The sequence below is a fragment of the Streptomyces graminofaciens genome, assembly GCF_030294945.1.
Classification (GTDB): domain Bacteria; phylum Actinomycetota; class Actinomycetes; order Streptomycetales; family Streptomycetaceae; genus Streptomyces; species Streptomyces graminofaciens.
Genome location: NZ_AP018448.1, coordinates 4,599,360 through 4,657,030, shown reverse-complemented (window position 1 = coordinate 4,657,030; position 57,671 = coordinate 4,599,360). Strand labels below are relative to the sequence as shown.

General features: G+C 71.2%; 46 protein-coding genes and 1 pseudogene (2 of these 47 cut by a window edge). 29 read left to right on the top strand and 18 right to left on the bottom strand.

From position 1 onward, the window contains the following. From SGFS_RS19695 to SGFS_RS19670, 6 genes are all read left to right on the top strand, one after another. Positions 1-2,280 carry the 3' portion of an MMPL family transporter gene (locus SGFS_RS19695; RefSeq protein WP_286252030.1) on the top strand. The gene continues 21 nt to the left of window position 1, outside the view, so only the last 2,280 of its 2,301 coding nucleotides appear in the window; its start codon lies off the left edge, out of view; it ends in the stop codon at positions 2,278-2,280. Further along, complete coding sequence (locus SGFS_RS19690; RefSeq protein WP_286252028.1) at positions 2,258-2,821, top strand: GNAT family N-acetyltransferase; 564 nt, start codon at positions 2,258-2,260, stop codon at positions 2,819-2,821. Before SGFS_RS19695 ends, SGFS_RS19690 begins: the two co-directional genes overlap by 23 nt. A gap of 73 nt (positions 2,822-2,894) precedes the next feature. Further along, positions 2,895-3,497, top strand: coding sequence for a hypothetical protein (locus tag SGFS_RS19685; protein ID WP_286252027.1), 603 nt, complete (start codon positions 2,895-2,897; stop codon positions 3,495-3,497). 186 nt (positions 3,498-3,683) lie between these two features. Further along, a complete protein-coding gene (locus SGFS_RS19680; protein ID WP_286252026.1) occupies positions 3,684-3,860 on the top strand; it encodes a hypothetical protein in 177 nt (58 codons plus the stop codon). Positions 3,861-4,027: 167 nt separating this feature from the next. After that, positions 4,028-7,093 (top strand): helix-turn-helix transcriptional regulator, encoded by a 3,066-nt coding sequence (locus SGFS_RS19675; RefSeq protein ID WP_286252025.1) that lies wholly within the window; start codon positions 4,028-4,030, stop codon positions 7,091-7,093. Positions 7,094-7,114: 21 nt separating this feature from the next. Next, positions 7,115-7,312: a DUF6191 domain-containing protein gene (locus SGFS_RS19670; protein WP_286252024.1), complete on the top strand. Its 198-nt coding sequence runs from the start codon at positions 7,115-7,117 to the stop codon at positions 7,310-7,312. A gap of 9 nt (positions 7,313-7,321) precedes the next feature. Here the strand turns inward: SGFS_RS19670 and SGFS_RS19665 are convergent, their stop codons facing one another. Together SGFS_RS19665 and SGFS_RS19660 are read right to left on the bottom strand one after the other, a co-directional pair. Further along, a complete protein-coding gene (locus SGFS_RS19665) occupies positions 7,322-8,518 on the bottom strand; it encodes a PQQ-dependent sugar dehydrogenase (protein ID WP_434027532.1) in 1,197 nt (398 codons plus the stop codon). Positions 8,519-8,680: 162 nt separating this feature from the next. Then, positions 8,681-9,796, bottom strand: a complete 1,116-nt coding sequence (locus SGFS_RS19660) for an aldo/keto reductase (protein WP_286252022.1) — start codon at positions 9,794-9,796, stop codon at positions 8,681-8,683. 76 nt (positions 9,797-9,872) lie between these two features. On the opposite strand from SGFS_RS19660, the gene SGFS_RS19655 reads away from it, so the two are divergent. From SGFS_RS19655 to serA, 6 genes and pseudogenes are all read left to right on the top strand, one after another. Next, positions 9,873-10,826: a 2-hydroxyacid dehydrogenase gene (locus SGFS_RS19655; RefSeq protein ID WP_286252020.1), complete on the top strand. Its 954-nt coding sequence runs from the start codon at positions 9,873-9,875 to the stop codon at positions 10,824-10,826. Between the two features lie 502 nt (positions 10,827-11,328). After that, a pseudogene (locus SGFS_RS19650) lies at positions 11,329-14,407 on the top strand (putative bifunctional diguanylate cyclase/phosphodiesterase). 247 nt (positions 14,408-14,654) lie between these two features. Then, positions 14,655-16,502 carry an acetolactate synthase large subunit gene (locus tag SGFS_RS19645; RefSeq protein WP_286252018.1) on the top strand — a complete coding sequence of 616 codons (1,848 nt, stop codon included), beginning with the start codon at positions 14,655-14,657 and terminating at the stop codon, positions 16,500-16,502. Between the two features lie 20 nt (positions 16,503-16,522). Next, on the top strand, positions 16,523-17,050 hold the full coding sequence (ilvN, locus tag SGFS_RS19640; protein WP_286252017.1) for an acetolactate synthase small subunit: 528 nt from the start codon (positions 16,523-16,525) through the stop codon (positions 17,048-17,050). 129 nt (positions 17,051-17,179) lie between these two features. Beyond that, the gene (ilvC, locus tag SGFS_RS19635; RefSeq protein ID WP_286252015.1) at positions 17,180-18,181 is read left to right on the top strand and encodes a ketol-acid reductoisomerase; all 1,002 of its coding nucleotides are present in this window, start codon (positions 17,180-17,182) and stop codon (positions 18,179-18,181) included. 256 nt (positions 18,182-18,437) lie between these two features. Beyond that, entirely contained in the window at positions 18,438-20,027 is a 1,590-nt protein-coding gene (gene serA, locus SGFS_RS19630) for a phosphoglycerate dehydrogenase (protein WP_286252014.1), read from the top strand. 152 nt (positions 20,028-20,179) lie between these two features. Here the strand turns inward: serA and SGFS_RS19625 are convergent, their stop codons facing one another. Next, positions 20,180-21,721 carry an MFS transporter gene (locus SGFS_RS19625; RefSeq protein WP_286252010.1) on the bottom strand — a complete coding sequence of 514 codons (1,542 nt, stop codon included), beginning with the start codon at positions 21,719-21,721 and terminating at the stop codon, positions 20,180-20,182. Positions 21,722-21,817: 96 nt separating this feature from the next. On the opposite strand from SGFS_RS19625, the gene SGFS_RS19620 reads away from it, so the two are divergent. Then, positions 21,818-22,402 (top strand): TetR/AcrR family transcriptional regulator, encoded by a 585-nt coding sequence (locus tag SGFS_RS19620; RefSeq protein WP_286252008.1) that lies wholly within the window; start codon positions 21,818-21,820, stop codon positions 22,400-22,402. On the opposite strand, the gene SGFS_RS19615 is transcribed toward SGFS_RS19620, so the two are convergent. From SGFS_RS19615 to SGFS_RS19600, 4 genes are read right to left on the bottom strand one after another with little or no spacing between them, the layout of a single operon-like run. Further along, positions 22,389-23,084, bottom strand: coding sequence for an ATP-binding cassette domain-containing protein (locus tag SGFS_RS19615; RefSeq protein ID WP_286252007.1), 696 nt, complete (start codon positions 23,082-23,084; stop codon positions 22,389-22,391). The two genes, SGFS_RS19620 and SGFS_RS19615, sit on opposite strands and share 14 nt — an antisense overlap. Beyond that, positions 23,081-24,106, bottom strand: coding sequence for an ABC transporter ATP-binding protein (locus SGFS_RS19610; RefSeq protein ID WP_286252006.1), 1,026 nt, complete (start codon positions 24,104-24,106; stop codon positions 23,081-23,083). Before SGFS_RS19610 ends, SGFS_RS19615 begins: the two co-directional genes overlap by 4 nt. Next, positions 24,096-25,880: an ABC transporter permease subunit gene (locus SGFS_RS19605; RefSeq protein ID WP_286252005.1), complete on the bottom strand. Its 1,785-nt coding sequence runs from the start codon at positions 25,878-25,880 to the stop codon at positions 24,096-24,098. The genes SGFS_RS19610 and SGFS_RS19605 overlap by 11 nt, the downstream gene beginning before the upstream one ends. Next, a complete protein-coding gene (locus tag SGFS_RS19600; protein ID WP_286252004.1) occupies positions 25,877-27,373 on the bottom strand; it encodes an ABC transporter substrate-binding protein in 1,497 nt (498 codons plus the stop codon). The genes SGFS_RS19605 and SGFS_RS19600 overlap by 4 nt, the downstream gene beginning before the upstream one ends. A gap of 207 nt (positions 27,374-27,580) precedes the next feature. On the opposite strand from SGFS_RS19600, the gene SGFS_RS19595 reads away from it, so the two are divergent. Continuing rightward, positions 27,581-28,912, top strand: coding sequence for a cytochrome P450 (locus SGFS_RS19595; protein WP_286252003.1), 1,332 nt, complete (start codon positions 27,581-27,583; stop codon positions 28,910-28,912). Positions 28,913-28,921: 9 nt separating this feature from the next. Here SGFS_RS19595 and SGFS_RS19590 read toward each other — a convergent pair whose 3' ends face one another. Further along, a complete protein-coding gene (locus SGFS_RS19590) occupies positions 28,922-30,091 on the bottom strand; it encodes a PucR family transcriptional regulator (RefSeq protein WP_286252001.1) in 1,170 nt (389 codons plus the stop codon). Between the two features lie 146 nt (positions 30,092-30,237). Between SGFS_RS19590 and SGFS_RS19585 the strand changes: the two genes are divergently transcribed. The 3 genes from SGFS_RS19585 to SGFS_RS19575 are packed head-to-tail and all read left to right on the top strand — an operon-like array spanning position 30,238 to position 33,723. Further along, the gene (locus SGFS_RS19585; protein ID WP_286252000.1) at positions 30,238-31,164 is read left to right on the top strand and encodes a proline dehydrogenase family protein; all 927 of its coding nucleotides are present in this window, start codon (positions 30,238-30,240) and stop codon (positions 31,162-31,164) included. A 32-nt stretch (positions 31,165-31,196) separates the two neighbouring features. Beyond that, complete coding sequence (gene pruA / locus SGFS_RS19580) at positions 31,197-32,828, top strand: L-glutamate gamma-semialdehyde dehydrogenase (protein WP_286251999.1); 1,632 nt, start codon at positions 31,197-31,199, stop codon at positions 32,826-32,828. 25 nt (positions 32,829-32,853) lie between these two features. Then, positions 32,854-33,723: an alpha/beta fold hydrolase gene (locus SGFS_RS19575; RefSeq protein WP_286251997.1), complete on the top strand. Its 870-nt coding sequence runs from the start codon at positions 32,854-32,856 to the stop codon at positions 33,721-33,723. 1 nt (position 33,724) lies between these two features. Here SGFS_RS19575 and SGFS_RS19570 read toward each other — a convergent pair whose 3' ends face one another. Continuing rightward, the gene (locus SGFS_RS19570; RefSeq protein ID WP_286251995.1) at positions 33,725-33,931 is read right to left on the bottom strand and encodes a DUF5988 family protein; all 207 of its coding nucleotides are present in this window, start codon (positions 33,929-33,931) and stop codon (positions 33,725-33,727) included. A gap of 319 nt (positions 33,932-34,250) precedes the next feature. Between SGFS_RS19570 and SGFS_RS19565 the strand changes: the two genes are divergently transcribed. After that, positions 34,251-34,391, top strand: a complete 141-nt coding sequence (locus tag SGFS_RS19565) for a hypothetical protein (RefSeq protein WP_286251994.1) — start codon at positions 34,251-34,253, stop codon at positions 34,389-34,391. Positions 34,392-34,455: 64 nt separating this feature from the next. Here the strand turns inward: SGFS_RS19565 and SGFS_RS19560 are convergent, their stop codons facing one another. Further along, positions 34,456-36,030 carry a purple acid phosphatase family protein gene (locus SGFS_RS19560; protein ID WP_286259979.1) on the bottom strand — a complete coding sequence of 525 codons (1,575 nt, stop codon included), beginning with the start codon at positions 36,028-36,030 and terminating at the stop codon, positions 34,456-34,458. A gap of 167 nt (positions 36,031-36,197) precedes the next feature. Here SGFS_RS19560 and SGFS_RS19555 point away from each other — a divergent pair, with 167 nt between their 5' ends. The 3 genes from SGFS_RS19555 to cimA all read left to right on the top strand — a co-directional run bounded on the left by SGFS_RS19555 (position 36,198) and on the right by cimA (position 40,660). Then, on the top strand, positions 36,198-37,241 hold the full coding sequence (locus SGFS_RS19555; protein WP_286251993.1) for a 3-isopropylmalate dehydrogenase: 1,044 nt from the start codon (positions 36,198-36,200) through the stop codon (positions 37,239-37,241). 275 nt (positions 37,242-37,516) lie between these two features. After that, complete coding sequence (locus tag SGFS_RS19550; RefSeq protein ID WP_286251991.1) at positions 37,517-38,605, top strand: branched-chain amino acid aminotransferase; 1,089 nt, start codon at positions 37,517-37,519, stop codon at positions 38,603-38,605. A gap of 450 nt (positions 38,606-39,055) precedes the next feature. Continuing rightward, positions 39,056-40,660 (top strand): citramalate synthase, encoded by a 1,605-nt coding sequence (gene cimA, locus SGFS_RS19545; RefSeq protein ID WP_286251990.1) that lies wholly within the window; start codon positions 39,056-39,058, stop codon positions 40,658-40,660. 195 nt (positions 40,661-40,855) lie between these two features. Here cimA and SGFS_RS19540 read toward each other — a convergent pair whose 3' ends face one another. Then, positions 40,856-41,341 carry a hypothetical protein gene (locus SGFS_RS19540; protein WP_286251989.1) on the bottom strand — a complete coding sequence of 162 codons (486 nt, stop codon included), beginning with the start codon at positions 41,339-41,341 and terminating at the stop codon, positions 40,856-40,858. A 170-nt stretch (positions 41,342-41,511) separates the two neighbouring features. Here SGFS_RS19540 and SGFS_RS19535 point away from each other — a divergent pair, with 170 nt between their 5' ends. Continuing rightward, positions 41,512-43,977, top strand: a complete 2,466-nt coding sequence (locus SGFS_RS19535) for a glycoside hydrolase family 3 N-terminal domain-containing protein (protein WP_286251988.1) — start codon at positions 41,512-41,514, stop codon at positions 43,975-43,977. Positions 43,978-44,045: 68 nt separating this feature from the next. After that, positions 44,046-45,431, top strand: coding sequence for a hypothetical protein (locus SGFS_RS19530; RefSeq protein WP_286251986.1), 1,386 nt, complete (start codon positions 44,046-44,048; stop codon positions 45,429-45,431). 95 nt (positions 45,432-45,526) lie between these two features. Here SGFS_RS19530 and SGFS_RS19525 read toward each other — a convergent pair whose 3' ends face one another. After that, positions 45,527-46,312, bottom strand: coding sequence for a S1 family peptidase (locus SGFS_RS19525; RefSeq protein ID WP_286251984.1), 786 nt, complete (start codon positions 46,310-46,312; stop codon positions 45,527-45,529). Between the two features lie 427 nt (positions 46,313-46,739). After that, entirely contained in the window at positions 46,740-46,862 is a 123-nt protein-coding gene (locus tag SGFS_RS19515; protein WP_286251981.1) for a hypothetical protein, read from the bottom strand. Between the two features lie 99 nt (positions 46,863-46,961). Between SGFS_RS19515 and SGFS_RS19510 the strand changes: the two genes are divergently transcribed. Genes SGFS_RS19510 through SGFS_RS19500 form a run of 3 tightly spaced genes read left to right on the top strand, consistent with a single transcriptional unit; the run spans position 46,962 to position 50,019 of the window. Next, positions 46,962-48,425, top strand: coding sequence for a condensation domain-containing protein (locus SGFS_RS19510; RefSeq protein ID WP_286251979.1), 1,464 nt, complete (start codon positions 46,962-46,964; stop codon positions 48,423-48,425). Positions 48,426-48,481: 56 nt separating this feature from the next. After that, positions 48,482-49,357, top strand: a complete 876-nt coding sequence (locus tag SGFS_RS19505; protein ID WP_286251977.1) for an aminoglycoside phosphotransferase family protein — start codon at positions 48,482-48,484, stop codon at positions 49,355-49,357. Positions 49,358-49,395: 38 nt separating this feature from the next. Next, on the top strand, positions 49,396-50,019 hold the full coding sequence (locus SGFS_RS19500) for a YdeI/OmpD-associated family protein (RefSeq protein ID WP_286251975.1): 624 nt from the start codon (positions 49,396-49,398) through the stop codon (positions 50,017-50,019). Between the two features lie 75 nt (positions 50,020-50,094). Here the strand turns inward: SGFS_RS19500 and SGFS_RS19495 are convergent, their stop codons facing one another. Next, positions 50,095-50,709 (bottom strand): YceI family protein, encoded by a 615-nt coding sequence (locus SGFS_RS19495; RefSeq protein WP_286251973.1) that lies wholly within the window; start codon positions 50,707-50,709, stop codon positions 50,095-50,097. Positions 50,710-50,856: 147 nt separating this feature from the next. Here SGFS_RS19495 and SGFS_RS19490 point away from each other — a divergent pair, with 147 nt between their 5' ends. The 3 genes from SGFS_RS19490 to SGFS_RS19480 all read left to right on the top strand — a co-directional run bounded on the left by SGFS_RS19490 (position 50,857) and on the right by SGFS_RS19480 (position 55,164). Next, the gene (locus SGFS_RS19490) at positions 50,857-53,190 is read left to right on the top strand and encodes a polysaccharide lyase 8 family protein (protein WP_286251972.1); all 2,334 of its coding nucleotides are present in this window, start codon (positions 50,857-50,859) and stop codon (positions 53,188-53,190) included. A gap of 141 nt (positions 53,191-53,331) precedes the next feature. After that, positions 53,332-54,915 (top strand): acyl-CoA carboxylase subunit beta, encoded by a 1,584-nt coding sequence (locus tag SGFS_RS19485; protein ID WP_286251970.1) that lies wholly within the window; start codon positions 53,332-53,334, stop codon positions 54,913-54,915. Positions 54,916-54,972: 57 nt separating this feature from the next. Beyond that, positions 54,973-55,164: an acyl-CoA carboxylase epsilon subunit gene (locus tag SGFS_RS19480; RefSeq protein ID WP_286251968.1), complete on the top strand. Its 192-nt coding sequence runs from the start codon at positions 54,973-54,975 to the stop codon at positions 55,162-55,164. Between the two features lie 157 nt (positions 55,165-55,321). Here the strand turns inward: SGFS_RS19480 and SGFS_RS19475 are convergent, their stop codons facing one another. The 4 genes from SGFS_RS19475 to SGFS_RS19460 form a co-directional block, all read right to left on the bottom strand. Beyond that, a complete protein-coding gene (locus SGFS_RS19475) occupies positions 55,322-55,903 on the bottom strand; it encodes a GTP-binding protein (RefSeq protein ID WP_009314218.1) in 582 nt (193 codons plus the stop codon). Further along, on the bottom strand, positions 55,884-56,453 hold the full coding sequence (locus SGFS_RS19470) for a DUF742 domain-containing protein (RefSeq protein WP_286251967.1): 570 nt from the start codon (positions 56,451-56,453) through the stop codon (positions 55,884-55,886). The genes SGFS_RS19475 and SGFS_RS19470 overlap by 20 nt, the downstream gene beginning before the upstream one ends. A 98-nt stretch (positions 56,454-56,551) precedes the next feature. After that, the gene (locus SGFS_RS19465) at positions 56,552-56,965 is read right to left on the bottom strand and encodes a roadblock/LC7 domain-containing protein (RefSeq protein ID WP_037781109.1); all 414 of its coding nucleotides are present in this window, start codon (positions 56,963-56,965) and stop codon (positions 56,552-56,554) included. A gap of 10 nt (positions 56,966-56,975) precedes the next feature. Next, positions 56,976-57,671: the end of a sensor histidine kinase gene (locus SGFS_RS19460; protein ID WP_286251966.1), read on the bottom strand. The gene runs 2,532 nt beyond the window's last position; 696 of the gene's 3,228 nt are visible here — the last part of the coding sequence; its start codon lies off the right edge, out of view; it ends in the stop codon at positions 56,976-56,978.

The following is a 57,671-nucleotide window of genomic DNA, read 5'->3' as shown; positions in this document are numbered from 1 at the left end:
TGCGTCCGGCACCGACTCGTCGCCGTACTCGTGTGGCTTCTCGCCTTCGGCGGGACCGTCGCCGGCGCGGCGGTCGCGGGATCCGCGTACTCGAACGACTATGCGACCCCGGGTACGGAGTCCAGCCGCGCTGCCCAGCTCCTGAGTGAGGGCTTCCCCCACCTCGGCGGTGACAACGCCACCGTCGTCTGGCACACCGGCGACGGCTCCGTGAAGGCCGCCGCCGTCGAGCAGACGATGACCCGGACTCTCGACAAGATCGCCGACCTGCCGGGCGTGGCCTCCGTCACCGACCCGTACGACGGCGCCGGCGGCCGCCAGATCAGCGAGGACGGCCGTACGGCCTACGCGACCGTCACCTTCGACGACGCGGCCGAGGACGTCAGCAAGAGCGAGGCGCAGGCCGTCGTGAACGCCGCCGAGGGAGCCCGGAGCGACGGGCTGGAGGTCGAGCTGGGCGGCACCTCGATCGCGCTCACCGAGTCCTCCGGCGGGCATCTCGCCGAGATCGTCGGTGTGGTCGTCGCCGCCGTGGTCCTCTTCCTCGCCTTCGGCTCGCTCGCCGCCAGCATGCTGCCCATCGCCACCGCCCTGGTCAGCGTGGGCACCGCCTACGCGGGCATCACCCTGCTCGGGCACGCCATGACGGTGGCCGACTTCGCGCCCATGCTGGGCACCCTCATCGGGCTCGGCGTCGGCATCGACTACGCGCTCTTCATCGTCACCCGGCACCGGCGCGGACTGAAGCGCGGGCTGTCCGTCGAGGAGGCCGCGCGGAACGCCGTAGCGACCACCGGGCGGGCCGTCGTCTTCGCGGGTGCCACCGTGTGCATAGCGCTGCTGGGCATGCTGATCCTGCGGCTCGGCTTCCTCAACGGCGTCGCGATCGCCGCCTCGCTGACCGTGGTCCTCACCGTCGCCGCCTCCGTGACACTGCTGCCCGCGCTGTTGTCGTTCATCGGCACGCGCGCGCTGAGCCGCCGCGAGCGCCGCCGTCTCGCCGAGCACGGCCCCGAGCCCGAGGTCCCCACGGGCTTCGCCGCCCGCTGGTCCGCGTTCGTCGAACGGCACCCGAAGAAGCTCGGCGCGATCGCCCTCGTCATCATGACCCTGCTGGCCCTGCCCACGCTGGGGCTGCGCCTCGGCACCTCCGACCAGGGCAACGACCCCAAGACGTCCACCACCCGCCAGGCGTACGACCTTCTCGCCGACGGCTTCGGCCCCGGGGTGAACGGCCCGCTCACCCTCGTCACCGAGGTCGACGGCGCCGCCGACAAGCTCGCCCTCGACAACATCGACGCCACGCTCCGGGCCACCGAGGGCGTCTCGGCGGTCACCCCGGTGACGTTCAACAGCGCCGGCGACACCGCGTACCTCACCGTCGTACCGGACTCCTCCCCGCAGTCCGCCAGGACCAGCGACCTGGTCGAACGGCTGCGCGGCGAGGTGCTGCCGCGCGCCGAGACCGGCACCTCGCTCGATCTGCGCGTCGGCGGTGTGACCGCCGGTTACGACGACTTCGCGGACGTCATCGTCGGCAAGCTGCCGCTGTTCGTCGGCGTCGTCATCGGCCTCGGCTGTCTGCTGCTCCTGCTCGCCTTCCGCTCCATCGGCATCCCGCTCAAGGCCGCCGCGATGAACGTCGCCGCCGTCGCCGCCGCGTTCGGCGTGGTCGTCGCGATCTTCCAGTGGGGCTGGGGCAGCGAACTGCTCGGCCTCGGCCGGGCCGGACCGATCGAACCCTTCCTCCCCGTGATCATGGTCTCGGTTCTCTTCGGGCTCTCCATGGACTACCAGGTGTTCCTGGTCAGCCGGATGTACGAGGAGTGGCTGGAGACCGGCGACAACCGGCGCGCGGTCAGGGTCGGCCTCGCCGAGACCAGCCGCGTGATCAACTCCGCCGCGGTCATCATGATCTCCGTCTTCCTCGCCTTCGTGCTCAGCGGCGACCGCGTGATCGCCATGTTCGGCATCGCCCTCGCCGCCGCCGTCGCCCTCGACGCCTTCGTCCTCCGTACGCTCCTCGTCCCCGCCCTCATGCACATGCTCGGCGGCGCCAACTGGTGGCTGCCCCGCTGGCTCGACCGCCGGCTGCCCCGCATCAGCATCGAACCGCCCGAGTCCCGCGCCGCCCATGAGAGGCTCGCGGAGGTCGTCGACGTAGAGATCGACGACGTAGAGATCGATGACGCAGAGGTCTGCGACGTAGAGGTCGACGCGGACGACCTGGTCGTGGCGGAGAAGGAGCGGCAGCGGGATGTACGCGATATCCCTGGGTGACGGAGTCGAACTGCGGCAACTGGAGCCGTGGTGCGCCGAGGAGTTCCTCACGCACCTGCAGCGGGGCAGGGAGTTCATCAACCGGTTCGTCCCCTTCGGCGAGACGGCCACCGACGTGGACTCCGCGCGGGCGGTGCTCCAGCGGTACGCCGACATGCGGGCCGCCGACACCGGCTTCCTGCACGGCCTCTGGCTCGACGGAAAGCTCATGGGCGGCGTGCTCTTCCTCAACTTCGACGCCAAGAACGGCAACGCCGAGGTCGGCTGCTGGCTGGAACCCGCCGCCACCGGGCGGGGACTGATCACCCGCTCGATGCGGATCCTCATCGACTGGGCCGTTGACGTCCGCGGCATCCACCGCGTCGAGTGGATCGCCCCCTCGGGGAACACCCCGAGCCTGAACGTGGCCAGGCGGCTCGGGATGGCACGGGACGGGGTGCGGCGGGAGAGCTACACCCACCAAGGTGTCCGGCACGACTTGGAGATATGGTCCGTCCTCGCGCCGGAATGGCGTGAGGTACGCGCGCGTGCGGAACGATGACGTCCCGTTCGCGCGTTTCCCGTCACAGGGATCATTAAGAGACCTCTCAGACAACGTCCGTACGGTGCGAGGCATGGGAACCAAGACAGTTGACGAGACCGGGGCCGAGCCCGGTACCGAGGCGAAGAGCGACCAGAAGAACATGCACGTCACGAAGGAGGACACGGCCGCGGACGCGGTCGAGGCCACTGAGGCCGTCGAGTCCGTGGAGGAGGCCGCCGAGGACGAGCTGGACGACCTCGAACCGCTCCAGCCGGCCGCCGCCCGGAAGACGTCCCACGGCGTCGGCCAGGGCGCCGCGGGCATCGTGTCCGTCGCCCTCGGCATCGTCTCGCTGACCGGCAGCTGGGTCGGTACGGTGGCCTCCGCGCGCGAGGGGATCACCGGCGCGCTGGAGATGCAGGCCGCGCCCAAGGCGTCCGTCGCCACCCGTCTCCAGGCCCTCTACGGCGACTCCTGGCAGGCCACCGCGCTGTGGGGCGGCATCTTCGCCCTGGTCGCGCTGCTCGTCGGTGTCGGCGTGCTGGTCCGGCCCGCGTTCGGCGACCCCGACCAGGTGCAGGCGCCGTGGATCAAGTCGGTCGCCTGGGCCGGTGTCTCCGTCGGCTTCATCGGGCTGCTGCTGGCCGTCCTGAAGTACTCCGACGTCCTGCTGGGCCTGCCGAGCACCGGCTGACGTCCGCTCGCGCGGGCACGGCTTCTGAGGGGCCTTAGGTCCGTCGTAGGGATCCCTACGACGGACCTAAGGCCCCTCACCCGTTGAAGATGCGGAACTCTCCCGATGTGGCGGACCCCCCTCGAAGACGAAGGTTGAGGCATCGCGACAAGCGAGCCGAAACCGACTCTTCACCAGGGGTACGAGATGTTCGAGTACGAGCTTCACCAGATCCGTTCCGCCGAGCTGATCCGCGCGGCCGAACACCACCGCCAGGTCCGCGAGGCCCAGCGCGCCGCCGCCCACGACTCCGAGGAGAACGAAGCGGAAGGGCAGGTGGACAGCCACCGCCCACGCCGCTTCCGCTTCGCCCGCGCCGCGTGAGCGCGGGGGCGGCCGGTGGACGGCAGGGGGCGGGGGCCGGGGACCTGGGGGTGGTGATCGGGGGCCCGGGGGCACCGGTCGGGGGCCTGGGGGAGGCGGTCAGGGCCCCCGGGAGCCCGGTCGAGGACCTGCGGATATCGGTTGCCGGACCGTCCGGCCGGCGTGGGATGCTCGGCGCTGTGGAGACCAGGTCCGTCAGTCCCGTGTTCGTCGGCCGCACCGAGGAGCTGGGGGTGTTGCGCGAAGCGCTCGCCCGCGCCGCCGGCCGAGGCGGCGCCCCCGGCCTCGGGGGAGAGCCGCAGGCACTGCTGCTCGGCGGCGAGGCCGGCGTCGGAAAGACGCGCCTCGTCGAGGAGTTCGCCACGGCCGCCGTGCGCGAGGGCGCGGTCGTCGCCCTCGGCGGCTGCGTCGAGATCGGCGCCGACGGACTGCCGTTCGCCCCCTTCTCCACCGCGCTGCGCGCCCTGCACCGAGAGCTGCCGGCCGAACTGGCCGCCGCTGCCGCCGGACAGGAAGAGGAACTGGCCCGACTGCTCCCCGAGTTGGGCGAGACCCGGCACGCCCGCTACGACGAGGAGGGCACCGCGCGCCTCTTCGAACTCACCGCCCGCCTCCTGGAACGCCTCGCCGCCGACCGCACGATCGTTCTCGTCCTGGAGGATCTGCACTGGGCCGACGCCTCCACCCGCCACCTCCTCGCCTATCTGCTGCGCACCCTGCGCACCGGCCGCCTCGTCGTCCTCGCCAGCTACCGCTCCGACGACATCCACCGCCGCCACCCGCTGCGCCCCCTCCTCGCCGAACTCGACCGGCTCCGCTCCGTCCGCCGGATCGAACTGCGCCGCTTCAACCGCACCGAGGTCCGCCACCAACTCGCCGGCATCCTCGCCACCGAGCCCGAACCCGAACGGGTCGACGAGATCTTCGAACGCTCCGACGGCAACGCCTTCTTCGTCGAGGAGCTCGCCGTCGCCGCCCACGACGGCCGCGGCTGCGCCCTCACCGACTCCCTCCGCGACCTGCTTCTCGTCCGCGTCGAGAAGCTCCCCGAGGACGCCCAGCGCATCGCCCGGATCGTCGCCGAGGGCTGCTCCACCGTGGAGTACGCCCTGCTCGCGGCCGTCGCCGGGCTGCCCGAGGACGACCTCATCGAGGCCCTCAGAGCCGCCGTCGGCGCCAACATCCTCATCGCCGCACCCGGCGGCGACGGCTACCGCTTCCGCCACAGCCTGGTCCGCGAGGCCGTCAGCGACGACCTGCTGCCCGGCGAGCGCTCCCGGCTCAACCGCCGGTACGCCGAGGCCCTGGAGGCCGACCCGACACTCGTCCCCGCCGGCGCCCGCGCCACCCGCCTCGCCAGCTACTGGTACCACGCGCACGACGCGGCCAAGGCCCTGCCCGCCGTCCTCGACGCCTCCGCGGAGGCCCGTTCCCGACACGCCCACTCCGAGCAACTACGCCTCCTGGAACGGGCGATGGAGCTGTGGGAAGCCGCCCCCGAAGCCGTACGCGCCGCCCTGCGCCCCGTCGACCACACCGAGGTCTACCCTCCCTGCGGCTGCGACCCGGCCACCACACCCCTGCGCTACCTCGACCTCATGGCCGAGGCCGCCGTCGCCGGGCGCCTGTGCGGGGAGCGGGAGCGGGCCCTGAGGATCACCAAGCGGGCGCTGGACCTGCTCGCCGACGGCGACGATCCGCTGCGCGCCGCCTGGTTCTGGGTGCAGCGCTCGATGCTGACCGAGGGCCTCGCCCGCGGCGACGGCCGACAGCAACTCGCCACCGCCGAGGAGCTCGTCCGCGGCCTGCCCCCGTCGGAGGTGCACGCCGAGGTGCTGTCCAGGGTGGCCAACTGGTCCATGCTCCGTGCCCCCGGCCCCGACGCCTTCTCCGCCGCCCAGCGCGCCGTCGAGTACGCGCACATGGTCGGCGCCGAGGCCATCGAACTCAACGCCCGCCTCACCCTCGGCGGTCTGATGGTCGAAGCGGGCGACGTCGACGCGGGCGTCGCGGAGATGGAAGCCGTCCGCGTACGGGCGCTGGAGAGCGGCCCCGCCGTCGTCGTGGGCCGCAGCCATGTGAACCTGCCCTCCGGTCTGGAAGGCGTCGGCCGCTCCCGCGAAGCCGTCCGCGTCCTGCGGGAAGGGCTCGAAGTCACCCGCAGAATGGGCCTGTTGACCTCCGAGGCATGGGTCTGGGCCAACCTGTCCGAATCACTGCTCTCCCTGGGCCACTGGGAGGAGGCGACCGAGGCCGCCACGAAGGCCCGCGACACCGGCCCCGGCGCGAAGCCTCGCGGCATGAGCTGTGTGTGCTTCGCCGAGATCGCGCTCGCCCGCGGAGACCTGGCCGAGGCCGCCCGCAGCCTCCTGGCCGCCCGCGGTCACTACGGCACCCACGACCCCATGCCCCAGTACGACCTGCCGCTGTCCCGCATCATGATCGGCCTCGCCGCCGCCGAGGGCCGTCTCCTCGACGCCCGCGCCGAACTGGCCCGCGCCCTGGACGCCGGTTTCCCCCCGGGTACCCAGCGCTACGGCTGGCCCCTGCTGCTCACGGCCGCCACCGCCGAGGCCGACGCCCGGGCGCTGCCGGTCGCCGAACAGGACCGCGCCGAGGTCCTCGACCGCATCCGCACGACGGCCAAGCGCCTCACCACCGGGGCACCCGTCTGGCTCGCCCACGACCTCTGGGTGCGCGCCGAACTCCGACGCGCCGAGGGCGTGGCGGACCCGCACACCTGGTCCGACGTCGTCACCGCCGTCGAGCCCCTCGAACGACCGTACGACCTCGCCCGCGTTCGGCACCGGCTCGCCGAGGCGCTGCTGGCCGACGGCGCCGACGAGGATGCCCGGGCCCGCGCCACGGAGCTGCTCCGGCTGGCCGCCGCCGTGGCCGACCACCTCGGCGCCCGTCCGCTCGCCGACGCCGTCACCCTCCTCGCCCGCCGCGCCCGCCTCACCCTGAGCCGCACACCCGACCCCGCCCCCGCCGACCCGGTCACGGCCCTGGGCCTCACCGGCCGCGAACACGACGTCCTCCGCCTGGTCGCCGCCGGCCGCACCAACCGCCAGATAGCCGAGGAACTGTTCATCTCCCCGAAGACGGCCAGCGTCCACGTCTCGAACATCCTCGGCAAGCTCGGCGTCTCCGGGCGAGGGGAGGCGGCGGCGGTGGCGCATCGGGTGGGGTTGGTTCCCCAGGGGGCTGGGGAGCGACTGGCCGCGCGATGATGGAGGAGGAGAGGGGCAGCCATGTTCAACGCGTTCGAGGAACTGTTCGCGCCCGGCCGCAAGCACACCCGTGACGAGCAGAACCGTCTGGAACTGACCCGGGAGGACGTCGGGGACAACGACCCCGGACGCGGGCCCATAGACCTGGCGTCCGGGAAGGTCGTCGTAAGGCCACCCGATGCGGACGAGGCAGCCCAGGAGGACGTCGCCGAGGAGTGACGAACAGCCCTACGTCACCTTCAGCTCAAGAATCTTGTCGTCCCCCTTCTCGGGCGACCCCCGCCCGTCCGTCTCGCTCGTCACCAGCCACAGCTTGTCGCCGCCGGCGGAGACGACCGTGCGCAGGCGGCCGTACTCGCCCTCGAGGAAGGCCTGCGGGTCGGCCGAGGCCTTGGTGCCCTGCAGGGGGATGCGCCACAGACGCTTGCCCCTCAGGCCCGCCATCCAGACCGAGCCCTCCGCTATGGCGATCCCGCTGGGGGAGGCGTCCGCCACGGGCCACACCTCCACCGGGTCCACGAACCCGGACTTGTCGCCCTCGCCCTTGCCCTCGGCCTCCGGCCAGCCGTAGTTCCCACCCGGCTCGATCTGGTTCAGCTCGTCCCAGGTGTCCTGGCCGAACTCCGAGGCCCACAGACGCTGCTTGGCGTCCCAGGCGAGGCCCTGGACATTGCGGTGGCCGTACGAGTACACGAGGGAGTCGTCGAAGGGGTTGCCCGGGGCCGGCTGGCCGTCCGGGGTCATCCGGAGGATCTTGCCGCCCAGGGAGTCCTTGTCCTGGGCCAGCGGGCCCTCGTACCGCTCGCCGGTGCCCGCGTACAGCATCTGGTCGGGGCCGAAGGCGATACGGCCGCCGTTGTGGTTCGTGCCCTTGGGGATGCCGCGCAGGATCGTGTCCGGGGCGCCGAGCTGCTCGCCCTCCGGCTTCTCGGGGTCGTACAGCATCCGGACGATCCTGTTGTCCGACGCCGAGGTGAAGTACGCGTAGATCATGTGGTCGGAGGCGTACTCCGGGGAGACGGCGAGGCCCAGGAGGCCGCCCTCGCCCGCGGCGGCGACGCCGGGCACCTCGCCCAGCTCCGTCTTCTCGCCTGTCTCCTCGTCGACTCTGGTGATCGTGCCCTTGTCGCGGGAGGAGACCAGGAGGCCGCCCTCGGGGAGGGGGGCGAGGCCCCAGGGGGTGTCCAGGTCCTCGGCGACCGTGCGTACGACCTCGACCGAGCCCTTGGCGGGGGGTGTCTCCTCGGCTGCCGGGCTGGAGGAGGAGCCCTCCGGCTTCTTCGTACCGCTCGTACCGCTCGTACTGCTCGGGGTCGAGCTTCCGGGTGTGTCCGGCTGCTCCCCGTCATCGGTGGTGCAGCCGGCCGTCACCATAAGCACGGCCGCGGCCAAGACGGCCGTCACAGCTCGACGTTGCACGATCACGATCCCTTCGACGTGGCGCTTCTACTGTTCTTACACCGCCCGGGCCCCGCAGGTTCCCCCTCCGCCCCATCAACCCGACTTCAGGGGCGCGGGGAACTGCGCGAGCGACCACACGTCACCCGCCCTCGCCGAACCAACGGCCGGCGTGACAGACGACACGCCCTAGTCCCACGACCCCCGCGCCGCCGGCAGCCCACCCACCTCCGCCAGATCCTGAGGCGTCAGAGCCAGCCCAGCCGCACCCGCGTTCTCCGCCACCCACCGCTCATGCTTCGTACCCGGCACCGGTACCACCCGCGGCCCCTGAGCGAGCAGCCACGCCAGCGCCACCTGCCCCGGCGTCACCTCGCCCCCGTGGCGCCGCGCCACTCGCCGCAGACCGGCGACGATGGGCTGGTTGGCGGCCATCATCTCGGCGGTGAAGCGAGGGTGCCGGGCCCGCACGTCGTCCGGTTCGAAGCCCTCGCCCGGAGTGAGCGTGCCGGACAGGAAACCGTTGCCCAGCGGCATGGCGGCCAGAAGGCCCACCCCACGCGCCGCACACCACGGAAGCAGCGTCGCCAGCGCCTCACGGGACCAGACGGACAGCTCGGCCTGCACCGCGCTCACCGGGAAGACCTGCTGGACCCGCTGGAGTTGACGGATCGTGGCGTCGTACAGACCGGCACCGTCACGAGCGGCCGCACCGGTGCCGGCGCCCGTCCACGCTCCCATGCTCACGCCCGTGCCCATGCCCGAGACCACGCCACCCCGCGCCCCCGAACCCGCACCACCCACCCCGCTCCCCGGCCGCCGCGCCGCCCGCGCCCCCACCGCGCACAGCCCCAACGCCCTTACCTTCCCGGCCTGGACGAGTTCCGCCATCGCGCCCCACGTCTCCTCGACCGGGACTTCGGGGTCCTCGCGGTGGAGTTGGTAGAGGTCGATGACGTCGGTCTGGAGGCGGCGCAGAGAGGCGTCGCACGCCCTCTTCACATAGCCGGGGCGGCCGTTCGCCACGATGTGCTGTTCGCCCACCAGCAGGCCCACCTTCGTGGAGACGAAGGCCTCCGCGCGGCGCTCCTTGAGGACACGGCCCAGCAGGAGTTCGTTCGTGAACGGGCCGTACATGTCGGCCGTGTCGAGGAGCGTGCAGCCGAGGTCGAGCGCCCGGTGCACCGCCCGCAGCGACTCGTCGCCCCGCCGCCGCGACCCGGTGTACGCCCAGCTCATCGGCATGCATCCGAGTCCGACCGCCCCCACCTCGAGCGTCGCCGCGCCGATCGTCCTGCGCTCCACCTGGTCGTGACCCTCCCTCTCCTGGCCCTCCAACCTAACCTCTGCGGTCCCAGCCACCTGACATAGCCTCCGGAGCATGACTGCTGATGTGTGGCTTCCTATCCGGCCGGACGAGATCGACGGGCTCCCAGAGGGGCCCAATTACCGCTTCTGGGACGGTGAGCAGGAGTTTCCCGCCGATCCGGCCGAGTGCGCCTTCTATGTCGTGCCCTACATGAAGGCACCCTCCGTCTCCCAGCGGCCGCTGTCCGACATGGCCTCCGTCCAGGTCGTCCAGACGCTCTCCGCCGGTATCGACCACGTCGAGCCGGCGCTGCGCCTGCTGCGTCCGGGCGTACGGCTGTGCAACGCGCGCGGTGTGCACGAGGCGAGTACGGCCGAACTCACGCTCACGCTCATCCTGGCCTCGCTCCGGGGCGTCCCCGACTTCGTACGGGCGCAGGACAAGGGGGAGTGGCGGGGCGGGTTCCGGCCGGCGCTGGCCGACAAGTCCGTGCTGATCGTGGGGTACGGCTCCATCGGCGCCGCCATCGAGGACCGGCTCGTACCCTTTGAGGTGGCGCGGGTGGCGCGCGTCGCGCGCTCCGAGCGCACCACGGCGCGCGGCCCGGTGCACCCGCTCACCGACCTGCCCTCCCTGCTGCCGGAAGCGGACGTCGTGGTGCTCTCCACGCCCCTCACGGAGCAGACCAAGGGCCTGGTCGACGCCGATTTCCTGGCGCTGATGAAGGACGGCGCCCTGCTCGTGAACGTCGCCCGCGGAGGTGTCGTCGACACCAAGGCGCTCCTCACCGAGCTGGAGACGGGGCGCGTTCTGGCGGCGCTCGATGTGACCGATCCCGAGCCCTTGCCTCCGGGGCACCCCTTGTGGCAGGCGCCCGGCGTGCTCATCAGCCCCCACGTCGGCGGCCCCACCTCGGCCTTCCTGCCGCGCGCCAAAAGGCTGCTTGTGGACCAGTTGCACCGGTTCGTGAACCAAGAGCCTTTGCGGAACGTGGTCCTTACGACAGGCGCGACGGCAGGCGCGTAATCCACTTCGGGCACCCTCCGCATTCCTTCGAAAGCGGAACGTGCTCGCATTGCCGCAGGTGGTCACGGAGCGTAGAGAAGCCCTGTCCCTGTGTGACGAAACTGGTGTATCGTCCCGACAGGGGTTGCGCCGCGCACCTTTCGGCGCCGGGGACGGACTTGGGACTGTGAGGGGGGCGACGGGCGATGCACGGCCTATGGACGAACGATCCGACGCGGCGGAGCCGCCGACGGCGACCCTGGTGTACCGCGACGCGGAAACGCCAACAGGACGGTCACGGAAGCCTCGCAGGTCACGCAGGTAACGCAGGCCGTTCCGGTCCCGGCGGCCAGGGTGATCACGGCGGTCATGGCGGCCGTGGCGCTCACGGCAGTCACGATGGCCACAGTCATCCCGGTGGCCACGGCCGGCACCACCGCAGGCACAACAGCCGCAGAGAACACACGCATCCGACGCACCGGGACCGGCGGGACACGGCAGGGGCGCTCACCGAGGAGCTCCGGTGAGCCCCCGCCCGTCACCCGCCGCCACGCTCGACCCGACGCCCGGGGACGCCAAGCCGCTCCCCGGGCCGCCGCCGCCCGGCGGACTGCTCCTTGACCGCGACGGTGCGGGCCTCAGGGCCCAGCTCGTGCTCGCCCTGGTCTGCGCGGCCTACGCCGTCGGTGCCGCGCTCGGCTGGGGCGATGAGCAAGTCGCCCTCGTCATGGGCGACTTCGGGCTCGCCGCCGCGGCCGCGGCCGCCGCCGTCTCCTGCTTCCGCTACGCGCGCAGCCGCCAAAGCCGCTTTCGACCCGCCTGGCTGCTGTTCGCCCTCTCCTCCATGATGGCGGCGCTGGGCAACGGCGTATGGGGCTGGTACGAGGTCGTCCTCGACCGGCCCGTGCCCAGCCCGAGCTACGCCGACCTGTTCTTCCTCTGCTTCGCGCCACCCGCGATCGTCGGCCTGCTGGTGCTCGCCAAGCGGCCCGTCACCAAGGCGGGCTGGGTCTGCCTCATGCTGGACTCCTGGCTGATCGGCGGCTCCCTGGTCACCCTCTCCTGGAGCCTCGCGCTCGCCCAGGTCACCAAATTCGGCGGGTCGAACGTCGCGCACACCGCGCTCAACCTCGCCTACCCCCTGCTCGACATCGCCCTGGTCAGCATGGTGCTCGCACTGCACTTCCGCCGCACCTCGGTCCACCGCCCGGCGGTGAACACCGCGATCGGCGCGCTCGCGCTCACCGTGATGTGCGACGCCCTGTTCACCTCGCCCCTGCTGCACTACAGCTACCGCTCCGGCCAACTCCTCGACGCCGGCTGGTTCGCGGGCTCCCTGCTCCTCGCCTACGCCCCCTGGACCGGCCGACGGCACGGAGCCCGGTCCGAGGAGAGCGGTCACGCGCGCGTGGTGCACGAGCACATCCCCGGCCAGCGGCACGACGGACCGCAGGCAGGACACGTGCATGTGCTCCTCCAAGGAGGAGGTCACAGTCGGTATCCGGCCAACCGCCCGATCGCCGGCTCGCTGGCCGCCCTCACTCCCTACCTGGCCGCCGCCGTCTGCACCCTCGGCATCCTCTACAACGTCCTGAGCGGCCGCAGCGTCGACCGGGTGGTGCTGATCACCGCCTGCACGGTCGTGCTCGCCCTCGTGGTCCGCCAGGGCATCATGCTCCTCGACAACATCACCCTCACCCAGGAGCTGGCCCAGAAGGAGAACCACTTCCGCTCCCTGGTGCAGGGCTCCAGCGACGTCATCATGATCGCCGCACCCAACGGCATCCTCCGCTACGTCAGCCCGGCCGCCGCCGGCGTCTACGGCCGTCCGGCGGAGGACCTCGTCGGCAAGGAGCTGGCCTCGATCATCCACCCCGAGGACCTCGGCTGCGTCGTCCACGAGGTGCGCCGCTTCCTCGCCGCCAGCCCCGGCGAGGAGCCCACCACCCGGATCGAGTGCCGCTTCAAGTCCGGCGACGCCGGCTGGCTGAACGTGGAGTCCACGGTCAACAGGCACCACGGCGGCCTCATCTTCAACAGCCGGGACGTGACCGAGAGAGTGCGCCTGCAGGCCCAGCTCCAGCACAACGCCGAGCACGACCCGCTCACCGACCTGCCCAACCGCGCCCTGTTCACCAAACGGGTCCAGCAGGCCCTCTCCGGCCGCCGCAGCACCGACCGGGGCACGGCCGTCCTCTTCATCGACCTCGACGGATTCAAGGCGGTCAACGACACGATCGGGCACCAGGCCGGGGACGAGCTGCTCGTCCAGGCCGCCCGCAGGCTCCAGGACGCGGTCCGGTACGGCGACACGGCCTCCCGCCTCGGCGGCGACGAGTTCGCGGCCCTCATCGTCGGCGACGGCTCCCGCGACCGCGCCGCCCGCGAACGGAGCATCTTCGAGCTCGCCGACCGCCTCCGTATCACCCTCTCGCAGCCGTACGTCATCGACGGCAACGACGTCCGGGTGGCCGCCTCCATCGGTGTCTCCTTCGCCGAGCCGGGCCTCGGCGCGGGTGAACTGCTGCGCAACGCCGACCTCGCCATGTACCGCGCCAAGGCCTCAGGCAAGGGCCGCGTCGAGCTGTACAAGCCGCAGATGCAGCAGGACGTCGTACGCAAGGCCGAGCTGGCCACCCGGCTGCGGGCCGCGCTGCACGACGGCGAGTTCGTGCTGCTGCACCAGCCCGTGGTCGCCCTGGAGACCGGCCGGATCACCTCGGTCTCGACCCAGGCCCGCTGGCGCTCCTCCCAGGGCGTGCTGTTCACGCCCGCCGAGTTCCTGCGGGTCGCCGAGGACGGCGACAAGACCATGGAGCTGGGCCGCTGGGTGCTCGAACAGGCCATAGAGCAGGCTGCCGGGCGCGCCGCGAACGGCCTGAACGTACCGGTGGCCGTCCGGGTGAGCGCCCGCCAACTGCTGGACCGCTCGCTGCCCGGCTCCGTGGAGACGCTCCTGACCCGGCACGGACTCCCTTCCGGGTGCCTGGTGCTCGAACTGTCCGACATCGACACCGGCACGTCCCTGGACGAGCTGGAGCGCCGGCTGACGCATCTGCGCAGGCTCGGCGTGCAGATCGCCCTGGACGGCTTCGACAGCGGCCTCGTGGCCCTCACGGCGCTGCGGCGGCTTCCCGTCGACGTACTGAAGCTGGACCGGGGGCTCGTCGAGGGGATCGTGGAGTCCACGCCGCTGCACAAGATCACCAGCGGGCTGGTGCGCATCGCCACCGACCTGGGGGTGCGGACCGTGGCCGACGGGGTGGACCTGCCCGAGCAGGTCATCGCCCTGCGCGCGATGGGCTGCACCCACGGCCAGGGTGCCGCCTTCTCCGGAGCGCTGGACGAGTACCGCCTGCGCCGGGCCCTGTCCACGGGCCACTGTCCGGTGCCGCACGGACCGGCGGAACCCGCGTTCGCGGCCGAGGGCGCACGGAGGTCCGAAGGGCTGAGCAAGGTCGTGGCCTCGGCGCCGACCATGGCGCCCCGGAGGTGAACGGGCGATGAGAGGCGCGGGGGTGTACACAAGTGGTGTGCCCGCTGTCCACGGAGGCGGAAGTGCCCTTCGCTCACATAATGAGACTCCCGTCCCACCCGCTTGACACGTGGTGCGTGCCGGGGGGAGGGTCAGTTCCATGCGCACCCGAATTCTCGTACTTGGAAAGCGCGTCGGCTGAAGCTGGGACCCACTGGACGATGATCCGGAATCCCCAGCGACCGTACCCGGCGCGCTCCCCTCGCTTGCCTCATGGCAAGGAGGGGTTTTTTGTTGCACGGGTACCAGTCAGACGCTAGCCGCACACCGCACGAACCTCGCAAAACACCCTCAGCATCGAGAAGAGAATGCCGATGACCGAGCAGGCCACCGGGGCCCACCATCCGCAGCCGCGGCCCCGATCCGGAGGACAGTCCACCCCCGTCGAGCACGTCACGGGTGCGCAGTCCCTCATCCGCTCTCTCGAGGAGGTCGGGGCCGAGACAGTGTTCGGCATCCCCGGGGGCACCATCCTGCCGGCGTACGACCCCATGATGGACTCCAAGCGGGTGCGCCACGTGCTGGTCCGCCACGAGCAGGGCGCCGGCCACGCGGCCACCGGTTACGCGCAGGCCACCGGCAAGGTCGGGGTGTGCATGGCGACGTCCGGGCCGGGCGCCACCAACCTGGTCACCCCGATCGCGGACGCGCACATGGACTCCGTGCCGCTGGTCGCGATCACCGGGCAGGTCGTGTCCAAGGCGATCGGTACGGACGCCTTCCAGGAGGCGGACATCGTCGGCATCACCATGCCGATCACCAAGCACAGCTTCCTGGTCACCAAGGCCGAGGACATCCCCCGGGCGATCGCGCAGGCGTTCCACATCGCCTCCACCGGCCGCCCGGGGCCGGTCCTGGTCGACATCCCCAAGGACATCCTCCAGGCGCAGACCACCTTCACCTGGCCGCCGGCCATGGACCTGCCCGGCTACCGGCCCGTCACCAAGCCGCACGCCAAGCAGATCCGCGAGGCCGCGAAGCTGATCACCGCCGCCAAGCGGCCCGTCCTGTACGTCGGCGGCGGCGTCATCAAGGCCAGGGCCACCGCCGAGCTGAAGGTCCTCGCCGAACTCACCGGAGCGCCCGTCACCACCACCCTGATGGCGCTCGGCGCATTCCCCGACAGCCACCCGCTGCACGTGGGAATGCCGGGCATGCACGGTGCGGTCACCGCCGTCACCGCGCTGCAGAAGGCCGACCTGATCGTCGCCCTCGGAGCCCGCTTCGACGACCGCGTCACCGGCAAGCTCTCCAGCTTCGCCCCGCACGCCAAGATCGTCCACGCCGACATCGACCCGGCGGAGATCGGCAAGAACCGCGCCGCCGACGTCCCGATCGTCGGGGACGCCCGCGAGGTCATCGCCGACCTGGTCCAGGCCGTGCAGAAGGAGCACAGCGAGGGCCAGACCGGCGACTACACCGCCTGGTGGAAGGACCTCAACCGCTGGCGCGAGACCTACCCGCTGGGCTACGAGCAGCCCGACAACGGCTCGCTCTCCCCGCAGCAGGTCATCGAGCGCATCGGCCAACTCGCCCCCGAGGGCACGATCTTCGCCGCGGGCGTCGGCCAGCACCAGATGTGGGCCGCGCACTACATCCAGTACGAGAAGCCCGCGACCTGGCTGAACTCCGGCGGCGCCGGAACGATGGGGTACGCGGTCCCGGCCGCTATGGGAGCCAAGGCCGGCGCCCCGGACCGTACGGTCTGGGCGATCGACGGCGACGGCTGCTTCCAGATGACCAACCAGGAACTCACCACCTGCGCGCTCAACAACATCCCGATCAAGGTCGCCATCATCAACAACGGCGCCCTCGGGATGGTCCGCCAGTGGCAGACCCTGTTCTACAACCAGCGCTACTCCAACACCGTGCTGCACTCCGGGCCCGACGACGTCAACCCGGAGGCCAGGGGCACCCGCGTCCCCGACTTCGTCAAGCTGTCCGAGGCGATGGGCTGCTACGCCATCCGCTGCGAGTCCCCGGACGACCTCGACAAGGTCATCGAGGAGGCGAACTCGATCAACGACCGCCCCGTCGTGATCGACTTCATCGTCCACGAGGACGCCATGGTTTGGCCGATGGTCGCCGCCGGCACCTCCAACGACGAGATCATGGCCGCCCGGGACGTCCGCCCCGACTTCGGCGACAACGAAGACGACTGAGCGAGAGAGACCCCAGACACATGTCCAAGCACACCCTCTCCGTCCTCGTCGAGAACAAGCCCGGTGTCCTCGCCCGGATCACCGCCCTGTTCTCCCGGCGCGGCTTCAACATCGACTCGCTCGCCGTCGGTGTCACCGAGCACCCCGAGATCTCCCGCATCACCATCGTGGTGAACGTGATCGAGGAACTCCCGCTGGAGCAGGTGACGAAGCAGCTCAACAAGCTCGTCAACGTCCTGAAGATCGTCGAACTGGAGCCGGGCGGCGCCGTCCAGCGCGAACTCGTTCTGGTGAAGGTGCGCGCCGACAACGAGACGCGCTCCCAGATCGTCGAGATCGTCCAGCTGTTCCGCGCCAAGACCGTCGACGTCTCCCCGGAGGCCGTCACCATCGAGGCCACCGGCTCCAGCGACAAGCTGTCCGCCATGCTCAAGATGCTGGAGCCGTACGGCATCAAGGAGCTGGTCCAGTCCGGCACGATCGCGATCGGCCGCGGCGCCCGCTCGATCACGGACCGCTCGCTGCGCGCACTGGACCGCTCGGCGTAAGGGCACGTTCGGGCGGCCGGGGGAATCCGGCCGCCCGTATCCGCCCGTATGCCGAGACCCGGAAACTTCACGCCCCCCTGCCGTCATACGGTGGGACGCAACACCCTGCACACAAGGAGAGAACCCAAAGTGGCCGAGCTGTTCTACGACGCTGACGCCGACCTGTCCATCATCCAGGGCCGCAAGGTCGCGGTCATCGGCTACGGCAGCCAGGGCCACGCCCACGCGCTGTCGCTGCGCGACTCGGGTGTCGACGTCCGCGTCGGTCTGCACGAGGGCTCGAAGTCCAAGGCGAAGGCCGAGGAGCAGGGCCTGCGCGTGGTGACCCCGGCGGAGGCCGCCGCCGAGGCCGACGTCATCATGATCCTCGTCCCGGACCCGATCCAGGCCCAGGTCTACGAGGACCACATCAAGGACAACCTGAGCGACGGCGACGCGCTGTTCTTCGGCCACGGCCTGAACATCCGCTTCGGCTTCATCAAGCCCCCGGCCGGCGTCGACGTCTGCATGGTCGCCCCCAAGGGCCCGGGCCACCTGGTCCGCCGCCAGTACGAGGAGGGCCGCGGCGTTCCCTGCATCGCCGCCGTCGAGCAGGACGCCACGGGCAACGCCTTCGCGCTCGCCCTGTCGTACGCCAAGGGCATCGGCGGCACCCGTGCCGGCGTCATCAAGACGACCTTCACCGAGGAGACCGAGACCGACCTGTTCGGTGAGCAGGCCGTCCTCTGTGGTGGTACGGCCGCGCTGGTCAAGGCCGGTTTCGAGACGCTGACCGAGGCGGGCTACCAGCCGGAGATCGCGTACTTCGAGTGCCTGCACGAGCTGAAGCTGATCGTCGACCTCATGTACGAGGGCGGCCTGGAGAAGATGCGCTGGTCGATCTCCGAGACCGCCGAGTGGGGCGACTACGTCACCGGCCCCCGCATCATCACGGACGCCACCAAGGCCGAGATGAAGAAGGTCCTCGCCGAGATCCAGGACGGCACGTTCGCCCAGCAGTGGATGGACGAGTACCACGGCGGTCTGAAGAAGTACAACGAGTACAAGACCCAGGACTCGGAGCACCTGCTGGAGACCACCGGCAAGGAGCTGCGCAAGCTGATGTCGTGGGTCAACGACGACGAGGCGTGACCTCTTGAGGTCGGCCGTGGCGGGGTTCACCCGGTGCCACGGCCGGCCTTGTTTCACGTCCGGGTGATCCTTCCGCAGTGGCGTGAGGCGACGCCCCCGGCGCCACTACACTGCTGCACTACATACGCGTCAGGCCCACAGCGTCGTGCGTCTTCCACGCGGCCAAGCGACACCGGGGAATTCCGGGTGTCACTCCCCTCCACCGCCTGCGGCCGTCGGGACGGCCGTCCGCAGCATTGGACTTGTGAGGACTCACGTGAGCGCGAAACCAGTCGTACTGATCGCTGAAGAGCTGTCGCCCGCCACCGTCGACGCGCTGGGCCCGGACTTCGAGATCCGGAACGTCAACGGAGCGGACCGAGCCGAACTGCTCCCGGCGATCGCCGACGTCGACGCGATCCTGATCCGCTCGGCGACCAAGGTCGACGCCGAGGCGATCGCCGCCGCCAAGAAGCTGAAGGTCGTCGCGCGAGCCGGCGTCGGCCTGGACAACGTGGACGTCTCCGCCGCCACCAAGGCCGGCGTGATGGTCGTCAACGCCCCCACCTCGAACATCGTGACCGCCGCCGAGCTGGCCTGCGGCCTGCTGCTCGCCACCGCCCGCCACATCCCGCAGGCGAACACGGCGCTGAAGAACGGCGAGTGGAAGCGCAGCAAGTACACGGGCGTGGAGCTGGCCGAGAAGACCCTCGGTGTCGTCGGCCTCGGCCGCATCGGTGCCCTGGTGGCCCAGCGCATGTCCGCGTTCGGCATGAAGGTCGTCGCCTACGACCCCTACGTGCAGCCCGCCCGGGCCGCGCAGATGGGCGTCAAGGTCCTGTCGCTGGACGAGCTGCTCGAGGTCTCCGACTTCATCACCGTCCACCTGCCGAAGACCCCCGAGACGGTCGGCCTCATCGGCGACGAGGCGCTGCGCAAGGTCAAGCCGTCGGTGCGCATCGTCAACGCCGCGCGTGGCGGGATCGTCGACGAGGCCGCGCTGTACTCGGCGCTCAAGGAGGGACGCGTCGCGGGCGCGGGCCTGGACGTGTACGCCAAGGAGCCCTGCACCGACTCGCCGCTGTTCGAGCTGGACGAGGTCGTCTGCACCCCGCACCTCGGCGCCTCGACCGACGAGGCCCAGGAGAAGGCGGGCATCGCGGTGGCGCGGTCCGTGCGTCTCGCCCTCGCCGGTGAGCTGGTGCCGGACGCGGTGAACGTCCAGGGCGGTGTCATCGCCGAGGACGTCAAGCCGGGTCTGCCGCTCGCCGAGCACCTCGGCCGTATCTTCACCGCGCTGGCCGGTGAGGTCGCGGTCCGTCTCGACGTCGAGGTGTACGGCGAGATCACGCAGCACGATGTGAAGGTGCTGGAGCTGTCGGCGCTGAAGGGTGTCTTCGAGGACGTCGTCGACGAGACGGTGTCGTACGTGAACGCTCCGCTGTTCGCGCAGGAGCGGGGTGTGGAGGTGCGGCTGACGACCAGCTCGGAGTCGCCGGACCACCGCAATGTCGTCACCGTGCGAGGCACCCTCGGCAGTGGTGAGGAGGTGTCGGTGTCCGGCACGCTCGCCGGGCCGAAGCACCACCAGAAGATCGTGGCGGTCGGGGAGTACGACGTGGACCTGGCGCTTGCCGACCACATGGTCGTCTTCCGCTACGTGGACCGTCCCGGTGTCGTCGGCACGGTCGGGCGGATCTTCGGTGAGGCGGGGATCAACATCGCCGGTATGCAGGTCGCTCGGTCCGCCGCGGGTGGGGAGGCCCTTGCGGTGCTCACCGTGGATGACACGGTGCCGCAGCCGGTGCTGACGGAGGTCGCCGAGGAGATCGGCGCGACGTCCGCGCGTTCGGTGAACCTCGCCTGAGGTTGGTTTGTGTGTGTTGGCTGAGGCTCGGTCGCTTGGGCGGCCGGGCCTCAGTCGTTTGAAGCGGTGACCGGGCCTCAGTCGTTTAGAGCAACGGCCCGTGCGGGCCTGAAAGGACAGGGGCGCAGCCCCGTCTTTTCGCGGCCTTGTCCTCAAACGCCGGACGGGCTGGGGGCGGCAGCCGCAGGCCGGGGCCGGGCCGCCCGCAGTGCTCCCACCGCCAGTCCCGCTGCCCCCAGCAGCACTGCGGCCCCCGCGATCGCAGCGCCCTGCATTCCGGTCGTGAACGCCTCCCGGGCGGTCGCCGCGAGGGAAGTGCCCGCCGGGCCCGGCAGGTGTTCCGCCACCGCCAGCGCTCCGCCCAGGGTTTCGCGGGCCGGGGCGGGGGCCGAGGAGGGGATCTCGTGGTGGTAGATCGCGGTGCCGATGGAGCCGAGGAGGGCCATGCTCAGGGCGCCGCCGAACTCCTGGCCGGTTTCGAGGAGGGACGACGCCGTGCCGGCCTTCTCGACCGGCGCCGCGCCCAGCGCCAGGTCCGTCATCTGGGACATCACCGTCACGATCCCGGAGGCGAGCACCCCCGCCCCGGCCAGCACCAGCCACAGCGAGTCCGTACCGGCGGCGGCCAGCAGCCCGTAACCCCCGGCGGCGGTCACGAAGCCGCCGCAGACCACGTACGCCCGGTTCACCCCCCGCTGGACCAGCTGGGTCGTGACCGGCGCAGCGATCCCGATGAGCACCGACGGCAGCAGGGCCCACAGCGAGGCCTCCAGCGCGCTCTTGTCGAGGACCGACTGGATGTACTGCGTGGTGAAGAACGCCGAGCCCATCATTCCGAAGGCCGCGAGGAGGTTCAGTACGACCGCGGGCGTGAAGCCGTGGCTCCGGAACAGCGCGGGCGGGATGAGAGGTGAGGCCGTGGTGCGCTGGCGGTGGACGAAGAGGGCCGCGAACAGCAGACCCACCGTCACCGACACCACGTACCGCACGTGCCAGCCCTCCGACGGGATCTCCTTCAGGCCGTAGACGACCGGCAGCACGGCGGCCAGCGACAGCGGCACGCTCAGCAGGTCGAAGCGGCCCGCGGCCTCGCTCTTGGACTCGGGGAGCAGTACCGGGCCGAGAAGCAGAAGCAGGGCCATCGCGGGCAGGTTCACCAGGAAGACCGAGCCCCACCAGAAGAACTCGACGAGTACGCCGCTGAGCACCGAGCCGAGCGCGATGCCTCCCGTCATCACCCCGGACCAGATGCCGATCGCCTTCGCCCGCTGGCCCGGGTCGGTGAACATCGTGCGGACCAGCGCCATCGTCGACGGCATGAGTGTCGCGCCGCCGATGCCGAGCACCGCGCGCGCCGCGATGAGCATCTCGGCGCTGCTCGCGTACGCCGCCGCCAGTGAGGCCGCGCCGAAGGCCGCCGCGCCGAACATCAGCAGCCGGCGGCGGCCGATGCGGTCGCCGAGCGAGCCCATCGTCATCAGCAGTCCGGCCAGCACGAATGCGTAGATGTCGAAGATCCACAGCTGCTGGGTGCCGCTCGGCTCCAGATCAGCGCTGATCGCCGGGATCGCGAAGTAGAGGACGGAGACGTCCATCGAGACCAGCAGCAGCGGAAGCATCAGGACGGCCAGGGCGGTCCATTCATGGCGGCCGGCCCGTCGTCCGGCCGGGGGAACGTGCGTCGGGTTCGTCATGCCGAGGACTGTACGAGCGTCTTAAACGGCTGTCTAGTACGAGCGTATAAAACGATTGTCTGGGACGTCTGTATGGATCGGCGGTACGCTTGCCGCATGGGACATCGTGAGGATCTGCTGGAAGGCGCCAAGCGCTGCCTGCTGGCCAAGGGCTTCGCGCGCACGACGGCGCGTGACCTCGTCAAGGAGTCGGGGACGAACCTGGCGTCGATCGGCTACCACTACGGCTCGAAGGACGCGTTGCTGGCGGAGGCGTACCTGGCGCTGGTCGGTGACCTCTCGGACGCCTTCGACGGCGACGAAGGCGCCAGGAGCGATGCCGAGCCCGGCTCGGTCGAGCGCTTCCAGGAGGTGTGGGCGAACATCATCGACACGATGCGGGGGCCCGGCTCGATGTGGCACCTCAGTATCGAGATCGTGGCGATGGGCGACCAGTTGCCCGCGGTGCGCGATCACCTGGCGGCGCAGCAGCAGGACGCCGCGCGCGCCCTGGTCGCGCTGTTCGCCGGTATCAAGGAGGAGGACGTCCCGGACGAGACCCTGGACACCCTGGGCAAGTTCTATGTGACCCTGATGACGGGGCTCATCGCGCAGTGGAACTTCGACCCGGCGAACGCGCCCGAGGCGGACGAACTCGCCGCGGGGCTGCGTCAGGTGATCAAGGGAGCTACGCGCGCGTGACCTCGGTGACGCGCCCGTCCCGCATCTCGATCGCGCGGTCCGCGAAGTGGCGTACGACCGCGCGGTCGTGGCAGATGAACAGGTAGGCGAGGCCCAGCTCGTCCTGGAGGTCGGCGAGCAGGTTGAGGACACCGGCCCGGACGGACGGGTCGAGGGCCGACACCGGCTCGTCGAGGACGAGGAGCCGGGGCTCGGAGATCAACGCCCGCGCGATTCCGGCGCGTTGGCACTGACCGCCGGACAGCTCGTGCGGGAGGCGGTCGCCGTACGCCGGGTCGAGGCCGACCCGGTCGAGGAGTTCGGCGACCCGGGCGGGACCGGCCGTCGCGTCCCAGCGGCCCTGGACGCGCAGGGGTTCCGCCACCGCGTCACGGATGCGGTGGCGGGGGCTGAGCGAGCCGTACGGGTCCTGGAAGACCGGCTGCATACGGGGGCGGAGGGGGCGGAGTTCGCGCTCGGTCAGTGTCGTCAACTCCCGCCCCTCGAAGAGGACTTGGCCGCCCTCCGGGCGGCGCAGTTGCAGTACGGCGGCGACCGTGGAGGACTTGCCGCAGCCGGACGGCCCGTTCAGGGCGAGGGTCTCGCCCGCGTCCAGGGCGAAGGAGACGTGGTCGACGGCGGTGACCGGGCCGTAGCGGACGACGAGGTCGCGCACGTCGAGCAGGGCGTGGGGCCGGTTCATACGGGCTGCTCCAGGAACAACTCGGTCGCGGGATACGGCACTTCGTCCCAGCGATGGCAGGAGACCTCGTGGCCCTCGGCGGGCGCCCACGGTGTGGGTTCCGCGGCGTGGCAGCGGTCGTCCGCCAGCGGACAGCGGGGTGCGAAGGCGCAGCCGGGCGGCAGGGCGTCGGGGGTCGGCGGGGCGCCGGGGATGGACGGCAGCCGACGGGAGCCACCGGGCTCCTCGGGCGGCAGCGACGCCAGCAACCCCGCCGTGTACGGCGCCCGCGGCCGGCCCAGCACCGCCTCCGCCGGGCCCTGCTCGACCTGGCGTCCGGCGTACATGACCAGCACCCGGTCGGCGTGCTCCCGGACCACCCCGAGGTCGTGCGTGACCAGCACCAGCGCCGCCCCGACCGCCTCGCGCTGCTCGCCGAGCACCCGCAGCACCTGCTCCTGCAACTCGGCGTCCAGCGCGGTCGTCGGTTCGTCGGCGACGACCAGATCGGGTTCGTTGACCGTCGCCATGGCGATCACCGCCCGCTGCCGCATCCCCCCGGAGAACTCGTGCGGATACGCCCGCGCCTTCCGTACGGCGTCGGCGATGCCCACCCGGTCCAGCGCGGCGACCGCCCGGGCGCGGGCCTCCCGGCGCGAGACGCCCGTGACCGACCGTACGGCGGCGGCGAGCTGGTCGCCCACGCGGTGCACGGGGGAGAGTGCGGAGAGGGCGTCCTGCGGGACGAGCGAGACCCGGTGGCCGCGCAGGGCGGCCAGGGCCGGGCGGGCGGCGCCCACGAGTTCGGCGTACGACCCCGTCTCTTCCCGTAGCCGTACGCTCCCGTTCGGCGTCGCGCCCCGGGGCAGCATGCCCAGCAGCGCCCGGGCCGTCAGGGACTTGCCCGCGCCCGACTCGCCGACGAGGGCGAGCACCTCGCGCGGACGGACGTCGAAGGACAGCCCGCGTACGACCTCCACCGAGTCGAAGGCGACCCGCAGATCACGGACGGAGAGCAGGGCGTCGGACACGTCAGGCGCCAACAGAGGTCTCCTTCTTCGTCGTTGCCGCCGTCCGCACCCGCCGTCGGGCGCGTCCCGTACCTCCCGTACGCCCTTGCGCGTACGCCGCCCCCGACACGGCCAGCCCCGCAAGCAGGGCCAGGGCGACCGCCGGGGCAAGGGCCGCCCAGGGGGCCCGTTCCACGTACGCGCGGGACTCGTCCAGCAGCAACCCCCACTCGGGGGTGGGTGGTTGGGCGCCCAGGCCGAGGAAGCCCAGGGAGGCGAGGGCGAGGGCGATGCCGGGGAGGCGGAGGATCGCGTGGCGGGTGACCGGGGCGGCGACCGAGGGCAGGACGTGCCGGGTCAGGATCCATGACGGGCTGGCGCCGATGGCCCGTTGGGCGGTGAGGAAGGTGGAGGCGCGGACCTCCTGGACCAGGGCCGCCGCATGCGCGGCCAGCGGGGGCCAGGAGATCAGTGCCACGGCGAGGGCCGCGCCGCCCGTGCCCGGGCCCGCCGCCGCGGCGACCAGGATGCCGACGATCACCGGCGGCAGGGCGTTGGCGATGTCCGCCGCACCCGCGGCCACACCCGGCAGGAAGCCCAGCGCCAAGGAGACCAGCAGGCTCAGGGCGCAGACCGCCGCCGCCGTGCCCACGGTCGAGGCGGCGCCGTGGCCGAGGCGGGCCAGTACGTCCCGGCCCAGCCCGTCGGTGCCGAGCGGGTGTGCCCAGGACGGCGGCAGCAGCCGGGCGGTCGTGTCCACCGTGTACGGGTCACGCAGCAGGCCCCAGCCGATGGTGACCAGGAGGAGCACGGCGAGGGTCAGCGGTACCGCCGGGTGCGTGCGGACCGGGCGGGCCGCCGGGAGCGTCAGGCCGGCGTCACGCAGGGCCGGGCCGAGGAGCCGGCGCCGGGCGAGTGCGGACAGGGCGCCCGCGACCAGGCCCAGCGCGAGGAGGGCCAGCACCGAGCCCTGGAGGAGGGGGAGGTCCTGGGACTTGGCCGCGCCCAGTGCCGTACGGCCGATGCCGGGCACCGCGAACACCGTCTCCACGGCGACCGCACCGCCGGTCAGGCCCACGGCGGCCATGCCGAACTGCGGGACGAGGGGCGGCAGTACGCGGCGCAGGGCGGCCGCCGAGACCCGGGCCCGGCCCACCCCGGCACCGCGCCACAGCTCCACCCACCGCTCGTCCAGTACGGCGGGCAGCGCGTCCGCGACCAGGCGGCCGAGGAGACCGCCGGCCGGGACGCCGAGGGCGATCGCGGGCAGCACCATGTACGCGGGGCCCGCCCAGCCGGAGGTCGGCAGCAGGCCCAGCCACACCCCGCACACCAGCAATGCCAGTGTGGCCAGCAGGAACTCCGGTACGGCGGCCAGCATCGCGGCGAACGCGCCGGTCGAACCCCGGCCCCGTACGAGCACGGGCGCGACCAGGGCGCAGGCCAGCAGCACGGCGACGGCGAAGGCCGCGCCCATCAGGCCGAGGGAGACCTGGAGGCCCGAGACCACGGAGGGGAGCACGTCGGTGCCCGAGACCCAGGAGGTGCCGAGGTCGCCGCGCAGCAGACCCGAGGCCCAGTTCCCCAGCAGGGAGAGCGGACCGGAGTCCAGGCCGAGGTCCTCGCGGATCGCGGCCAGCGCCTCGGGTGTCGCCTCCTGCTCGGCGGACCGGGCGCGCAGCACGGTCAGCGCGGGGTCGCGGCCGGAGAGCCAGGGGAGGAGGCCCACGGCGGCGAGGACGGCGACGAGACAGACGAAGCGGGTCAGCCCGGCCGGGCTGACCGACTTCCTCGCTGCTGACCTCACTTGACGTAGGTGTCCGCAGTGACCAGCTCCCGCTCGCGCGGGTCGTGGGCCGCGTCCACGACGCCGGCCGCGTCGCCCTGGATCACGCGCTCGTGGAGCATCGGCACCGCCGCGTCGGTGGCGAGGACGGCGGCCTCGGCCTCGATGACCGCCTTGCGGCGGGCGTCACCGGCGGCCGCGTCGGAGGCCTTGTCCAGGGCCGCGTCGACGGTGTTGTCGGCGAGCTGGGAGATGTTGAAGGAGCCGTCGGAGGCGAAGTCGCTGTACAGGTACGCGGCCGGGTCGCCGGAGTCGAGGACGGTCGCCCGGGACAGGATGAACGCGTCGAACTCGCCCGCCAGCGCGTCGGACTCGATGTTGGCGTACTCGCGCACGTCGAGCTTCACCTTGAACCCGGCCTTCTGGAGCTGCTGCTGGAGCGTGGCGGCGACCTCGGGCAGCTCGGCGCGGTCCGTGAACGTACCGATGGTGACGGTCTTGCCGGAGGGCTTGCCCGCCTTGGTGTGCTTCACAGGAGAGCGCAGCTCGGCGGCCCAGGGGAGGGCGGGGCCCAGCAGCCCCTGCGCCACATCGGCGCGCCCCTCGTAGACGCCCTTGACGATCGACTTCGCGTCGACGGCCTCGCGGGCGGCGGCGCGCTGCGAGGCGTCCTTGAAGACGCCCTTCTCGGTGTTCAGGTAGAGGGTGTTGGTGCGCGGCATCGGGACCTCGGTGATCAGGTCCTGGTCGAGCACGGCGGCCTGAGACACGGGGACCGCCTCGACGATGTCGGCCTCGCCGCTGCGCAGGGAGGCCGCGCGGGCGGTGCCGTCCGGCACGAACCGCACATCGATGCCGGGGGCCTTGGCCCTGCCGCCCCAGTAGTCGTCGTACCGGTCGAGGGAGGCGGAGGAGGTGCCGTCTACCTTGGTCAGCTCGAACGGGCCGGTGCCCGCGCCGACCGGGTTCACCGTCTTCCCCTGGTACGCCTTCGCCGCCAGGATCGACAGCTGCGGCGAGCTGAGGCGCTGCGGGACCAGCGGGTCCTCGGCGGCGGTGGTGACGGTGACGGTGTTGCCGTCGGCCTTCGCGGAGAGGTCGACGCCGTCGAGGATGCGGGGCTTGGGGGAGGCGCCGGCGGCCTCGGTGAGGGAGTTGACGACGGCCTCGCCGGTGAGCTTCGTACCGTCGTGGAAGGTGACGCCGTCCCGGATCGTGAACGTCCAGCTCTTCCCGGACCGCTCCCACTCGGTGGCGAGGGCGGGCCGCGCGTCGCCCTCGGCGTTCAGCTTCACCAGGGTCTCGGCGGTCGACCAGCGGGAGAGCTTGAACGCGTCGTCGGAGAGCGGCGACAGCCCCGAGCGCGGCGGCTGCATCATCGCGAGGCGTATGCGCTTGCCGTCGGCGCCCGCCCCGTCGGCGTCATCGGATCCCGTCGCCGAGAAACAGCCCGTGAGCAGGGCGGAGGCCGCGGTGACCGCGGTCAGGGAGACAAGACGGGCGGGGACGCGCACGGGACACTCCGGGTAAAGGCGTGGTCAAAGGTTGAACGTGCACCGACCGTAGCATGATGACAATCATTTTCAGAAGCAGCGTTTTTCGCCACTTGCCGGTGGGGCGCCGGCCGGAGGTTGGGCAGAGTGCGAGGACGAGGTGGCCTGTCACCAGATGTGTCCACCCCAGTACATTCCGTATTGGCACTGCTTCGTCGCGGAGGAAACATGGACATCGAAGCCGCTCTCGGCTCCCTTCCCCACGCTCCCGGAACGGGGCGGCCGGTCCCCGAGGTCGAGCCCGGGCTCGTCGAGCGGTGGCGCGCGCAGGGAGGCGAACTGGTCGAACTGCTGTCCCAGGTGCGCGAGCGATGCGGCGGCGTCGCCGCGTTCCGACTGGGGCCCGCCCCCACCGTTCTCGTCACCGACCCACAGGCGGTCCAGCACGTCCTCGCCCGGCACCCGGAGCGGTACGTCAAGCGCTCCCACCGCGCCCGCCTGCTGATCGGCGACGGCGTCATGGCCGCCACCGGTGAGGCGTGGAAGCGGCAACGCCGGGTTCTGCAGGCCCAGTTCACCGGCACCGGGATGCGCCGCTACGAGCAGCGGATCACGGCGGCCGCCCGGACCACCGCCGGGCGCTGGGACGACTGCGCCCGCACCGGGCGGACTCTCGACGTCGGACAGGAGATGCGCCGCTTCGCCCTGGACGCCATCTGGCGCGCGCTCACCGGCCACCCCCTCGACGACGCAACCGAGCGCGAACTGGCCGCCATGGAAGCCGTGGGGGCCGCCATTCCGACCCTGCCCGCCGACGCCGACAAGGCCCGCGACGCCGTCGCCGACGACCTCGCCCGGATCGACGCGGTCGCCCGGCACGCCATCGAGGCCGCCCGCGGCGCGACGGCCGGCCCCGACGGCCCGGGCCTGCTGCACGTCCTGATCGACGCAGCCGACGAACACCCCGAGTACACCGACCAGTTGATCCGCGACGAACTCGTCACCCTGCTCGCCGCCGGGCACGAGACCACCGCCACCACCCTGACCTGGCTCCATCTGCTCCTCGACCGGCACCCCGCCGCCCGCGAACAGGCGCTCGCCGCAGGCGGCGAAGGCTCGCCCGAGCGCCGCCAGGCCATCCAGGCCCTGGTCCACGAGACGCTCCGCCTCTACCCGTCCGCCTGGATCCTGCCCCGGCACGCCGCCGAGGACGACACCCTCGCCGGGTACACCGTCGAGGCGGGCACCGACCTCCTGGTCAGCCCGTACCTCACGCACCGCGACCCCGAACTGTTCCCGGATCCAGAGCGCTTCGACCCCCGGCGCTTCACCACCCCGAACGGCCGACCCGCCCAGCCGGGCGCCTACTACCCCTTCGGCATCGGCCCCCGTGCCTGCGTCGGCCTGCAGTTCGCGCTCCGCGAGTCGACCATCCTGCTCGAACACCTGCTGCCGGCCCACGTCCCGGTCTTCTCCGCCACCCCCACGAAGGCGGTGTGGGGCATCACCGTCCGCCCCGACGGTCCGACCGCCGCGACCCTGGCACCGTCGCTCGCCTGAAGCGCGGTCTCAGAGCCGCGCCCCCTTCAACACCATGTGGAGCAGCAGGCGGTCCTCGCCGTCGTCCAGGTCCAGTCCCGTGAGCTGTTCGACACGGGAGAGGCGGTAGTAGAGGGTCTGCCGGTGGATGCCCAACGCGGCCGCCGTACGCCCCGCCTGGCCCGCGCAGTCCAGGAACACCTCGGCCGTGCGGGCGAGTTCGCGGTGAGCCGGAGTCGACAGGGCCCGTACGGCGGGGTCCTGGCCGGTCTCGGGCGGCAGAGAGGTCAGCAGGCGGTACGGGCCGATGGAACGCCACTCGGCGACCGGGCCGAAGCGCGGCTCCGCCAGCGCGGCACGCGCCGCCGCCGAGGCCTCGTGCCACGCCGTACCCAGCTCGGCGAGCCCGGCGCGGCCGCCCGCGACCCCTGCCGCCGCGTCCGCGCCCGCCCGCTCCAGCAGCCGTGCCGCCGCCGTGAGCGCCGGAGCCGGTACGTCCGCCGAGCGCAGCCGCACCAGCAGCGCGAGACCGTGTCCCGCGGCACCCCACGGGACCGTGCACAGCGCGGTCGCGCCCGGCACCGTACGGACGGAAGGGGCGTCGTCCGGGTCGGCGGACGGCCAGGGGGCCACGCACACCATCGTGTGCACGCCGTCCCCGCGCGGGCCGAGCGCCGTGCGCAGCTCCGCCACCGCCATGTCCCGCTGCCAGCCGCGCTCGGCGGCCAGCACCGCCCGCAGCTCCCGGGTGAGGTCGGCCCCGTGCAGGGCCTCGTCCGCGAGCAGGGCGCCGATCCTCCCGGCCACCTCCATCGCGGCCCCCAGCTGGGCGTCCGAGGGGCCGGGATCGTCGTCGAGCAGCCAGACATAACCGAGGACGACCCCGCGATGCCGTACGGGGAGGCAGACACGGCCCCGGTACACCCCCGCCTCCGGGGTCGGCGGGATACGGACCGGGCCGGTCGCCCGGGTGATGCCGAACCCCTCGAACCACTCCCGCACCGCCGCCGTCGAGCGGCGCGTGAGGATCGAGCGGGCCCGCACAGGGTCCAGCGCCGACGCGTCCAGCTCGCCCTCGCTGTCGTACGCGCCGAAGGCGATCAGCTCGAAATCCCGGTTCTCCAGGGTCGCCGGGGCGCCGAGCAGCTCCGAGATCTCGTCGACCAGTTCCTGGTAATCACCTTTGTAATCGGCGGTCATCCGGGCATTCTCCCTCATTCCCGCAAGCCCTTCATACATCTGTCTGAGATCTGCGGCACGAATGCGTGACAGCTGTCGATGGCCGACGATCGGAGGGATCCTTAGGTTTCGCGGTGGTCCTGTCTGCTGGTTTGTGGAGGTGCCCCGTGCTGGGTCCCGTGATTCTCGCCGCGTCGCGCAGCGACCGGATGCGACGTCTGGTCTCGGGGGCGCCGGTGACCAAGCAGGTCGTCGACCGCTTCATCCCCGGTGAGACCGTCGACCAGATCGTGCCGGTCGTCCAGGACCTCACCGCCAAGGGCCTGGAGCTGACGATGGACGTCGTCGGCGAGGACATCACCCGCCCCGAGCAGGCCGCCGCCGCCCGTGACGCCTATCTGGAGCTGATCGACCGGCTGAAGGACCTGGAGCTGGGCGAGCGCGCAGAGATGTCCGTCAAGCTGTCGCTGTTCGGCCAGGCGCTGGACGGCGGCCACGACCTGGCCCTCGCCAACATCCGGCCGGTCGTGGAGGCCGCCGCCGCCATCGGCACCACGGTCACCCTCGACGCGGAGGACCACACCACCCTCGACTCGATGTTCGCCATCCACGAGGAACTGCGCCGCGACTTCCCGGAGACCGGCTGCGTCATCCAGTCCTACCTCTTCCGCACCGAGGCCGACGCCCGCCGCCTCGCCGCGAACGGCAGCCGCGTACGGCTGGTGAAGGGCGCGTACAAGGAGCCGGCGTCCGTCGCCTACCAGCACAAGTCCCAGATCGACAGGGCGTATGTGCGGATCCTGCGGATCCTCATGGCGGGGGAGGGGTACCCGATGGTCGGCTCCCACGACCCCCGGCTCATCTCCATCGCCCAGGAACTGGCCCGCCGGGCCGGCCGCAAGCCCGACGAGTACGAGTTCCAGATGCTCTACGGCATCAGAAGCGACGAACATCTGCGCCTCGCCGCCGAAGGCCACCGGATGCGCGTCTACACCGCGTTCGGCACGGACTGGTACGGCTACTTCATGCGGAGGCTGGCGGAGAAGCCGGCGAACCTGCGCTTCTTCGTCCGCAGCATGATCACCAAGGGCTGACCCACACCGCTCACTAAGGAGTTACGGACACCATGGACGCTGTGACCCAGGTCCCCACCCCCGTCAACGAGCCGGTGCACGGCTACGCCCCCGGCTCGCCCGAACGGGCGCGGCTGGAGACCAAGCTCAAGGAGCTGGCCGACAACCCGGTCGACCTGCCGATGACCATCGGCGGCGAGAAGCGGATGGGCGGCGGCGACGCGTTCGACGTGGTCCAGCCGCACAACCACCAGGCCGTGCTCGGCACCTACCGCAACGCCACCCGGCAGGACGCCCAGGACGCGATCGACGCGGCCCTCGCCGCCGCGCCCGCCTGGCGCGCGATGTCCTTCGACGACCGTGCCGCGATCATCCTGCGCGCCGCCGAACTGCTCGCCGGCCCCTGGCGCGAGACCCTGGCCGCCTCCACCATGCTCGGCCAGTCGAAGACCGCTCAGCAGGCCGAGATCGACTGTCCCTGCGAGCTGGTCGACTTCTGGCGCTTCAACGTCAAGTACGCCCGTGACCTGCTCGCCGAGCAGCCCCCGGCCAACTCCCCGGGCGTCTGGAACCGCCTCGACCACCGCCCGCTGGAGGGCTTCGTCTACGCGATCACGCCCTTCAACTTCAGCGCGATCGCAGGCAACCTGCCCACCGCCCCCGCGCTCATGGGCAACGTCGTCGTGTGGAAGCCGTCCCCGACGCAGACCCACGCCGCCGTGCTGCTGATGCGGTTGCTGGAGGAGGCGGGCCTGCCGAAGGGCGTCATCAACCTCGTCACCGGCGACGGCCTCGAGGTCTCCGAGGTGGCCCTCGAACACCGTGACCTGGCCGGCATCCACTTCACCGGCTCGACCAGGACCTTCCAGTACCTGTGGAAGACGGTCGGCGCCAACATCGAGAAGTACCGCTCGTACCCCCGGCTGGTCGGCGAGACCGGCGGCAAGGACTTCGTCGTCGCCCACCCGAGCGCCGACCGCGCGGTCCTCAAGACGGCCCTGACCCGGGGCGCCTTCGAGTACCAGGGCCAGAAGTGCAGTGCGACCTCCCGCGCCTACATCCCCGCCTCCCTCTGGAACGACGGCTTCCGTGAGGAGTTCGCGGCCGAGGTCGACGGCATCACCATGGGCGACGTCACCGACCTCTCCCACTTCATCGGCGCCGTGATCGACGAGCGCGCCTTCGCCAAGAACAAGGCCGCCATCGACCGCGCCAAGTCCGACCCGGCCTGCACGATCGTCGCGGGCGGCACGTACGACGACTCGGTCGGCTGGTTCGTCCGCCCGACCGTGGTCGAGTGCTCCGACCCCGAGAACGAGGTCTTCACCACCGAGTACTTCGGCCCGTTCCTCGCCGTGCACGTCTACGAGGACGACCGGTACGAGGAGATGCTGACCCAGATGGAGTCGGTGTCCGCCTACGCCCTGACGGGTTCCGTGATCTCGGGCGACCGCGCGGCTGCGGCGTACACGATGGACAAGCTCCGCTACGCGGCCGGCAACTTCTACGTCAACGACAAGTCCACCGGCGCCGTCGTCGGCCAGCAGCCCTTCGGCGGCGGCCGCGCCTCCGGCACCAACGACAAGGCGGGCGCCCCCCAGAACCTCCTTCGCTGGACACTCACCCGCGCCATCAAGGAGACCCTGGTCCCGCCGACGGACTACACGTACCCGCACATGGGCTGACCCGTCACCGGGGCACACTGCCCCCATGACGCGGACGGAGAACGAGACCCCGACCGTGGTGGCCGACGACGGCGTACGTCTGTGGGCCGCGCGGTCGGGCAGCGGCGAACCCCTGGTGCTGTGCCACGGCGGGCCCGGACTGTGGGACTACTTCGAGGACGTGGCCGGGTTGCTGGACGACCTGGCCACAGTGGTCCGCTGGGACCAGCGCGGGTGCGGGCGTTCGGAGGGGTCCGCCGGACCGTGGACGAGCGACCGGTCCGTCGCCGATCTCGACGCCGTACGACGGCACTTCGGGCTGGACCGGATGCACCTGCTCGGCCACTCCTGGGGCGCGCACCTCGCGCTGGACTACGCGCTCGCGCACCCGGAGCGGGTGAGCGGGCTGGTGTACGTGGCCGGTACCGGCATCGGGCCCGACTCCGGCTGGCGCGACGCCTTCGAGGACAACCTCCTCGCCCGGCTCGGTGAGCATCCCGAACGGCTCGCCCGCTGGCGGGAGTTGGCGGACCGGTCCGTGCGCTCGGCGGCGGAGGAGCGGGAGTGGTCGGTGCTCCAGTGGTCGGCCGAGTTCGAGGACCGCGAACGGGCACCGGAGCACGCCGGACGGATGGCCGACCCCTGGTTCGGGATCAACCACGAGTGCCACCGGGGCCTCGACGGCGAACGCGGGCGCGACTGCGGCACACCCGAGCTCTACGCCGCCTGCCAGGACCTGGACGTGCCCGTGCTGATCGTCGACGGCGCCCACGACATCAGGCCCCGTTCCGCCGTGGACTCCCTGGAGCGGGCCCTGCCGCGCGTGCGCCGGGTGGTGCTGCCGGACGCGGGGCACATGGTGTGGACCGACGACCCGAGGGGCTTCGGGGAGGCGGTGGCGGCGGCGCTGCGGTGAGCTACCCGGCCATCTCCGTCCGCTCCCACCACTCGTACACGGGAAGCCGGCCCTCCGGAGTGTCCGAGTGGCGGGAGGTCGCCCTGAAGTGCTCGTAGCCGTTGCGCAGCTCGATCTTCAGATCAGCTCCGGCTGTCGTGATCGGGACGATCCGGTCGGGCAGATCACTCGGGCCGCCTTCGAGGAGGGCCTTGTTCGCGTCGCTCATGACCTCACCGTTCCCGCTGTCGGCTCCCGAGGTCGCCTGCTGCGCGGAGGATCAGTCGTGTGGACGATCAGCGCAGGTCAGAGCCGTGTGACCCAATCCACCGTCTCAGATAGTAGGAAGTCCGAGTAATTGTGGAGACAGATGCGCGGTCCTCGCTTAGCTTTGTAGGAGCCGAACGTCTCGCTCGATCAAGCGAATGGCGGTCGTGAGCCGGAGCCCGAGGCAGGCAACCCCTGCGGCCCCGCTCCCCGCCCCTTCCGGCGTCTCGTAACCCGCCCTTTTTCCGCACTCCCGGATTTCTCGAAGGAGTCGATCCCCCATGGCCGAGACGACCGTCCGCCGCCGCGTCCGTCACGTTTCCCGGACGAGCGAGTCAGACCGCAAGAACGCCGCCGCCGCGCTCCAGCGCGCCCTGGACCGCAGGGACAACGGCGGATCCACGGGCCACACAGGCCACTGAGCCCGCCGTACCACCACCACTTGCCGGGAGCCGCACCCGCCGGGGTGCGGTGCGGCCGTGAGCCTCACGCGCCGCGCCGCACCTCGAAGTGGTCGATGCGCTTGCCGTTCTGGTTCAGCGCCGAGACCTTCAGGGACGGGCGCGTGCCGCTCTCCGCCTCCACCGAGAGCAGGGAGAAGCCCCGGTAGCGCACCCGCGACCACTCCACGGTCTCCGCCTTCGACCTCCGTGACTTCGTCCACGCGAAGGTGTCCACCGCGTCGTGCCGCGTGACATGCCCCTCGTAGCTCTCCTTCACGCCCTGCGGGAAGCCGTACAGGTCCCGGCCGCCGCCGCCCGCCGTGACGTACACGATCCCGTCCCGCGTCGGGTCGGTCGACGCGCCGATCGGCACCGCCCTGCCCACCCCGCCCTTCCTGATGGCGTCGGTGCGCTCGTAGACGTGGTTGTGGCCGTTGATCACCAGGTCCACCTCGTGCTTCGCGAACAGCGGCAGCCACTGGGCGCGGACACCGCCGTCGGAGGCGTGCGAGGAGGTCGAGTAGGCGCAGTGGTGGAAGAAGACCACGACGAAGTCGACCGTCTTCGACGCCCTCAGCTCACCCAGCTTCCTGTCCAGCCACTTCGTCTGCCGTCCGTCCGTGTAGCCGAGGTTGGCGGGGATCTCGTACGACACGTCGTTCGCGTCCAGCGCCACGAAGCCCACGTTGCCGTACGTGAACGCGTACACCCCCGGCGCCGAGCGCGGGTCGAAGCCGCTGTCCGGCAGGGACCAGCGGGCGAGCTGGCCGCCGTAGCCGTCCGGTGAGTACCAGGCCTCCATGTCGTGGTTGCCGGTCGTCACCATCCAGGGCACGGACCTGGCCACCACCTCGTTCTGCTTGAGGAACAGATCCCAGAAACCGGGGTCGTAGCCGTCCGACTTCAGGCCCTTGCCGTTGCCGTCCGCGTAGCAGATGTCGCCCGCGTGGAGATGGAAGGCGGGCTCCTGGCGGAGGATCACATGGTCGTTCGCGGCGGCGGCCTTGCCGACACCCTGGTCGCCGAACGCGGTGAACACGAACCTCTCGGGCGCGGCCGGTGCCGTCCGGAAGGAGCCGATGGTCGAGCGGTGACCCGGGGAGGTGGGGTCGAAGCCCTCGTGGCCGACGCCGTAGTAATACGTCGTGCCGGGGCGCAGACCGTCCAGGGCCGCGTGCACGTAGTACTGCTCCAGTTCGAGCCGCACGCCCTCGACGCCCGGCGTGTGCAGATCGCGGACCTCCGCCGCGATCCTCAGGCTCAGCTCCTCGGGCTTGAGCCCCACCCGTACGTACGGCTTCCGCACCGCGGCCGGCACCTGCCAGGAGACCCGCATCTGCCGCTTGGGGTCCGCGCCGAACGCGAGGTGGCGGCCGAAGGGGGCGGCGGCCGAGCCGGGCACCTTGGAGGTCGCGGGCGACGGCGCCGAGGTCGTCGAGCGGGGCGAGCCCGACGAACCGGAGCCGCCGCAGCCGGTCAGCAGCCCGGTCGCCGCGAACGAGCCCGCCGTCACCAGCGTGCGGCGTCGCGTCAGCTTCGTACGCAGGTACTCGTGCTGCTCGGCCATGCTCATCCGGCGCGCGAGCTGCGGCGGGATGCCGAAGTCGGGAAGGTCCATGACGAAGAACTTCCCAGCGAATCCCAACACCCGCCAAACGTACGGGTGAACGGGCGGCGACGTGTCGGCGCTGTCGCGGCGTCCCGACGACGAGGAGTCACCCGCCCGGGCGTCCGTATCGCGGACAAGGCATGTCATCCCATGGGACAAGGAGTACGGTGCCGAACATGTCTCGCAGCCTCAATCTCGCAGTGATCCCCGGTGACGGCATCGGTCAGGAAGTCGTGGCCCAGGGTCTCAAGGTCCTCTCCGCCGTCCTTCCGCAGGATGTGAAGCTGGAGACCAAGGAGTACGACTTCGGCGCCAAGCGCTACCACGCCACCGGTGAGACCCTCACCGACGCGGACGCCGAGGCCCTCAAGCAGCACGACGCGATCCTGCTCGGCGCGATCGGCGACCCGTCCGTCCCGTCCGGCGTCCTGGAGCGCGGCTTCCTGCTGAAGCTCCGCTTCCTCTTCGACCACCACGTCAACCTGCGTCCGTCGAAGCTGCTCCCGGGTGTCGCCACCCCGCTGGCCGGCGAGCCGCAGATCGACTTCGTCGTGGTCCGTGAGGGCACCGAGGGCCCGTACACCGGCAACGGCGGCACGATCCGCAAGGGCACCCCGCAGGAGGTCGCCACCGAGGTCTCCGTGAACACGGCCTTCGGTGTCGAGCGCGTGGTCCGCGACGCCTTCGCCCGCGCCCAGGCCCGCCCCCGCAAGAAGCTCGCGCTGATCCACAAGAACAACGTGCTGACCTTCGCGGGTCACCTGTGGACCAACATCTTCAACAAGGTGGCCGAGGAGTTCCCCGAGGTCACCACCGAGTACATGCACGTGGACGCGGCGACCATCTACCTGGTCACGCAGCCCGAGCGCTTCGACGTGATCGTCACCGACAACCTCTTCGGCGACATCATCACCGACCTCGCCGCGGCCGTCTCCGGCGGCATCGGCGTCGCCGCCTCCGGCAACATCAACCCGAGCGGCGAGTTCCCGTCCATGTTCGAGCCCGTCCACGGCTCGGCCCCGGACATCGCCGGCCAGGGCAAGGCCGACCCCTCCGCCACGGTCCTGTCCGTCGCGCTGCTCCTGCGCCACCTCGGCTACGAGGCCGAGGCCGCCCGCATCGAGGAGGCCGTCTCCGCCGACCTCGCCGAGCGCGTGGGCAAGCCCGCTCGCTCGACCGAGGAGATCGGCGACGCCCTCGTCGTACGAGTAGCCGGCTGACCTGCCGCGCCACTCGAAATCTTTCGAAGCCGTCGGGTCCTCCTGGTACCCGGCGGCTTCCGCATGTCCCCGCCGGGTGCCACCATCATCCACTGGGCCGCACATCACACCGCTTTCGTCCACGGTCATCCCTGTTTCGTCCACGCCCCCGGCCGGGCGATAATCGAACGAGATGCCGCGGAATGAGGGAATGCTCGGACGTCCTAACACTGGCGACCGGCAGTACGGATGTGAGCGCGGCCCGTCACACACAAACCGGTGAAGGACAACCACTCATGACGACGCCCACGATCGAGCTCAAGCCCTCCTCCAGCCCGCTCTCCGACTCCGAGCGCGAGGCGATCCTGGCCAACCCCGGCTTCGGCCGCCACTTCACCGACCACATGGTCGTCATCAAGTGGACCGAGGGCCGCGGCTGGCACGACGGCCAGCTCGTTCCGTACGCGCCGATCTCCCTCGACCCGGCGACGATGGTCCTGCACTACGCCCAGGAGATCTTCGAGGGCCTCAAGGCCTACCGGCAGCCCGACGGATCCGTCGCCATCTTCCGCCCGGAGAAGAACGCCAGGCGCTTCCAGTCCTCCGCCCACCGGCTGGGCATGCCGGAGCTGCCGGTCGAGACGTTCATCGAGGCGTGCGACGCGCTGGTGGCGCAGGACAGGGCCTGGGTCCCGGCGCACGGTGGCGAGGAGTCCCTCTATCTGCGCCCGTTCATGATCGCGACCGAGGTCGGCCTGGGCGTGAAGCCCGCCAACGAGTACCTCTTCCTGGTCATCGCCTCCCCGGCCGGCGCCTACTTCCCCGGCGGCGTGAAGCCCGTCTCCATCTGGCTCTCCGAGGACCGTGTCCGCGCCGTCCCCGGCGGCATGGGCGACGCCAAGACGGGCGGCAACTACGCCGCGTCCCTCCTCGCCCAGGCGGAGGCCGCCGCCAAGGGCTGCGACCAGGTCTGCTACCTCGACGCGGTCGAGCACAAGTGGATCGAGGAACTCGGCGGCATGAACCTGTACTTCGTGTACGGCGACAGGATCGTCACCCCCTCGCTGACGGGCTCCATCCTGGAGGGCGTCACCCGCGACTCGCTCCTCACCGTCGCCCGCGACCTCGGCTACACCTCCGAGGAGGGCCGCGTCTCCATCGACCAGTGGCAGACCGACGCCGAGAACGGCACCCTCACCGAGGTCTTCGCCTGCGGCACGGCGGCCGTGATCACCCCGGTCGGCACGGTCAAGCGCGCGAACGCCGAGTGGCAGCAGGCGGGCGGCGAGCCCGGCGAGGTCACGCTGAAGCTCCGCCAGGCGCTGCTCGACATCCAGCGCGGCACGGCCGAGGACAAGCACGGCTGGATGCACAAGCTGGGCTAGGCACCACCTCTCCTTCGGGGCCGCCATGGACACCGCGTCCGTGGCGGCCCTTTTGGGTGTCCGCGTCATCAGTGGGGGCCGCCGGAGCGCGTACTCCCACGGCGTCGCGGACGTGTTCGTACGCCACTTTCGGTGATCCGGTGGTCACTGTGCTGTTCGTATCCTGAGACGGACGGTGAGCACGGGGCCGGTCTGTGCCAGACTGCCCCCGTGCTCTCGTTCGCCACGATTATTGGCAGCAGGCGCGCCGGTCCGCAGTGACCGCCACGTACGACCAGGTACGGGCGGACACCGTCGTTCTCGACCCGCGCGCAGACCTCTCGCACCCGCGAGGGGTTTTTCGCTTTTCTGGCCCACCTTCAGCCGGGAGCGCAGCGCGAGGGATCATTGGAGGACGGTGGAGCCGGTCATTCCGGTACGACCGAGATCCAACACAGGAGCCTTGAGACCATGACGGAAACCAGCGAGCTCGACGACTCGTTCCACGTCTTCGACACCACCCTGCGCGACGGTGCCCAGCGCGAGGGCATCAACCTCACGGTCGCGGACAAGCTGGCCATCGCACGGCACCTGGACGACTTCGGCGTCGGCTTCATCGAGGGCGGCTGGCCCGGCGCGAACCCGAGGGACACGGAGTTCTTCGCCCGGGCGCAGAAGGAGATCGACTTCAGGCACGCCCAGCTGGTCGCCTTCGGCGCGACCCGCCGCGCGGGCGCCAAGGCCAGCGAGGACCCGCAGGTCAAGGCGTTGCTCGACTCCGGCGCCCCCGTCATCACCCTCGTCGCCAAGTCGCACGACCGGCATGTGGAGTTGGCGCTGCGCACGACGCTCGACGAGAACCTGGAGATGGTCCGCGACACCGTCTCCCACCTTCGTGAGCAGGGCCGCCGGGTCTTCGTCGACTGCGAGCACTTCTTCGACGGCTACCGCGCCAACCCCGAGTACGCCAAGTCCGTCGTACGGGCCGCCGCCGAGGCCGGCGCCGACGTCGTGATCCTCTGCGACACCAACGGCGGCATGCTGCCGGCGCAGGTCCAGGCGGTCGTGTCGACGGTTCTCGCCGACACCGGTGCCCGCCTCGGCATCCACGCCCAGGACGACACGGGCTGCGCGGTCGCCAACACCCTGGCCGCCGTCGACGCGGGCGCGACCCACGTCCAGTGCACGGCCAACGGCTACGGCGAGCGCGTCGGCAACTCCAACCTCTTCCCGGTCGTCGCCGCCCTGGAGCTGAAGTACGGCAAGAAGGTCCTCCCCGAGGGCAAGCTGCGCGAGATGACCCGTATCTCCCACGCGATCGCCGAGGTCGTGAACCTCACCCCGTCCACGCACCAGCCGTACGTCGGTGTCTCCGCCTTCGCCCACAAGGCCGGCCTGCACGCCTCCGCGATCAAGGTCGACCCGGATCTGTACCAGCACATCGACCCCGAGCTGGTCGGCAACACCATGCGGATGCTGGTCTCCGACATGGCGGGCCGCGCCTCCATCGAGCTCAAGGGCAAGGAGCTGGGCGTCGACCTCGGCGGCGACCGGGAGCTGGTCGGCCGGGTCGTCGAGCGGGTCAAGGAGCGCGAGCTCAAGGGCTACACGTACGAGGCGGCGGACGCGTCCTTCGAGCTCCTGCTCCGCGGGGAGGTCGCCGGCAAGCCCCTCACCTACTTCCGCACCGAGTCCTGGCGGGCCATCGTCGAGGACCGCCCCGACGGCAGCCACGCCAACGAGGCCACGGTCAAGCTGTGGGCGAAGAGCGAGCGCATCGTCGCCACGGCGGAGGGCAACGGCCCGGTCAACGCGCTCGACCGAGCCCTCCGCGTCGCCCTGGAGAAGCTCTACCCCCAGCTCGCCAAGCTGGAGCTCGTCGACTACAAGGTCCGCATCCTGGAGGGCAAGCACGGCACGAACTCCACGACGCGGGTCCTCATCTCCACGACGGACGGCACGGGCGAGTGGTCCACGGTGGGCGTGGCCGACAACGTGATCGCCGCGTCCTGGCAGGCACTGGAGGACGCGTACGCGTACGGGCTGCTGCGGGCCGGGGTGGAACCGGCGGAGTAGCGCTTTCGCCTCCTGCGGGTGCGAGTACATCGTGGTTGCTCGCGCGGTTCCCCGCGCCCCTCAAGGGGCGCGGGGAACCGCGCGACAAGCCCCACCGGCTCGCAGACGACGAACCGGCCCGGGGGTCCGGGGGCGCAGCCCCAGGGATGGGGGCGGGTAGGGGCGGCGGGGGCGAAACGCTGGTCGGCACCCCCGTCAGCAGGAGTCCTCCGCCAGCTCCTCGAACTCCTCGGGGCTCATGGCCCGACCGTCCGCCCAGACCTGCCCGTGCTCCAGCCCGGCGACGTCCTCCGCGGTGAAGGTGACGACGCCGTTGTAGGAGTCAGTGGTGACGTAACGCCAGAAGACCAGCTGATACGTGTGGTCCGGCAACAGCCGCCGCTCACCCCGGTACCGGACCCGCCCCGCGTCCGGCGGCGAGAAGAGCGGAATCTCCGCGTCCCCCGACCGCTCGCCCTTAACCTTCCACCCCTGGGTGACGTCCCCCTCCTCGTCCGAGCCCGCCCAGCCCTCCAGCTGCGGCCCCTCGTAGTCGCCGTCACCGCACGGCCGGATCAACGCCCGGGGCACCCCGTCGGCATCCACCGTCACGGCCGCCAACGGCAGATCGACCGCGCTGCAGCCGCTCAGCATCACCGACCCGGCCGCCACCCCCACCACGGTGACCATCCTCCGCCACATGGCGTCCCCTCCGTCCCCCGGTCGCGCTACGTGACCAGCACGCCTCCCGAACGGTTGTACAGGGCTCTCGACGCCTCCCCAAGCCGACAGTTGACTCCCATCGAGTCACAAAGGGGAAACAGGAGTTCGGCGCGGCGACTGGCCCTGGAATCTCAGTGGAGGGACACCCGATGCGGTCCTCACCGGAAAGCCCCACGCGTTCCTCGCGATCCCCCCGCCCCGCCGGCCCACGCGCCGGCGGCCGAAGAACGTCGCTCCTCGTCTCGGCCGTCCTGCTGACCGGCCTGCTCCCCCTGCCGTTCGCCGCGCCGGCGACGGCCGCCCGGCCCGCGACCGTGACCACGGACGCCACCCTGTACCCCGTGACCGAGGGCGACACGGCCCGGATCCGCGTCACCGTCACCGGCGAGGTCACGCAGCCGGTCACCGTCGCCCACGAGACGGCCACCGACGCCGACCACACCGCCACGACCGGCACGCTCACCTTCCCGCCGGGCACCCCGTCCGGCACCACGCGCACCATCGCCGTACGCGCCCTCCCCGACGCGAAGCCGGAAACGGCCGAGACGATCCCCGTCGGACTGACGGTCACCGGCGCCACACCCCCCGCCGAAACCCCGACGGTCGTCATCGCAGCCCACGGCCTGCCCTACCTCGACCCCGGGCTGCCGGTGCGAAGGCGCGTCGCCGACCTCCTCTCCCGGATGACCCTGGAGGAGAAGGCCGGCCAGATGACCCAGGCCGAACGCGGTGCCCTCGCGACCCCCGCCGACATCACGGCGTACGGCCTCGGATCGCTCCTCTCCGGCGGCGGTTCCACCCCCACGCCGAACACCCCCGAGGGCTGGGCACGGATGATCGACGGCTTCCAACTCCGGGCGATGTCCACCCGGTTGCAGATCCCGCTGATCTACGCGGTGGACGCGGTCCACGGTCACAACAACCTGACCGGCGCCACGATCACCCCGCACAACATCGGCCTGGGCGCCGCCCGGGATCCACAACTCGCTCATGACATGGGGGCGTTGACGGCGGCCGAGACCCGCGCCACCGGCGTCCCCTGGGACTTCGCCCCCTGCCTGTGCGTGACCCGCGACGACCGCTGGGGCCGGGCGTACGAGTCGTTCGGCGAGGACCCGGCGCTGGTGAAGTCCATGGAGACGATCGTCCAGGGCCTCCAGGGCGCCCGCGACGGCCGGGACCTGGACAGGAACGACAAGGTCCTCGCCACCGCCAAGCACTTCGTCGGCGACGGCGGCACCGCGTACGGCTCGTCCACGACCGGGACATACGCGATCGACCAGGGCATCACGAAGGTCACCCGGCAGGAGCTGGAGGCGGTGCATCTCGCGCCGTACCAGGAGGCCGTGGACCGGGGCGTCGGCTCGGTCATGCCGTCGTACTCGTCCCTCGACATCCTCGGCGACGGCAGGGGTGCCGTGCGGATGCACGCCCGCGCCGACCTGATCAACGGCGTCCTCAAGGACCGCATGGGCTTCGACGGCTTCGTCGTCAGCGACTGGCAGGCCATCGACCAGATCCCCGGCGACCACGCGAGCGACGTCCGCACCTCCGTCGGCGCGGGCCTCGACATGATCATGGTCCCGTACGCGTACGGCGACTTCCACCGGACCCTCGTCGCCGAGGTGAGGGCGGGCCGGATCAGCGAGCGGCGCGTGGACGACGCCGTCACCCGCATCCTCACCCAGAAGTTCCGCCTGGGCCTCTTCGAGAAGCCGTACGCCGACACCGGCGGCATCGCGGACATCGGCTCGCCCGCACACCGGGCGGCGGCCCGCGAGGCGGTGGCGAAGTCCCAGGTCCTGCTGAAGAACGCGGGCGGGCTGCTGCCCCTGAGGAAGTCCCAGAAGGTGTACGTGGCCGGCTCCGACGCCGACGACCTCGGCAACCAGAGCGGCGGCTGGACGATCACCTGGCAGGGCTCGTCCGGTGCGATCACCGAGGGTACGACCGTCCTGGAGGGCCTGCGCGAGACGGGCGCCGAGATCACCCACTCCGCCGCCGCCTCCGCCCCGACCGCCGGGCACGACGTGGGCGTGGTCGTCGTCGGCGAGACCCCGTACGCCGAGGGCTTCGGCGATGTCGGCAACGGCCACGACCTGGAGCTGAGCGCCGCCGACAAGGCAGCCGTGGACCGGGTGTGCGGCGCCATGAAGTGCGCGGTGCTGATCGTCTCCGGCCGCCCGCAGCTGATCGGCGACCGGCTGGCCGACATCGACGCGCTGGTCGCCTCCTGGCTGCCCGGCACGGAGGGCGACGGCGTCGCGGACGTGCTCTACGGCAGGCGCCCCTTCACCGGCCGACTGCCCGTCACCTGGCCGAAGTCGGAGGCCCAGCTGCCGATCAACGTCGGCGACACGGCGTACGACCCGCAGTTCCCCTACGGCTGGGGTCTGACGACGAAGGCTTCGACGGGGGAGCACGCCGATGCGACGCACGGTGCCGCACACGCCCTGGTGACCGAGGCGCGGCTGCGTGTGCAGGAGAAGGTGGGGCAGGACGTCCGTATGACGGAGGCGGTCGCCAAACCCTTCGCGGCGGCCGAGCACCTGCTGCTCACCGGCCGCTACGCGCAGGCGCTGGCCAAGCTGGGGGAGGCGTACCGGGCGGCGTGACGGCCGTATGCCAGTCCTTGGGTGAACGGATCATCCGTTTTTACGACGATCGAGGTAGCTTCGAAGGTATGAAGGGCGTACCGGTCCGACGTCTGACCCGCTTCCTGATCGCACCGTTCGCCGTCGCCGCGCTGGCGACGCTGTCGGTCGGCGCGCCCGCCGCGCCCGCCGCGCCCGCGGCCACCGATCTCTCCGTGGTGGCCGAGTCCCTGCGCGAGAGCCCTGTCTACGTCGACCCGGCGGCCTCGGCCCAACTGTCCGCCTCGGACGCCGAGGCCCTGGCCGACAAGATCGAGGACGCGGACAAGCCGATCTTCGTGGCGGTCCTGCCGGGCGACACCCCGACGAAGAACCTCTTCGCCGACCTCCGCACCGACACCGGAGTGACAGGCGTGTACGCCATCCGCCTGGGCGAACGCTTCGACGCGAAGGCCGACAGAGCGGTCCTGAGTCAACAGACGGTGCAGAACCTGGTCACGGCGGCGCGGGGCGCGGGCGACGCCAAGGCCCAGCTCAACGACTTCGTGGACGACGCCCTGCGCAGCGGCGTGGGCGGCTCGGCCCCCTCCACCTGGAGCGCCGGCGGCGACGACGAGGGCGTGAACACGGGCGCGCTGGTGGCGGCGGGCACCGTCCTGGCGGCGGGCGGTGTGGGCGCGTACGCGCTGGTCCGCCGCAACCGCCGCAAGAAGGAAGCGGAGCGACGCGCGGCCCTGGCGAAGCTCCAGGTAGTGGTCGACGAGGACATCACGGCCTTCGGCGAGGAACTGGACCGCCTGGACTTCCACCCCGCCGAGGCGGGCGCGGACGACGCGATGCGCGCCGACTACGAGCGCGCCCTGGACGCGTACGACCAGGCCAAGTCCCTGATGGCGGCGGCCACGCGCCCCGAGGAGGTACGCGGGGTCACCCAGTCCCTGGAGGACGGCCGCTACTCCCTCGCCCTGCTGGCCGCACGAAGGGAGGGTCGCCCGCTGCCGGACCGCCGGGCCCCCTGCTTCTTCGACCCGCGCCACGGCCCGTCGGCGGCGGACGTGCTGTGGACCCCGCCGCTCGGCGGCGCCGAACGCGAGGTCCCGGTCTGCGCGGCGGACCAGGCCCGTCTGGCGGACGGCCGGGACCCGATGGCCCGCGAGGTGGAGACGGCGTCGGGCCGCCGCCCCTACTGGGAGGCGGGCCCGGCATACGGCCCCTGGGCGGGCGGCTACTTCGGCGGTGGCATCCTCCCCGGCCTCCTCGTCGGCACGATGCTCGGCAGCATGATGGCCACCCCGTCGTACGCGGCGGTCTACGGCTCGGGCTACGGCGACTTCGGCCAGGCCGCCGGCTACGAGGGCGGCGACGTCTCGGGCGCGGACTTCAACACCGACGACTTCGGCGGCGGCTTCGGGGGCGGGGACTTCGGAGGCGGCGGCGACTTCGGCGGGGGCGGGGACTTCGGCGGAGGGTTCTGAAGCGGACAAGGCCACGGGCCCGGCGCGACGCGGCACCGGACCCGTGAACCTCGTATCCCTACTCGTGCTCGTGCTCGTCCTCGAACTGCGTGAGGTCAGAGCGTGGCCGCGGCCGAGGCGATGGCCGAGGCGAAGGTGGAGACCTCGGTGTAGACACCGGGGGCGTTGGGCTGGGCGCAGCCGTCGCCCCAGCTGACTATGCCGACCTGGATGAAGGCGCCGGCGTTGTCCTTGCGGAACATCGGGCCACCGGAGTCGCCCTGGCAGGTGTCGACGCCGCCCGCGGCGTAACCGGCGCAGATCTCCTCGCCCGCGACGAGACCGCTGTAGAGGCCGCCGTAGGCCTTGCAGGTGGCGTCGTTGATGTACGGCACCGTGGCCTTGAGCATGTAGCGCTGCTGGGCACCGCCCTCGCGGGCCGCGCCCCAGCCGGCGACGGTGAAGTCACCGGTGTTGTACTGCGTGGTCGTGGCGATCTTCAGCGTGGGCAGGTTGATCGGCTGGGCGAGCTTGATGAGCGCCCAGTCCTTGCCGGTGCCGTTGTAGCCGGGGGCCTGGAGGACCCGGGTGGACCGGACCTGGACGCGGCCGGAGGTGGACTGGAGGTCCACGACACCGGCGGTGGCCGTGATGCTGGTGTTGGCGCCCGAGCCGTTCACACAGTGCGCGGCGGTGAGCACGATCTGCTGTGTGTAGAGCGCGCCGCCACAGCCCATGGAGAGCCGGACCATGAACGGGAACTCGCCCTGCGCGGCCCGCGTACCGCCGACGACGGGCGCCGGGGCGGCCGTCGCGGTCGAGAGGGGCTGCAGGCTGGCGATCGCGAGGCCGGCGGCACCGACCACCGCGAATCTCTTGAGTGCCGTGAGGAGCTTCTTCAACGTGAGGCCTTCCGTGGGGGGTTGGCTGTGAAAATGACGCGCACATGCCAAGCAAGCAACAAAAAGAGCGCTCTTGTTGCCATGAACGGGTCAATTTCTGTTGCTGGATTATGTGAACCGTGTGAGTGGTGAGACAAGGGGCGTGATTCGGCCACACGCTCTAGGCCAACGGCGACGACCAGGGCATCGGTCGGTGAACCCGCGCATACCGCTCACCGGCGGCATGCCACCACCCGGGCGGTGAGGCCGAGCCGCCGACGGAGGCCGCCTGATCGGGATGGAGTCCGAGCCGCCAGAGGGCCTCGGCACGCACCCGGACGGTCACCCACGCCCGCCACCGCCCGTCGGCGGGGTCAGGGGCGCACATTCTGTCCCAGGTGAACTCGTCACCCCCGAACGGCATCCAGTCGATGCCGCGTTCCCGCAGTCAGGCGTGGAGCGCGGCGGCGGGGTGCGCGGCGGCGGGGTGCGGGCGGCCGTGATCGATCTCGTACGAGGCGACGACGACCCAATCGCCGTGCTGCGAGGCGTCGTTCGACGGTGTGCTCACGTTGACGCTCCAGGTGGTGGCGGGGACGGGACACGACCCTACCCGGCGACACGCCGCGACTCCCCGTGCCCTCCCGGTGACGCGGATCGTTACCCCTCCATGCGCATTACCGACCTTCAGCGTTGTGGGATCCGCCCCGGCCGCCTGGTGGAATGGACGTTGAGTCCGACGACCGTCGAAGCGGCGGTCGCACTGCCGGAGGACTCCCGTCCACCCGCGTACGCACAGGAGTCGCACGTCCGCACCTCCCGCACGGTCCGTGCGGACGGCCTGTTCGTACCCACCTGGATCGGCACGGCGTTCGACATCCCCGGCAAGGTCGATCTCGACGTCCTCCAGGACGCGTTGAGGACCTGGACCCTGCGGCACGAGACGCTGCGCAGCGGCTTCCGCTGGGTCGACGACGAGATGCGGCGCTTCACCCTGCACGCGGCCGACGTCGGACTGCGCCGCGAGGACATCGGCGACTTCCCCGACGCGGCGAAGCTGACACAGCACCTGCAGGACCGCTTCGACATCGCGGCGGACGCCCTCTCCTGGCCGAACTTCATCTACAGCGCGGTCGTGCGGGACGACAGCACGAGCGTCTACCTGGCGTTCGACCACACCAACGTCGACGCGTACTCGATCCACCGCATCACCGCCGAGATCCACGACCTCTACACGGCGGGCGCCGAGGGCCGCGCGGCGGACGTCCCACCGGTCGCGAGCTACGTCGACTTCTGCGCGATCGAGCGGGCGAACGCCGACGAGATCGACGAGACGCACCCGACCGTGGCCCGCTGGCGCCGGTTCATCGCCCGATGCGACGGCAGGCTCCCGAACTTCCCCGTCGACCTCGGCCTGACCCCCGACGGACCGCTCCCCACGCAGAGCCTCATGGAGGAGATGCTGGTCGACACGGCGGACGCCGCCGCCTTCGAGGCGTACTGCCGCCCGTACGGCGGCACCCTGACCGGCGTCCTCGCGGCCACCGCCCTCATCGTGCGCGAGCTCGGGGGACAGCAGGTCTACCGCACGGTGGTCCCGTTCCACACCAGGGTGAAGTCCCGCTGGTCGGACTCGATGGGCTGGTACGTGGGCGGCGCCCCCATCGAGATCCCCGTGGCCGACGCCCCGGACTTCGACAGCGCGCTACGGCTGGTCCGCGCCGAACTCCGCGAGAACCGCCCGCTCTCCCGGACGCCCATCATGCGCGTCCTGCGCCTCCTGGGCGCCGAGTTCCGCCCCACGTCCCCCGACCTCTTCTCCATCGTCTCCTTCGTCGACAGCCGCGCCACGCCGGGCGCTCACCGCTGGCAGCGACTGAACGCCCACGGCCTCATGCGGGTCTCCTACGGCGACCAGGTGTGCGTCTGGACCACCAGACTCCCCGAGGGCCTCCACTTCGCGGCCCGCCACCCGGACACCGACGCGGCGTACAAGAACATGCGGTTGTACGCCGAGCGGCTGCGGGACCTCATCGGGTCGGTGGCACGCGTCGAGCGGGCCGCGGGCGGCGCGAACACCGTCCCCGCCCCACGCGCGGAAGACAACTCCCGTCCGCGGAGCCCGCTCCGCTAGGCCCTGTCGACAAAAACCACTTTCACCCGCCTCCGATGCGTCCGCACACTGACCCGGTGATCGATATCACCACCGCACTCGTACGCACCCTGATCGCGGACCAGTTCCCGCAGTGGAGCGACCTCCCGGTCAGCCCCGTCGACCGTCAGGGGTGGGACAACCGCACCTTCAGACTCGGCGACCGCCTCACCGTGCGGCTGCCCAGCGCGGAGGGGTACGTGGCCGCCGTCGCCAAGGAGGACCGGTGTCTGCCTGTGCTGGCCGAGCATCTGTCGTTGCCCGTGCCGGGCCCGGTGGCCGTCGGGCGTCCGGCGGCCGGGTATCCGTTTCCGTGGGCGGTGCGCAGATGGCTCCCGGGGGCCACGGTCGAGGCGTCGCCGGACCTCGACCGGGTTCGGCTCACGCGCGATCTCGGCGCCTTTCTGCGGGAGTTGCGCGCAGCCCCCGCGCAGCACGGCCCGGCGGCCGGCCGGCACTCCTACTTCCGCGGGTGCCATCCCAGCGCCTACGGCGACCAGGTCGAGCAGGCCCTCCAGCGGCTCGGAGACGTCGTCGACGTCGCCGCCTGCCAGGCCGTCTGGGCGGAGGCACTGACTTCCGTCTGGGCGTCGGCGCCCACCTGGTTCCACGGGGACGTCGCCGTGGGGAATCTCCTCGTCGACGACGGAGCCCTCTCCGCCGTCATCGACTTCGGTACGTCCGGTGTCGGCGACCCCGCCTGCGACCTGGTCATCGCCTGGAACTACTTCACGGGGGAGGAGCGGCAGCTCTTCCGGGAGTCCGTCGGGCTGGACGACGACGCATGGCGGCGGGCGCGCGGCTGGGCCCTGTGGAAGGCGTTGATCTGTGTGGCCGACTCCGCCGGGTCAGATCCCGACGGTGCGCAGGCACGGGTGCTGGCCGAGGTGCTGGACGACCCGGTCGTCGTATAGGACGGCACCTGGCCTAATCGCTGCCTACCGTGGGGCTCATGGCCACCTCCGACGCCTCTGCCATCTCCGACGCCTTCGTCGCGGAAGCCCTCGCTTTCGAAGACCCCGACCGGCTCGACGCCTGGCTGACCGCGCATCCCGCCCCGCAGCCCGGCCTCTGGGTCAGGATCGCCAAGAAGGGGACCGGCGTCCGTTCCGTCAGCGCGCGTGACGTCAACGACCTCGCCCTCTGCCACGGCTGGATCACCGGGCAGCGGCGGAAGCTCGACGAGACGTACTTCCTGCAGCGGATCACCCCGCGCCGACCGGGGAGTGACTGGTCGATGGTGAATGTGCGAAGGGTGGGGGAGCTGACCGCCGCCGGGCGGATGCGGCCCGGCGGTGTCGCCGAGGTCGCGGCGGCCGAGGCCGACGGGCGATGGGCCACCGCGTACGAGTCGCAGAAGCTCGCCGGGGTTCCTGAGGACCTGGCGGCGGCCCTGGAACAGAACCCCGGCGCCGGACAGGCCTTCCGGCGGCTGGGGAAGACCGACCGGTACCTCGTCGTCCTGGGGCTGCTGAAGGCCCGCACACCGCGGACGCGGGCCGCCCGGCTCCGGGCGGCCGTGGCCGAGCTGGCGTCCGGGCCGCGGGAGAACCGGTCACTCGGGTCGACTGACTGATCACCCCGTGGGCCGGGGGCGTCGAAGGGTGCGCCAACGGGCGCACAACCCCCGCCCGCCGAGGACACCGGCCGCTCAGCCCGCGTTCCGGATCGCCGAGATGTCGAAGTTCAGCTTGATCTTGTCCGAGACCAGCACGCCACCCGTCTCCAGCGCCGCGTTCCACGTCAGGCCCCACTCCGAGCGCAGGATCTCCGCCTTGCCCTCGAAGCCGACGCGCTCGTTGCCGAACGGGTCCTTGGCCGTGCCGTTGAACTCCAGGTCGATGACGAGCGGCCTGGTCGTGCCGAGGATGGAGAGGTCGCCGGTGATGCGGTAGTCGTCGCCGCCGAGGGCCTCCGCCTTGGTCGAGCGGAACGTCATCGTCGGGAACTCCTCGGTCCGGAAGAAGTCCGCGCTCTTCAGGTGCCCGTCACGGTCGGCGTTGCCGGTGTCGATGCTGTCCATCGTGACGTCGATCGAGGCGGTGGACCGGGACGGGTCGGAGCCGTCCAGGTGCAGGCTGCCGGAGAAGTCGAGGAAGCCGCCCTTGACGTTGGTGACCATGGCGTGGCGGGCGACGAAGCCGATCGTCGTGTGGGACGGGTCGATCGTGTAGTCGCCGGTGAGCGCGGCCAGCTCGGGGTTCACCGCGTCCAGGGGCGCGACAGCGGTCTCGGAGATCGTGTTGCTGCGGCCGAAGATGCCCATGACGTGCTCCTTGAGTGAGGTCGTTCAATGTTCAACGAACTGAACACGGCCCACCGTAGACCTATTCCGTTCAAGTTTCAACCTTGTCGCCCTGGTGATCGTTCCGTCACGCATCGTTGATCTCTCCCCGGGTGGGTGATACACGGCATGGGCATGACCCCCACGCGCCGTACCGTCCTGCTCCTCACCGCGGCCCTGGCGGCCACCGCCCCCAAGGCGTACGCCGCTGCCGCCCCCGACGACGAGTACGACACCCTCCGCCGCCGCTGGCTGACCCTCGGGCTCGGGGACGGCTACGACCCCGCCGCCGAGCCCTACGCCTCCCGCCTGCGCGAGACCGGCGACCTCGCCCGCGGCTTCCGCGCGGCCATGGCACCCGCCCCGGCCTCCCTCTGGCCGGACCGCCCCTTCGACCCGCCCTCCGGCATCACCCGGAGCTACAGCCGTCTGTGGACCATGACCCAGGCGTACGTCCAGCAGGGCACCGGCTCGACCGGCGACCCCGCCCTCCTCGCGGACGTCCTGCGCGGCCTCGACCACCTCTCCGCGACCGTCTACCACCCCGCCACCACCCGCTACGGCAACTGGTGGGAGTGGCAGATCGGCAGCCCCCGCCTGCTGACGGACATCGCCGCCGCCCTGTACGACCACCTGACGGACACACGCATCACGGACGCCTGCGCGGCGATCGACCACTTCGTCCCCGACTCCCTGCTCCGCGAGCACACCGGCACCTCCACCGGCGCCAACCGCGTCGACCTCTGCCGCTCCGTCGCCCTGCGCGGCATCCTCGGCCGCACCCCCGAGAAGCTCGCCCTCGCCCGGGACGCCCTCTCACCCGTCTTCCCGTACGTCACCGCGGGGGACGGGCTGTACGCCGACGGCTCGTTCGTGCAGCACACCTGGGTCGCGTACTCGGGGACGTACGGTCAGGTCCTCCTCGACGGGCTGGGGCGGCTCTTCGCTCTGCTCGCCGGCTCCACCTGGGACGTGACCGACCCGGACAAGCAGATCGTCCTCGACAGCGTCGAACGCGCGTACGCGCCCCTCATCCATGACGGGCTCGTCATGGACGGCGTCAACGGGCGCGCCATCAGCCGGGGGCACCTCAAGAGCGATGACCGGCACGTCCTGCGCGGCGACCACTTCCACGGGCAGGGGATCATCGCCGCGATCGCGCTGCTCGCCCTCGGCGCCACCGCGGCCGAGCGTGAGCGGTGGCACGGGCGGATCAAGGGGTGGATCGAGCGGGACACGGTGACGCCGATCCTCACGGCCGCACAGTTCGGGGTCGCCGACCTGGCCCGGCTGCACGCCGTCGCGGGTTCCCCGGTGGCCGCCACGCCCGACCCCGTCGGCCACCATCTCTTCGCCGCCATGGACCGGGCCGTCCACCGCCGCCCGGGCTTCGCCGTGCACATCGCCATGGCCTCCGACCGCATCGCCCACTACGAGTGCGGCAACGGCGAGAACCCGCGCGGCTGGCACACCGGCGCCGGAATGACCCTGTGGTGGGCCGAGGGCCTCGGCGACCAGTACACCAACTGGTACTGGCCGACCGTCGACTGGTACCGCCTGCCCGGCACCACCGTCTCCACCCGGCGGCTCCCGGACCGGGCGGGCGGCGAGTGGGGCGAACCGAAGCCCGCCGTGCGGTGGGTCGGCGGGGCGACCGACGGCGAGTACGCGGCGATCGGGCAGCACCTCAAGGGGCTCGGCTCCAGCCTGGCGGCCCGCAAGTCGTGGCTCTGCCTCGCGGACACGGTCGTCTGCCTGGGGGCCGGCATCACCTGCACGGACGGGGTGCCCGTCGAGACGATCGTCGACAACCGCAACCTGGGGGAGAGCGGCGAGCCCCGGCTGCTGCGCGGCCCGCGCTGGGCCCACCTGGAAGGCCACGGCGGCTGGGTCGTCCTCGACGGCGGCGCCCTCCACACCCTCCGCGAGGCCCGCACCGGAGCCTGGTCCGACATCAACACCACCAGTACGAGTGAACGCCGCACCCGGCACTGGCAGACCCTCTGGCTGGACCACGGCACCGACCCCACCGACGCCCGTTACGCCTATCTGGTGATGCCCGGCGCCTCCTCTCGCGCGGTCGGCGCCCGCGCGGCCGACCGGCGCTGGTTGTCGATCCTCGCCAACGACAGCGCCCGGCAGGCGGTCCACGTCCCCTCCCTCGGCCTGACCGCGGCCAACTTCTGGCAGGCCGGTACGGTGGGCCCGCTGACCGCCTCGGCCGGGGCGAGCGTGCTGCTCCGCCGCCGGGGCCGTACCGCTACGCTCTGCGTGAGCGAGCCGCCGCGCTCGGGCGAGGCCGTCGAGATCTGCTGGAATCATCCGGTCGGAGCAGTGCTCCGGGCCGATGAACCGGTCGAGGTGCTGGAGGCGACAGCCCGTCGGCTGCGGCTCCGGATCACTCCCGGCACGGCCTGCGCCACGTACACATGTGATGTGACTCTCAGCGGCCGGATTGTGTGACCCCTACAAGACGGGTACCCCCTGAGCAGTCGGTTCGCCTGCATGCCGGGACGGTTCTGTTCAGGGGTACCAGGAAAACGCGCCGGAGACTGTACGGAGTCGACGGGCCGCTTTTATCGCTCGGCTTCGTAAGGTCACTACATGACCGTTTTGGATGAGGCGCCGGGTGAGCCGACGGATGCGCGCGGGCGAGTGGCCGAACTGCACGAGATCCGTGCCCAGGCGATCGCCGGCCCCAGCGAGAAGGCGACCGAGGCGCAGCACGCCAAGGGCAAGCTGACTTCCCGGGAGCGCATCGATCTGCTGCTGGACCCGGGCTCCTTCCAGGAGGTCGAGCAGCTGCGTCGGCACCGCGCCAGCGGCTTCGGCCTGGAGGCCAAGAAGCCGTACACCGACGGTGTCGTCACCGGCTGGGGCACGGTGGAGGGCCGCACGGTCTTCGTCTACGCCCATGACTTCCGCATCTTCGGCGGCGCCCTCGGCGAGGCCCACGCCACGAAGATCCACAAGATCATGGACATGGCCATCGCGGCCGGTGCCCCGCTCGTGTCCCTCAACGACGGCGCGGGAGCCCGTATCCAGGAGGGCGTCTCCGCCCTCGCCGGCTACGGCGGCATCTTCCAGCGCAACACCAGGGCGTCCGGTGTCATCCCGCAGATCAGCGTGATGCTCGGCCCCTGCGCGGGCGGCGCGGCCTACAGCCCCGCCCTCACCGACTTCGTCTTCATGGTCCGCGAGACCTCGCAGATGTTCATCACCGGCCCGGACGTCGTCAAGGCGGTCACCGGCGAGGAGATCACCCAGAACGGCCTGGGCGGCGCGGACGTCCACGCGGAGACCTCGGGCGTCTGCCACTTCGCGTACGACGACGAGGAGACGTGCATCGCCGAGGTGCGCTACCTCCTGTCGATGCTCCCGCAGAACAACCGCGAGAACCCGCCGCGCGCGGAGTCCACGGACGCCGCCGACCGCCGCTCGGACGTCCTGCTCGACCTCGTCCCGGCCGACGGCAACCGGCCGTACGACATGGCCAAGGTCATCGAGGAGCTCGTCGACGACGGCGACTACCTGGAGGTCCACGAGCGCTGGGCCCGCAACATCATCTGTGCCCTGGCCCGCCTCGACGGCCAGGTGGTCGGCATCGTCGCCAACCAGCCGCAGACGCTGGCGGGCGTCCTCGACATCGAGGCGTCGGAGAAAGCCGCACGCTTCGTCCAGATGTGCGACGCCTTCAACATCCCGATCGTCACTCTTCTGGACGTACCCGGCTTCCTCCCTGGTGTAGACCAGGAGCATGGTGGGATCATCCGCCACGGCGCGAAGCTGCTGTACGCCTACTGCAACGCGACCGTGCCCCGGATCTCGCTGATCCTGCGCAAGGCGTATGGAGGCGCCTACATCGTCATGGACAGCCAGTCCATCGGCGCCGACCTGACCTATGCCTGGCCGACCAACGAGATCGCCGTGATGGGCGCCGAGGGTGCCGCCAACGTCATCTTCCGGCGGCAGATCGCCGACGCCGAGGACCCCGAGGCGATGCGGGTCCGGATGGTGAAGGAGTACAAGGCCGAGCTGATGCACCCGTACTACGCGGCCGAGCGCGGCCTCGTGGACGACGTCATCGACCCGGCCGAGACCCGCGAGATCCTCATCCGCTCGCTGGCCATGCTCCACACCAAGCACGCGGACCTGCCGTCCCGCAAGCACGGCAACCCGCCGCAGTAACCCGCCGGTTCCTTCGCGGTACCCCTGCGGAAACTTCTCTCACGGAGACTGACATCCATGAACCTGCCTGACATTCGCGTCGAGAAGGGCCACGCCGAGCCGGAAGAAGTGGCCGCGATCACCGCTCTGCTGCTCGCCCGCGCGGCAGCCCAGCCCGCCGAGGCCCCGGCCCACCGAGGCCGCGCCCGCGCCGGCTGGCGCCGCCTGGAGCGCGAGCCGGGTTTCCGGGCGCCGCACAGCTGGCGCTGAGCCTTGTCCTGAAAGGGCCCCCTCCGGATGGAGGGGGCCCTTTCGTTGTGTGTCGGCTGCCAGCCCCCACCGACCTGCAGCCGACGGACCGACCCATCAAAAGGGGCCCCTCCACAAGGGAAGGGCCCCTTTTGATGCTGAGCGGTGCCGCAGGCGCCTACCGGAGGCGAGCCATCAGCGCATGCTCGACCAGAGTGATAAGCGCACTCTTCGCGTCCGCCCGGTGCCGCGCGTCCGTCGTGATGATCGGCGTGTCGGGACCGATCTGCAGCGCCTCCCGGACCTCGTCCGGGTTGTACGGCTGCTGGCCGTCGAAGCCGTTCAGGGCGATCACGAACGGCAGGCCGCTGTTCTCGAAGTAGTCGACGGCCGGGAAGCAGTCGGCGAGCCTGCGGGTGTCCACGAGGACGATGGCGCCGATGGCGCCGCGCACCAGGTCGTCCCACATGAACCAGAAGCGGTCCTGCCCGGGGGTGCCGAACAGGTACAGGATCAGGTCCTGGTCCAGGGTGATACGGCCGAAGTCCATGGCGACCGTCGTGGTCGTCTTGTCTCCGGTGTGGGTGAGGTCGTCGATGCCCGCGGAAGCGGACGTCATCACGGCCTCGGTACGCAGCGGGTTGATCTCCGAGACGGCCCCGACGAACGTGGTCTTGCCCACGCCGAAGCCACCCGCCACCACGATCTTCGCTGAGGTGGTGGAGCGGGAAGGACCGCCGCTAGAGCTTGCGAAGTCCACTGAGCACCCTTTCGAGCAGTGTCACGTCTGGCTGGCCGCCGGCGCTCTCGTCGCCGCCGGGCTGATGGATGGCGACCAGGCCCGCCTCCGCCAAGTCGGCGACGAGGATCCTGGCCACGCCGAGAGGGATCGTCAGGAGAGCCGAGATCTCGGCCACCGACTTGATCTCCCGGCAGAGGTTGCAGATCCGCTGATGCTCGGGCAACTGGCCCTGCATCTGGTGCGGCTGCGCGGTGGTGTGCACCAGCGCCTCGATGGCGAGCTGGTAACGCGGCCTGGTGCGGCCGCCCGTCATGGCGTACGGGCGCACCAGGGGGTTGTGCGACGCCCCGACGGGCGACGGCTCAGGGGTGCGGCGCTGCGGCTGCACGGGCTGGATACGTGGCATCGACGGCTGGTCGTACGGCGAAGGGCCGGGGCCCTGCGGTGCGTACGGCTGCTGACGGCTCGGCGCGGAGGGGAAGTTGTACCGGTTCTGGTCACCCTGGCCCGGCCCCTGGCCAGGGTACGACCAGTTGCCCGACGATGAACCGCCTGGGGGTGTTGCCACGTTCTCTCCTCCTCCGACTGTGCTGGCATCCATGGCTCATTGGAAGCCGCGTCCCGAAACCTTACGGCCCCGGGACGCCAATACGCACCGTCTGACTGTTAGTTGAGCAGGCTGCCCTGGAGCTCCGCACGCAGATCGGGCGTCAGGACCGAGCCGGCGCGGTCCACCAGAAGTGCCATCTCGTACCCAATGAGGCCGATGTCCGCCTCCGGGTGTGCGAGAACGGCGAGCGAGGAACCGTCGGAAACGGACATGATGAAGAGGAATCCCCGCTCCATCTCCACAACCGTCTGATTGACGCTGCCACCCTCGAAAATGCGGGAGGCACCCGCGGTCAGAGAGGTAAGACCCGACGCCACGGCCGCCAGCTGGTCGGCACGGTCGCGCGGGAACCCTTCGGACATCGCCAGAAGGAGTCCGTCGGCGGAGACCACCACCGTGTGCGACACCCCGGGGGTGTTGTCCACGAAATTGGTGATCAACCAGTTCAGGTTCTGTGCCGCCTGGCTCATCGGGCTCACACTAACGCTCCTGGTTGTAGGTGCTGTCAGGACCGAAGCCCTGGCCGTTCGTTTCACTGCTTGCGCTGCGTCCCCGCTGGACACCCCGGCGCAGGTTGCTCAGCCTGCCCCGGACGTCCTCGGGAGCGCGGGAGATCTGTGGACCTCCCTGCGGGGTCGTCTTCGCGGCACCCTCGACCAGGTTGGCCTTGGGTACCCGCCGCGGCAGACCGGAAGAGGTGACCCCGCCCGCCTTCGGCTTCTTCAGCTGGGAGGCCTGCTGCCAGCGCTCGTCGTTGGCGGAGCGCCAGTCGCCGTTCGGTCCCCCGGCCGTCGTCGGCTGGTCCTGGGCCACATCCTGCCGTCCGTTCACGGCGCCCGCGCTCGTGCCGCCCGCGCTCGCGGTGGAGCCGCGGCGGGGCAGGCCGGCGTCGGTCAGCGCGTGGCCGGCGGAGGGGGTGGAACCCGGACGGTCGAAGCCTACGCGGTCCGGCTCCGTCACGTCAGCGGCCTGCGTGGATTCCGGTTCCGGAGCGTACTCGGAGCCGTAGGGGCTCTGGTAGTCCTGCTGCTGCGGCCAGTCGTCCTGATAGGACGGCTCTTCGAAGCCCGAGTAGGTCTCCGGAGCGCCGACGGCTCCCGTCTCCTGGACGGGCTCCGCATACGAGGGCTCAGGGTAACCGCCGGTAGCACCGAAAAGGTCGTTCCCGGCCGGCAG

Bases quoted from the DNA above. Each gene is read 5' to 3' on its own strand.
- SGFS_RS19690 (WP_286252028.1), top strand. From the start codon at position 2,258: ATGTACGCGATATCCCTGGGTGACGGAGTCGAACTGCGGCAACTGGAG.
- SGFS_RS19685 (WP_286252027.1), top strand. From the start codon at position 2,895: ATGGGAACCAAGACAGTTGACGAGACCGGGGCCGAGCCCGGTACCGAG.
- SGFS_RS19680 (WP_286252026.1), top strand. From the start codon at position 3,684: ATGTTCGAGTACGAGCTTCACCAGATCCGTTCCGCCGAGCTGATCCGC.
- SGFS_RS19675 (WP_286252025.1), top strand. From the start codon at position 4,028: ATGCTCGGCGCTGTGGAGACCAGGTCCGTCAGTCCCGTGTTCGTCGGC.
- SGFS_RS19670 (WP_286252024.1), top strand. From the start codon at position 7,115: ATGTTCAACGCGTTCGAGGAACTGTTCGCGCCCGGCCGCAAGCACACC.
- SGFS_RS19655 (WP_286252020.1), top strand. From the start codon at position 9,873: ATGACTGCTGATGTGTGGCTTCCTATCCGGCCGGACGAGATCGACGGG.
- SGFS_RS19645 (WP_286252018.1), top strand. From the start codon at position 14,655: ATGACCGAGCAGGCCACCGGGGCCCACCATCCGCAGCCGCGGCCCCGA.
- ilvN (WP_286252017.1), top strand. From the start codon at position 16,523: ATGTCCAAGCACACCCTCTCCGTCCTCGTCGAGAACAAGCCCGGTGTC.
- SGFS_RS19625 (WP_286252010.1), bottom strand. From the start codon at position 21,721: ATGACGAACCCGACGCACGTTCCCCCGGCCGGACGACGGGCCGGCCGC.
- SGFS_RS19620 (WP_286252008.1), top strand. From the start codon at position 21,818: ATGGGACATCGTGAGGATCTGCTGGAAGGCGCCAAGCGCTGCCTGCTG.
- SGFS_RS19615 (WP_286252007.1), bottom strand. From the start codon at position 23,084: ATGAACCGGCCCCACGCCCTGCTCGACGTGCGCGACCTCGTCGTCCGC.
- SGFS_RS19595 (WP_286252003.1), top strand. From the start codon at position 27,581: ATGGACATCGAAGCCGCTCTCGGCTCCCTTCCCCACGCTCCCGGAACG.
- SGFS_RS19590 (WP_286252001.1), bottom strand. From the start codon at position 30,091: ATGACCGCCGATTACAAAGGTGATTACCAGGAACTGGTCGACGAGATC.
- pruA (WP_286251999.1), top strand. From the start codon at position 31,197: ATGGACGCTGTGACCCAGGTCCCCACCCCCGTCAACGAGCCGGTGCAC.
- SGFS_RS19575 (WP_286251997.1), top strand. From the start codon at position 32,854: ATGACGCGGACGGAGAACGAGACCCCGACCGTGGTGGCCGACGACGGC.
- SGFS_RS19570 (WP_286251995.1), bottom strand. From the start codon at position 33,931: ATGAGCGACGCGAACAAGGCCCTCCTCGAAGGCGGCCCGAGTGATCTG.
- SGFS_RS19565 (WP_286251994.1), top strand. From the start codon at position 34,251: ATGGCCGAGACGACCGTCCGCCGCCGCGTCCGTCACGTTTCCCGGACG.
- SGFS_RS19560 (WP_286259979.1), bottom strand. From the start codon at position 36,030: ATGGACCTTCCCGACTTCGGCATCCCGCCGCAGCTCGCGCGCCGGATG.
- SGFS_RS19555 (WP_286251993.1), top strand. From the start codon at position 36,198: ATGTCTCGCAGCCTCAATCTCGCAGTGATCCCCGGTGACGGCATCGGT.
- SGFS_RS19550 (WP_286251991.1), top strand. From the start codon at position 37,517: ATGACGACGCCCACGATCGAGCTCAAGCCCTCCTCCAGCCCGCTCTCC.
- cimA (WP_286251990.1), top strand. From the start codon at position 39,056: ATGACGGAAACCAGCGAGCTCGACGACTCGTTCCACGTCTTCGACACC.
- SGFS_RS19540 (WP_286251989.1), bottom strand. From the start codon at position 41,341: ATGTGGCGGAGGATGGTCACCGTGGTGGGGGTGGCGGCCGGGTCGGTG.
- SGFS_RS19535 (WP_286251988.1), top strand. From the start codon at position 41,512: ATGCGGTCCTCACCGGAAAGCCCCACGCGTTCCTCGCGATCCCCCCGC.
- SGFS_RS19530 (WP_286251986.1), top strand. From the start codon at position 44,046: ATGAAGGGCGTACCGGTCCGACGTCTGACCCGCTTCCTGATCGCACCG.
- SGFS_RS19510 (WP_286251979.1), top strand. From the start codon at position 46,962: ATGCGCATTACCGACCTTCAGCGTTGTGGGATCCGCCCCGGCCGCCTG.
- SGFS_RS19500 (WP_286251975.1), top strand. From the start codon at position 49,396: ATGGCCACCTCCGACGCCTCTGCCATCTCCGACGCCTTCGTCGCGGAA.
- SGFS_RS19495 (WP_286251973.1), bottom strand. From the start codon at position 50,709: ATGGGCATCTTCGGCCGCAGCAACACGATCTCCGAGACCGCTGTCGCG.
- SGFS_RS19490 (WP_286251972.1), top strand. From the start codon at position 50,857: ATGGGCATGACCCCCACGCGCCGTACCGTCCTGCTCCTCACCGCGGCC.
- SGFS_RS19485 (WP_286251970.1), top strand. From the start codon at position 53,332: ATGACCGTTTTGGATGAGGCGCCGGGTGAGCCGACGGATGCGCGCGGG.
- SGFS_RS19480 (WP_286251968.1), top strand. From the start codon at position 54,973: ATGAACCTGCCTGACATTCGCGTCGAGAAGGGCCACGCCGAGCCGGAA.
- SGFS_RS19465 (WP_037781109.1), bottom strand. From the start codon at position 56,965: ATGAGCCAGGCGGCACAGAACCTGAACTGGTTGATCACCAATTTCGTG.